The organism is Dyadobacter sp. Leaf189, from assembly GCF_001424405.1.
Taxonomy (GTDB): Bacteria; Bacteroidota; Bacteroidia; order Cytophagales; family Spirosomataceae; genus Dyadobacter.
Genome location: NZ_LMPS01000007.1, coordinates 1 through 57,671 on the forward strand (window position 1 = coordinate 1; position 57,671 = coordinate 57,671).

47 protein-coding genes (1 of these 47 running past the window's edge) are annotated in these 57,671 nt (G+C 45.5%); 25 read left to right on the forward strand and 22 right to left on the reverse strand.

Translation table 11 applies throughout. From position 1 onward, the window contains the following. Positions 1 to 354 precede the first annotated feature (354 nt). Positions 355 to 699 carry a hypothetical protein gene (locus tag ASG33_RS21580; RefSeq protein ID WP_056290610.1) on the reverse strand — a complete coding sequence of 115 codons (345 nt, stop codon included), beginning with the start codon at positions 697 to 699 and terminating at the stop codon, positions 355 to 357. Between the two features lie 160 nt (positions 700 to 859). Here ASG33_RS21580 and ASG33_RS21585 point away from each other — a divergent pair, with 160 nt between their 5' ends. Together ASG33_RS21585 and ASG33_RS21590 are read left to right on the forward strand one after the other, a co-directional pair. Further along, a complete protein-coding gene (locus tag ASG33_RS21585) occupies positions 860 to 3,151 on the forward strand; it encodes an ATP-dependent helicase (protein WP_056290613.1) in 2,292 nt (763 codons plus the stop codon). 87 nt (positions 3,152 to 3,238) lie between these two features. Beyond that, on the forward strand, positions 3,239 to 4,735 hold the full coding sequence (locus ASG33_RS21590; protein WP_056290617.1) for a DUF4301 family protein: 1,497 nt from the start codon (positions 3,239 to 3,241) through the stop codon (positions 4,733 to 4,735). A gap of 76 nt (positions 4,736 to 4,811) precedes the next feature. Here the strand turns inward: ASG33_RS21590 and ASG33_RS21595 are convergent, their stop codons facing one another. Together ASG33_RS21595 and ASG33_RS21600 are read right to left on the reverse strand one after the other, a co-directional pair. Beyond that, positions 4,812 to 5,285: an Lrp/AsnC family transcriptional regulator gene (locus tag ASG33_RS21595; RefSeq protein ID WP_015813234.1), complete on the reverse strand. Its 474-nt coding sequence runs from the start codon at positions 5,283 to 5,285 to the stop codon at positions 4,812 to 4,814. Between the two features lie 188 nt (positions 5,286 to 5,473). Continuing rightward, positions 5,474 to 6,415 carry a GDP-L-fucose synthase gene (locus tag ASG33_RS21600; protein WP_056290620.1) on the reverse strand — a complete coding sequence of 314 codons (942 nt, stop codon included), beginning with the start codon at positions 6,413 to 6,415 and terminating at the stop codon, positions 5,474 to 5,476. A 137-nt stretch (positions 6,416 to 6,552) separates the two neighbouring features. Between ASG33_RS21600 and ASG33_RS21605 the strand changes: the two genes are divergently transcribed. Further along, on the forward strand, positions 6,553 to 7,524 hold the full coding sequence (locus ASG33_RS21605; RefSeq protein ID WP_229238794.1) for a toxin-antitoxin system YwqK family antitoxin: 972 nt from the start codon (positions 6,553 to 6,555) through the stop codon (positions 7,522 to 7,524). Positions 7,525 to 7,528: 4 nt separating this feature from the next. After that, on the forward strand, positions 7,529 to 9,229 hold the full coding sequence (locus ASG33_RS21610) for a hypothetical protein (protein ID WP_056290626.1): 1,701 nt from the start codon (positions 7,529 to 7,531) through the stop codon (positions 9,227 to 9,229). Position 9,230: 1 nt separating this feature from the next. Here the strand turns inward: ASG33_RS21610 and dacB are convergent, their stop codons facing one another. Beyond that, on the reverse strand, positions 9,231 to 10,505 hold the full coding sequence (gene dacB, locus ASG33_RS21615) for a D-alanyl-D-alanine carboxypeptidase/D-alanyl-D-alanine-endopeptidase (RefSeq protein ID WP_056291167.1): 1,275 nt from the start codon (positions 10,503 to 10,505) through the stop codon (positions 9,231 to 9,233). Positions 10,506 to 10,568: 63 nt separating this feature from the next. Further along, a complete protein-coding gene (locus ASG33_RS21620) occupies positions 10,569 to 12,098 on the reverse strand; it encodes a glycosyltransferase family 39 protein (protein ID WP_082489369.1) in 1,530 nt (509 codons plus the stop codon). A gap of 85 nt (positions 12,099 to 12,183) precedes the next feature. Between ASG33_RS21620 and ASG33_RS21625 the strand changes: the two genes are divergently transcribed. The 3 genes from ASG33_RS21625 to ASG33_RS21635 are packed head-to-tail and all read left to right on the forward strand — an operon-like array spanning position 12,184 to position 17,862. Further along, complete coding sequence (locus ASG33_RS21625) at positions 12,184 to 14,103, forward strand: ATP-dependent DNA helicase RecQ (RefSeq protein WP_056290630.1); 1,920 nt, start codon at positions 12,184 to 12,186, stop codon at positions 14,101 to 14,103. Next, positions 14,100 to 15,530, forward strand: coding sequence for a DUF5723 family protein (locus ASG33_RS21630; RefSeq protein WP_229238795.1), 1,431 nt, complete (start codon positions 14,100 to 14,102; stop codon positions 15,528 to 15,530). The genes ASG33_RS21625 and ASG33_RS21630 overlap by 4 nt, the downstream gene beginning before the upstream one ends. Before the next feature lies 1 nt (position 15,531). Continuing rightward, positions 15,532 to 17,862, forward strand: coding sequence for a CehA/McbA family metallohydrolase (locus tag ASG33_RS21635; RefSeq protein ID WP_056290632.1), 2,331 nt, complete (start codon positions 15,532 to 15,534; stop codon positions 17,860 to 17,862). Positions 17,863 to 17,873: 11 nt separating this feature from the next. Here ASG33_RS21635 and ASG33_RS21640 read toward each other — a convergent pair whose 3' ends face one another. The 10 genes from ASG33_RS21640 to atpD all read right to left on the reverse strand — a co-directional run bounded on the left by ASG33_RS21640 (position 17,874) and on the right by atpD (position 29,812). Beyond that, positions 17,874 to 18,188, reverse strand: a complete 315-nt coding sequence (locus ASG33_RS21640; RefSeq protein ID WP_056290636.1) for a DUF6787 family protein — start codon at positions 18,186 to 18,188, stop codon at positions 17,874 to 17,876. A gap of 5 nt (positions 18,189 to 18,193) precedes the next feature. Next, on the reverse strand, positions 18,194 to 18,925 hold the full coding sequence (locus ASG33_RS21645; RefSeq protein WP_056290639.1) for an RluA family pseudouridine synthase: 732 nt from the start codon (positions 18,923 to 18,925) through the stop codon (positions 18,194 to 18,196). Between the two features lie 27 nt (positions 18,926 to 18,952). Continuing rightward, entirely contained in the window at positions 18,953 to 19,771 is an 819-nt protein-coding gene (gene panB, locus ASG33_RS21650) for a 3-methyl-2-oxobutanoate hydroxymethyltransferase (protein WP_056290640.1), read from the reverse strand. Between the two features lie 49 nt (positions 19,772 to 19,820). Continuing rightward, the gene (locus tag ASG33_RS21655) at positions 19,821 to 21,194 is read right to left on the reverse strand and encodes a murein hydrolase activator EnvC (protein ID WP_229238797.1); all 1,374 of its coding nucleotides are present in this window, start codon (positions 21,192 to 21,194) and stop codon (positions 19,821 to 19,823) included. Positions 21,195 to 21,224: 30 nt separating this feature from the next. Continuing rightward, the gene (locus ASG33_RS21660) at positions 21,225 to 22,064 is read right to left on the reverse strand and encodes a DUF4292 domain-containing protein (RefSeq protein WP_056290643.1); all 840 of its coding nucleotides are present in this window, start codon (positions 22,062 to 22,064) and stop codon (positions 21,225 to 21,227) included. Beyond that, a complete protein-coding gene (locus ASG33_RS21665; protein ID WP_229238798.1) occupies positions 22,054 to 23,805 on the reverse strand; it encodes a tetratricopeptide repeat protein in 1,752 nt (583 codons plus the stop codon). Before ASG33_RS21665 ends, ASG33_RS21660 begins: the two co-directional genes overlap by 11 nt. A gap of 144 nt (positions 23,806 to 23,949) precedes the next feature. Then, positions 23,950 to 26,370 (reverse strand): TonB-dependent receptor plug domain-containing protein, encoded by a 2,421-nt coding sequence (locus ASG33_RS21670; protein ID WP_056290649.1) that lies wholly within the window; start codon positions 26,368 to 26,370, stop codon positions 23,950 to 23,952. Between the two features lie 36 nt (positions 26,371 to 26,406). Continuing rightward, positions 26,407 to 27,741 carry an APC family permease gene (locus tag ASG33_RS21675; protein WP_056290651.1) on the reverse strand — a complete coding sequence of 445 codons (1,335 nt, stop codon included), beginning with the start codon at positions 27,739 to 27,741 and terminating at the stop codon, positions 26,407 to 26,409. A gap of 198 nt (positions 27,742 to 27,939) precedes the next feature. After that, positions 27,940 to 28,182 carry an ATP synthase F1 subunit epsilon gene (gene atpC / locus ASG33_RS21680; RefSeq protein WP_056290653.1) on the reverse strand — a complete coding sequence of 81 codons (243 nt, stop codon included), beginning with the start codon at positions 28,180 to 28,182 and terminating at the stop codon, positions 27,940 to 27,942. A gap of 115 nt (positions 28,183 to 28,297) precedes the next feature. Further along, positions 28,298 to 29,812 (reverse strand): F0F1 ATP synthase subunit beta, encoded by a 1,515-nt coding sequence (atpD, locus tag ASG33_RS21685; RefSeq protein ID WP_056290656.1) that lies wholly within the window; start codon positions 29,810 to 29,812, stop codon positions 28,298 to 28,300. A gap of 145 nt (positions 29,813 to 29,957) precedes the next feature. Here atpD and ASG33_RS21690 point away from each other — a divergent pair, with 145 nt between their 5' ends. The 9 genes from ASG33_RS21690 to ASG33_RS21730 all read left to right on the forward strand — a co-directional run bounded on the left by ASG33_RS21690 (position 29,958) and on the right by ASG33_RS21730 (position 37,427). Further along, positions 29,958 to 30,305, forward strand: a complete 348-nt coding sequence (locus tag ASG33_RS21690; RefSeq protein ID WP_310589219.1) for a DUF433 domain-containing protein — start codon at positions 29,958 to 29,960, stop codon at positions 30,303 to 30,305. A gap of 249 nt (positions 30,306 to 30,554) precedes the next feature. Further along, on the forward strand, positions 30,555 to 33,218 hold the full coding sequence (locus tag ASG33_RS21695) for a tetratricopeptide repeat protein (protein WP_056290658.1): 2,664 nt from the start codon (positions 30,555 to 30,557) through the stop codon (positions 33,216 to 33,218). Between the two features lie 40 nt (positions 33,219 to 33,258). Beyond that, entirely contained in the window at positions 33,259 to 33,711 is a 453-nt protein-coding gene (locus tag ASG33_RS21700) for a hypothetical protein (protein ID WP_056290661.1), read from the forward strand. Between the two features lie 40 nt (positions 33,712 to 33,751). Beyond that, on the forward strand, positions 33,752 to 34,462 hold the full coding sequence (locus ASG33_RS21705) for an ABC transporter ATP-binding protein (RefSeq protein ID WP_056290664.1): 711 nt from the start codon (positions 33,752 to 33,754) through the stop codon (positions 34,460 to 34,462). A gap of 50 nt (positions 34,463 to 34,512) precedes the next feature. Beyond that, positions 34,513 to 34,710: a hypothetical protein gene (locus tag ASG33_RS21710; RefSeq protein WP_056290667.1), complete on the forward strand. Its 198-nt coding sequence runs from the start codon at positions 34,513 to 34,515 to the stop codon at positions 34,708 to 34,710. 1 nt (position 34,711) lies between these two features. Next, on the forward strand, positions 34,712 to 34,972 hold the full coding sequence (locus ASG33_RS26315) for a type II toxin-antitoxin system RelE/ParE family toxin (protein ID WP_056290671.1): 261 nt from the start codon (positions 34,712 to 34,714) through the stop codon (positions 34,970 to 34,972). A gap of 98 nt (positions 34,973 to 35,070) precedes the next feature. After that, the gene (locus ASG33_RS21720; RefSeq protein WP_056290673.1) at positions 35,071 to 35,793 is read left to right on the forward strand and encodes an RluA family pseudouridine synthase; all 723 of its coding nucleotides are present in this window, start codon (positions 35,071 to 35,073) and stop codon (positions 35,791 to 35,793) included. 71 nt (positions 35,794 to 35,864) lie between these two features. Further along, on the forward strand, positions 35,865 to 36,599 hold the full coding sequence (locus ASG33_RS21725) for a hypothetical protein (RefSeq protein ID WP_157474907.1): 735 nt from the start codon (positions 35,865 to 35,867) through the stop codon (positions 36,597 to 36,599). A gap of 57 nt (positions 36,600 to 36,656) precedes the next feature. After that, positions 36,657 to 37,427, forward strand: coding sequence for a hypothetical protein (locus ASG33_RS21730; RefSeq protein ID WP_056290676.1), 771 nt, complete (start codon positions 36,657 to 36,659; stop codon positions 37,425 to 37,427). A 66-nt stretch (positions 37,428 to 37,493) separates the two neighbouring features. Here ASG33_RS21730 and ASG33_RS21735 read toward each other — a convergent pair whose 3' ends face one another. Together ASG33_RS21735 and msrA are read right to left on the reverse strand one after the other, a co-directional pair. Continuing rightward, positions 37,494 to 38,018 (reverse strand): hypothetical protein, encoded by a 525-nt coding sequence (locus tag ASG33_RS21735; RefSeq protein ID WP_056290680.1) that lies wholly within the window; start codon positions 38,016 to 38,018, stop codon positions 37,494 to 37,496. 138 nt (positions 38,019 to 38,156) lie between these two features. Further along, positions 38,157 to 38,843 (reverse strand): peptide-methionine (S)-S-oxide reductase MsrA, encoded by a 687-nt coding sequence (gene msrA, locus ASG33_RS21740; protein ID WP_200942850.1) that lies wholly within the window; start codon positions 38,841 to 38,843, stop codon positions 38,157 to 38,159. 154 nt (positions 38,844 to 38,997) lie between these two features. Between msrA and ASG33_RS21745 the strand changes: the two genes are divergently transcribed. After that, positions 38,998 to 39,534, forward strand: a complete 537-nt coding sequence (locus ASG33_RS21745; RefSeq protein WP_056291176.1) for a CopD family protein — start codon at positions 38,998 to 39,000, stop codon at positions 39,532 to 39,534. An 89-nt stretch (positions 39,535 to 39,623) separates the two neighbouring features. Here ASG33_RS21745 and ASG33_RS21750 read toward each other — a convergent pair whose 3' ends face one another. Further along, a complete protein-coding gene (locus ASG33_RS21750) occupies positions 39,624 to 40,835 on the reverse strand; it encodes an NADP-dependent isocitrate dehydrogenase (protein WP_056290683.1) in 1,212 nt (403 codons plus the stop codon). A gap of 148 nt (positions 40,836 to 40,983) precedes the next feature. Between ASG33_RS21750 and ASG33_RS21755 the strand changes: the two genes are divergently transcribed. Both ASG33_RS21755 and ASG33_RS21760 read left to right on the forward strand, forming a co-directional pair. Next, positions 40,984 to 41,562, forward strand: a complete 579-nt coding sequence (locus tag ASG33_RS21755) for a 5-formyltetrahydrofolate cyclo-ligase (RefSeq protein ID WP_056291177.1) — start codon at positions 40,984 to 40,986, stop codon at positions 41,560 to 41,562. A 167-nt stretch (positions 41,563 to 41,729) separates the two neighbouring features. After that, positions 41,730 to 42,740 (forward strand): aspartate-semialdehyde dehydrogenase, encoded by a 1,011-nt coding sequence (locus ASG33_RS21760; protein WP_056290686.1) that lies wholly within the window; start codon positions 41,730 to 41,732, stop codon positions 42,738 to 42,740. A 50-nt stretch (positions 42,741 to 42,790) separates the two neighbouring features. Here the strand turns inward: ASG33_RS21760 and ASG33_RS21765 are convergent, their stop codons facing one another. Both ASG33_RS21765 and ASG33_RS21770 read right to left on the reverse strand, forming a co-directional pair. Further along, entirely contained in the window at positions 42,791 to 44,008 is a 1,218-nt protein-coding gene (locus ASG33_RS21765; RefSeq protein ID WP_056290688.1) for an NADH-quinone oxidoreductase subunit D, read from the reverse strand. A gap of 1 nt (position 44,009) precedes the next feature. After that, entirely contained in the window at positions 44,010 to 45,578 is a 1,569-nt protein-coding gene (locus ASG33_RS21770) for a glycoside hydrolase family 10 protein (RefSeq protein ID WP_229238799.1), read from the reverse strand. A gap of 319 nt (positions 45,579 to 45,897) precedes the next feature. On the opposite strand from ASG33_RS21770, the gene ASG33_RS21775 reads away from it, so the two are divergent. Beyond that, positions 45,898 to 47,712 (forward strand): glycosyltransferase, encoded by a 1,815-nt coding sequence (locus ASG33_RS21775; protein ID WP_056290691.1) that lies wholly within the window; start codon positions 45,898 to 45,900, stop codon positions 47,710 to 47,712. Between the two features lie 190 nt (positions 47,713 to 47,902). Here the strand turns inward: ASG33_RS21775 and ASG33_RS21780 are convergent, their stop codons facing one another. Further along, the gene (locus ASG33_RS21780) at positions 47,903 to 48,139 is read right to left on the reverse strand and encodes a hypothetical protein (protein WP_056290694.1); all 237 of its coding nucleotides are present in this window, start codon (positions 48,137 to 48,139) and stop codon (positions 47,903 to 47,905) included. A gap of 117 nt (positions 48,140 to 48,256) precedes the next feature. Here ASG33_RS21780 and prmA point away from each other — a divergent pair, with 117 nt between their 5' ends. From prmA to ASG33_RS21800, 4 genes are all read left to right on the forward strand, one after another. Then, positions 48,257 to 49,117, forward strand: coding sequence for a 50S ribosomal protein L11 methyltransferase (prmA, locus tag ASG33_RS21785; protein WP_056290696.1), 861 nt, complete (start codon positions 48,257 to 48,259; stop codon positions 49,115 to 49,117). Positions 49,118 to 49,160: 43 nt separating this feature from the next. Continuing rightward, positions 49,161 to 53,840 (forward strand): hypothetical protein, encoded by a 4,680-nt coding sequence (locus ASG33_RS21790; protein WP_056290698.1) that lies wholly within the window; start codon positions 49,161 to 49,163, stop codon positions 53,838 to 53,840. A 154-nt stretch (positions 53,841 to 53,994) separates the two neighbouring features. Continuing rightward, positions 53,995 to 54,645 carry a glycerol-3-phosphate 1-O-acyltransferase PlsY gene (plsY, locus tag ASG33_RS21795; RefSeq protein ID WP_056290701.1) on the forward strand — a complete coding sequence of 217 codons (651 nt, stop codon included), beginning with the start codon at positions 53,995 to 53,997 and terminating at the stop codon, positions 54,643 to 54,645. Between the two features lie 86 nt (positions 54,646 to 54,731). Next, positions 54,732 to 56,093 (forward strand): dipeptidase, encoded by a 1,362-nt coding sequence (locus ASG33_RS21800; protein ID WP_056290703.1) that lies wholly within the window; start codon positions 54,732 to 54,734, stop codon positions 56,091 to 56,093. 75 nt (positions 56,094 to 56,168) lie between these two features. Here ASG33_RS21800 and ASG33_RS21805 read toward each other — a convergent pair whose 3' ends face one another. Continuing rightward, positions 56,169 to 57,392 (reverse strand): lipopolysaccharide assembly protein LapB, encoded by a 1,224-nt coding sequence (locus tag ASG33_RS21805; RefSeq protein WP_056290706.1) that lies wholly within the window; start codon positions 57,390 to 57,392, stop codon positions 56,169 to 56,171. Between the two features lie 121 nt (positions 57,393 to 57,513). Here ASG33_RS21805 and hpt point away from each other — a divergent pair, with 121 nt between their 5' ends. After that, on the forward strand, positions 57,514 to 57,671 hold the 5' portion of the coding sequence (hpt, locus tag ASG33_RS21810; RefSeq protein ID WP_056291181.1) for a hypoxanthine phosphoribosyltransferase. The gene runs 370 nt beyond the window's last position; 158 of the gene's 528 nt are visible here — the first part of the coding sequence; the start codon lies at positions 57,514 to 57,516; its stop codon lies beyond the right edge, outside the window.

The window sequence follows — 57,671 nt, forward strand, 5'->3', positions numbered from 1 at the left end:
AACCTCCCGAAAGAAGCCATCAATGTTTCTAACGAACCTATCTTTTTGCTCTCTTCATCATGTCAAAGAACGTTGCTCTGAAATTCTCAGAACTCGTGGTTGCGATCGTTTTCGCTACCGTTGTTCCCGATTGGGAGTGCAAAAGTGCAGCCTTATTTTTTTAAATGCAACACCCCCGCTAAAATATTTTTTAAACTTTTTGCACCAGCAATATTAACCCCCTGAAAATGAATTCTATCCAGCAAGGAAAGTTTTTAAAGATATTTNCAACACCCCCGCTAAAATATTTTTTAAACTTTTTGCACCAGCAATATTAACCCCCTGAAAATGAATTCTATCCAGCAAGGAAAGTTTTTAAAGATATTTGAAATACTCAATAACATGCATTTTCAACAGGGATTCTTGCTTCATTAAATCGCCTGGTGGCAGCGCGCGATCTAATTTATAGTGGGGCCAGCCGTCACCATCGAGGTATTCAAATGTATAGTACCCCGACAAGCTTAGCACATTACAAATGCCGATATGCATGAGATCTTGTTTCTGCTCCTTTGTAAATCTTTTAGCTCCTTGCCCCAGCTCCTGCACTCCTATAAGAAATAACACGCTATTCAAATCTCCCGGCCTCTTTCCAACCGCGCTCTCCAGTTTATCCAACAAAAATTCCCACTGCGCCTCCAAAGGCTGATCTTCTATATCCATCTAATATATTGGTTTGACACAACCTGCCTAGCATAACTCTTAATGCATCAATCTTGTTCTCGTCATGAAGTATTATTTGACCATAAACTTACGGCTTCTCTGCTACTACCGGAAGAAGCCATTAAATGGTTTTTCCTAACTTTGAGTTTTAGCAAATGGCATGAGCAAATCTGAAAGACAAACAATATCTAATCAAGCGGATTATTTATCAACCCTGAATGAGCCCCAGCGTGAAGCAGTTTTGCACGGAAATGGGCCTCTGATGATCATAGCAGGTGCGGGTTCCGGGAAAACAAGGGTACTTACCTATAGAATAGCGCATTTGATAGGTAATGGCGTGGATCCGTTTCGTATTCTGTCACTGACTTTTACAAATAAAGCTTCCGGGGAAATGCGGCAGCGCATTGAAGGTGCAGTAGGAACAGAAGCGAGAAATATCTGGATGGGTACCTTTCACTCAGTATTCGCGAAAATCCTGAGGATTGAAGCGCGATATCTGGGGTATACCAGTGACTTTTCTATTTATGATACAGATGATTCCAAGTCATTACTGAGAAGTATTATCAAGGAGCTTAACCTGGATGATAAGGTATACAAGGCCAATGTCGTTTTTAACAGAATCTCGGGAGCCAAAAACCGCCTTATTTCTGCTGAAGACTACATTAACAATCCCATTATCCAGGCTGACGATGATGCGGCCAAAATGAAGGAGATAGGAAGATTGTATAAGATCTATGCAACCCGCTGTTTTCAGGCGAATGCTATGGATTTTGACGATCTCCTCTTCAACACGAATGTGCTCTTCCGTGACTTTCCTGATGTACTATATAAGTACCAGCACAAGTTTCAGCATGTAATGGTCGACGAGTTTCAGGATACCAACGTTTCTCAATACCTGATCACGAGAAAGCTGTCAGCAGTTCACCGTAACATTTGTATTGTAGGTGACGATGCACAGAGTATTTATGCATTCCGCGGAGCAAATATTGAGAATATCCTGAATTTCGAGAAAGACTTCCCGGATGTAAAGACAATCAAGCTGGAACAAAACTACCGCTCCACAAGCACGATTGTTGAAGCCGCAAACTCTGTTATCGCTAGAAACAAGGCGCAGCTCGAAAAGAAAACCTTTACACAAAATGAGGAAGGTTCGCTGATCGACGTACTCAAAGCTAATTCCGACAATGAAGAAGGGCGCCTCGTAGCTACTGCAATCTTTGAGGAAAAGATGCAAAAGGCTTTGAGAAACGAAAATTTCGCCATTCTGTACCGTACCAATGCACAATCCCGCTCATTCGAGGAAGCACTTCGAAAGCTTGGGATTAAATACCGGATCATAGGCGGGCAATCTTTTTACCAAAGGAAAGAAATCAAGGATCTGCTGGCTTACCTGAGATTTACCGTAAACCAGCGCGATGAAGAAGCATTCAAGCGGATCATTAACCTTCCGAAAAGAGGAATTGGTGACGCAACCGTCGCGAAAATAGCTGTTACGGCTTCTGAAAATGGAATGGCGATCTGGGACGTCGTCGCTAACATCGGCAAATATGCCACCGGCAGGACTATCACGCCCATTGAACAATTTGGTACACTAATAAAGAGCTTCAAAATACAGGTAGAAGAAGGAAAAGATGCATACGAGATCGCATCTCACATCGCCAAAGCATCTGGTATTTTGCGTGAGTTGTATGAAGACAAGACGATTGAGGGACTGTCCAGATACGAGAACGTTCAGGAGTTATTGAACGGGATCAAGGAATTCGTTGATAGTGAAGAAAACGAAGATAAAACACTAAGCGCTTTTCTACAGTCGGTTTCATTGCTGACCAATGCAGACGAGCCTGACGAAAACGAAGACCACGATCGGGTTACGATGATGACCATCCACTCAGCAAAAGGTCTTGAATTCAGGAATGTATTTATTGTAGGATTGGAAGAAGACCTTTTCCCCAGCCAGATGATGCTGGAAAGCAGGCAGGACCTGGAAGAAGAGCGCCGGCTTTTTTATGTAGCGATCACGAGGGCAGAAAAAAAGCTGACTTTCTCTTACGCCGAAAGCCGCTATCAATGGGGCCGCATTAAAATGTGCGAACCAAGCCGGTTTTTACTGGAAGTGGACCAGCGCTTTTTGAATGTAAATAAAATGACGCAGCATGCATTGGAACGCGACTCGGCGCCTCCGATTACTTCTTTTGTTAAAAACCTGCAAAGAAAACCTGCCCAGCCGGTTGCTTCCGCAGCAGCGGCAGCCCACGTTCCTTCTCCCGACTTTGTACCGAGTGACACTTTCGATCTTGCGGAAGGCGACAAAGTTGAACATTTGAAATTTGGATTTGGGACAGTAACCAAAATGGATGTAAATGGTACAGACCGAAAGGCGACCGTGAAATTTGATACTGTCGGCGAAAAAACCCTTTTACTCAGTTTTGCAAAACTCAGGATACTTAAATAAATAGATCAGGCATAGTTATAGTGTCTTCTCACGCCGCTTTTATAAACTAACATTGCCCTAAAACTTCACTGATTAAACAATAATAGTATGTTCATTGAAAAAGATATAACTCAAATAGAAGAACGTGGAAGTGATATCCGCACTGTCGAAGAGCAGGTTGGATATTTTGTAAATGGATTTCCATTCCTGCAACTTTCCAAGGCTGCGACTGTGGGTGACGGAATTATCAGGCTAACAGAAGACGAAATCTCACAACTGATCAGTGAATTTGATAAAAGCGCTTCCGATGGAGAAGTGTCTTTATTGAAATTTGTACCCGCATCCGGAGCTGCAACACGTATGTTTAAATCGTTGTTCGGCTTTTTGCAGGAAAATAAAAGAGACAAGTCGGTTGACGAATTTTTTGCAAAGCTGAAAGAATTCGCTTTTTACGACGATCTGAAAGCGTCTCTTTTATCTGATGGTTTTCAAATCGAAAGTGCTGATGAACAAACGATTGTATCTTATTTTCTGACTACAAAAGGACTAGGCTACGGAGAGCTCCCAAAAGGATTACTAAAATTTCATAACTACCCTGAACGTTCCAGAACGCCTTTGGAGGAGCATTTGGTTGAAGGTGCAAAGTATGCAAATGCAGGCAGTAACGTTCAAATCCATTTTACTGTCTCGCCTGAGCACAGAGATAAGTTTGAGAAGCTGGTAGTAGAAGTGTTGCCGAGCTATCAAAGCCAGTTTGGCGTGCGCTACATTGTTTCGTTTTCAGAACAAAAAAGCGCTACTGATACCATTGCGGTGAATCTTGACAATTCTCCATTCCGTGAAAAGGACGGTTCTATTTTATTCAGACCAGCCGGTCACGGGGCTTTATTAGAGAATCTGGGCCAGCTTGATGCAGATATTATCTTTATCAAAAACATTGATAACGTTGTTCCTGACCGCATTAAAGGCGACACAATCCAGTACAAAAAGGCGCTTGCCGGTGTTGTTCTTAAATCACAAAAGAGGATTTTCGGCTATATCAACAAGTTGCAGGAAGGCTCGGATGCTGCGCTTTTACAGGAACTTGACGGTTTTTTCCGCAATGAACTTTGCGTGATTCCTCCTGCTGGTTTTGAGTCGTGGGAAGATGAAAAGAAGAAAGCATACTTTATTCAAAAACTGGACAGGCCTTTACGCGCCTGCGGAATGGTTAAGAACCAGGGCGAGCCGGGGGGCGGTCCATTCTGGGCTGAAAATGCAGATGGTTCTTCGTCTCTTCAGATAGTTGAGTCGGCTCAGGTAGACGTAGATAATGCGTCTCAGAACGAGATTTTCAAGAATTCAACGCACTTTAATCCGGTTGATCTTGTCTGTGCGGTTAAGAATTATAAAGGAGAATTATTTGATCTGAAAAAATTCCGAGACCCTTTGACGGGCTTTATTACTGCCAAGTCAAAAGATGGGAAGGACCTGAAGGCGCAGGAATTGCCTGGTTTGTGGAATGGATCAATGGCAGATTGGAACACGCTTTTTGTGGAAGTTCCTTTGATCACATTCAATCCTGTAAAAACAGTAAATGACTTGCTGAGAGAGCAGCATCAGTAGGCAAATATATTTGGCAAAAGCATAAAAATAGCCGCAGAATATTCTGCGGCTATTTTTATGTCGGAAGAAGATCTGATCAAGGTATTGGCAAAACTTTGCTTTCCTTGAAAGTCGATAATATTACCATTGTTTGTGTGCTGGCTACTTCTTCAATTTCATTGATTTTTTCCAGCATCAACTTCTGATAAGTACTGATATCTTTTGAAATAACCCGAAGTAAAAAATCGCCAGTTCCTGTAATGTGGTGGCATTCAATAACTTCTGGTATCGCGTGAATCTTTTCAACAAATGATTCAGTAACAGCTTTACGGTGTCCGACTAATGAAATCTGAACGAAAGTACTAACTCCCAAACCCACTTTCTCAGGTTCAAGCTGAGCGTGATAGCTCTTGATAATACCTGATTGTTCCAGCTTTTTAACGCGCTCCAGCGTTGGCGCAGGAGACAGCCCTATTTCTTTCGATAATTGTGCGTTTGTTATTTTTGCGTTCGTTTGTAAGATCTCCAGTACTTTTCGGTCTATCTGGTCTAACTTAATAATGGCGGACATTTCTCTATGACTAAGTGTTTTACGAGGCCCCGTTTTTTCAGGACGCTGCAAAACTAATTAGTTTCCCGAAGATTCTTATAATTTTATATGGGAAATTTGTCAAAAAAAAGAATTATAGTAGGCCAAAATTGAATTTAGTACTGAAATATTACGCTACGATTGTTTTAAAGGCACTAGTATCTATCACTTTACACTGCATACGTTTCGATTTTTTGTAAAAAATCCTGGTACGTAATCCGGATTCCTTCTTCCAGTTCAATGCTGTGCTTCCAGCCCAGATCATGTAATTTCGAAACGTCCATCAGCTTCCGGGGAGTACCGTCAGGCTTGTCCGTATTCCAGTTGATTTCACCTTCGTAACCCACAATGTCCCGGATCATTTCAGCGAGAGATTTGATCGTTACGTCAGCTCCTACACCAACATTCACAAACCCGGCTTCATCATAATTCTGCATTAAGAAATAGCAAGCATCAGCCAGGTCATCAGCGTGTAAGAACTCCCTTAGCGGCGAACCTGTGCCCCAAAGCTCCACAGAAGGTTTATTTTCTTCTTTCGCCTCATGAAACTTACGGATCATAGCAGGCAAAACGTGTGAGTTATTCAGGTCGTAATTATCATTCGGACCATACAAATTGGTCGGCATTGCAGAAATAAAATTAGAGCCATATTGTGCCCTGTAAGCTTCGCACATCTTAATACCCGCGATTTTGGCAATTGCATAAGGCTCATTGGTTGGCTCCAGAAGACCCGTCAGCAGAGAATCTTCGCGAAGTGGCTGCGGCGCCAGCTTGGGATATATGCAGCTGGAACCCAAAAACATCAATTTCTTGACATCATTGCGGTAAGCACTATCAATTACATTGTTCTGAATCAGCAAATTATCATTCAAAAACTCAGCGCGATAAATGTTATTGGCCATAATACCACCTACTTTTGCAGCTGCCAAAAACACGTACTCAGGTCGCTCCGCTTCAAAGAATGCCCGCACGTCGGCCTGGTTGCGGAGGTCGAGCTCAGAAGATGTTTTCAATACCAGGTTATCGAAACCTTCATTTACCAATTTCCTGTGTATTGCAGAGCCAACCATTCCTCTGTGTCCGGCGATATAAATTTTAGCGCTTTTTTCCACGGTGTTTTTTTAAATTTGTACGTTGAATATCAATATAGAAAAAATCAATTCGTTACAAAAGTAACAATCTTGTTGATAAGAAAAATCCAATTCACATGCAAAGAATCGTTCTGATCTGGGGCCTAATTTCGTGTTGTATGCTTAGGGGGGTGTCCGCTCAGTCCGTTCAAAAGGATTCTACTCCTCCTTCCTGGCTTCCCAAAGAGACTGTCAAGAAAGATACGGCAAGCCGGCCAAAAGGATTAAACTCCTTTATTTCTGGTCTTGATCCCGTTGTAGGTGCTTCATTACCAAGATCAAACGATAAATCTACCAGCTTGTCAACGCTATTCGGGGAAACAATCCCGGATCTGGGGCTGCGGGTTAAAGAGTACAAGAGCCAGAAGAAAGACCGAAAAGCAAGGAAGGAGCGGGCCAAGCTTGCAAAAGTGCAATATAAAGGTGTCCCAATGCAAAGTTTGTCCGTGAAATACGGCAGTGGCGACCGGGCAACAGTGGAATCATTTCATGTATTAAAAGAGTATCAGCCTATCAGCAGCTATGTTCGCGCTACTGAAACGCGCTGGTATGATAGAAAAGGCAAAAAGCTGAGCTCTGCGGTGGTCCAGAAAAAAGACCAGGCGCTTCCGCTTCATGGATCTTATAAAAAGTATAGCGGCGAAAACCTGATAGAGGAAGGCTATTATTATATGGGTGTGAAAGACGGCAGGTGGGTAAAGTATGATGCCAAGTACAACCTGATCGATAAAGCAATCTGGGACCGCGGTTTTCCGGCAGAGTCCCGTATAGCGTATTACGATTCGGCACATACCCAGGTGAAAGAAGTAATTCCGGTTGCATTTGGTGAAATAGAAGGGGAGTATCTCCAATTTTACAAGGAAGGCCAGCTTATGACCAGCGGGAAATACGACGATGGTAAAAAAGTCGGCCGCTGGATTGAATATTATCAGTTCCGTCGCCAGCGGAAAAAAGAAATACAATATCCCAAAACTAGCTGGGATGATGAATTTGAGCCTTTTGTTTTGAGAGAGTGGGACGATAAAGGCAAGCTGCTTTACGATTATACGAAGGATCCCCGCGCTTCGGCCGAAGAGGAAACCGAAAATTAAATTTATGCTTCAAACTCTCCTCCGTTTTGCCAGGGATAAAACCTGGCTTATAGTTTTTCTGTGCATTGCTCCCGTCGTTATTTATGCTTTGGTTTTCAAGTCCATTGCGCTGAATGTCAACTATGTTGCATTCGACGACATTATGATCCTGGGTGTTATTCCACGTTTCGGAAATGCTGACCTCGCCGAGCGCTGGCGGCTGCTGACCGAGCTTTTTCCCGAGCACCGGCTCGTTTTTTCCCGATCGGTAATCCTGCTCCTGCAAGCCATTTTCGGCAAAGTAAATTTGGTGTGGCCTATGATTGTGGCCAATATCTGCTGGGCATTGTGTGCGGTGATTTTCTATCGTGCTTTTTCCCGGTTAAAAGTCTCACTCTGGTATTTTGTACCGGTTATGTGGCTTTGGTTCAATATCCAATCCTTCGAAAATATATTCTGGGGCGTAAGCTCACTTTGCAATTTTGGCGTAATCCTGTTTTTTCTTTTGGCGCTGTACTGCACAGCATTTCATCCCCGAAAAATCATTTTCTCCATAGTATTTGCGCTCGCGGCTACATTTTCTTACGGAAATGGACTGATGGTTTTCCCGGTAATGGCCTTGATGTACCTGATGACTGGCTTTCGCAAGGAGTTCCTGATTACAATTGCTGCGATGATCGCGGTGGCAATCGTCTATTTTATCGATTTTACTCCCATCACCCAAAATCTTGATTTTGGTAATCCGAAGCAGGTAAAAGAAGGTTTCTTCGGCTTCTTTGGATTTATTGGCTCCATTGCCACGCTCTCCGCTTACAATGCTTCTTATACGATGCTTTACCTGGCTTCGGCGACCGGTATGCTCTTCATTGGCGGATTGATTTTCCTGTACAGAAATGAATTTGTAAAACTCTGGGATGCCGCCTGGCTGAAATCGCGCTATGTAAATCAAACTGCGCTTTTTGCAGCCGGAATAGCAGTTTTTGTGGGGATTACGGCGCTTGCGCTGACTTATAAACGCATTCCAACTGACACCTTTGAAGGGATGTTCAAAGGCCGGTACCGCATGTATTCGACGCTTTGGTGTATTGCGCTATACTTTGCGTTTCTGTCTTTTACCAAAATTAATGTGCGGGTAAAGCTGGCTCCGTTTATACTGCTGGCTGCAATCGGTTTGAATCTGGTTATTCTGCACAGCAACTTTGCCGATGCTGTGAACAACCGCCGCGCCGCAATTGCGCAGGAATTTAATGCGCGTTATAATGCAGACTGGCTGGGAATCAGGATGTTTTCAATGGATCAAAGCCACTTTGAGCATATCAGATCCAACTACGGTTCAGCAGACCCGCTTGCCGAAGGCTGGAACCCGCAGTTGAACCTTGCTACAATCCCGTGTGATAGTCTTTACAAGCCAGATAAAGTCGGCAAAATGGGAAATCACATTGTCATCGAATTTCAAAACAGGTTCTTTGACACGAAACAGGATTTTTCTGATGGCGCTTACGTATTGCTCAAATCCGACAAACATACTTACGCGTCACCTCCATTTCAGGCCGCAGTACCGCTGAAAACGACCATTCGCAGACAGATGTACTTCTCGAAAGGTGCATTTGCCAGTTTTCACGAAGCCAATGTGGAACCGGGCATTTACCAGATTTATTTGCTGGTACGTGAAAATGGGCTCAACCGCATTTACTGTACAGGCAGTACCTGGGGTGAAAAGCATTAGTTTAAAACTTTTGGTGCAAGCCGATCAGAATACGTTCTACTTCCTTTCTTACTTCCGAGGTTGGGCGCGTAAAGTTGTTATTCATAAAGCTGAAAACGAGTGTCTTACCTTTTTTAGTGACCAGATAGCCGCTCAGGTTGTAGATATTGCTGAGGCTACCTGTTTTGGCAAAAACAAAAGGCTCGCTGCCTTTGAACAAATTGCTCAATGTACCGCTCTTACCGCCCGTGGGAAGGATTTTAAAAAGCTTTTCCTGCGGCATTTTTGAATGGATCTTCTGTAACAATGCGACAATACTTCTTGGCGTAAAGAGATTATACCTGCTTAACCCCGATCCATCCTTCCAGATCGGCCGATCGGGCAGATCTTTCAAATGATGTTCAATCGCGTGCGTAATTGCTTTTTCGGTATTTAATGGAAGTCCGTTTGCAGATGCGTAAAGTAAGAGGAGCTGCTCCGCGATCATATTGTCACTCACCTGCATCATTCTGGTATACAGCGAGTCGGAGGGAATGCTGTTGACTTTTTGCAGTTCAATGTCCAGTGGAATATTAATCAGTTTAATTTCTTTTTTCAGAGTGTCACTAAGCAGCTGAACAGTCACCAGATCGGTCATGCGAACAGGTACATCCTGCTCCAAACCTTGTGGTACTGCCAATTTGGAATGGTGAAAAACATTTTGAAACTCTTCCCGCTGTATCCCGGAAGCCATTGTATCCAGTACCGCATAATTCTTCCAATAAGCAGGAGATACATGAAAAGGTGCCCCATTACCTGCTTTGAAACGGGCTATATTACCGTGAACGGGCATTGGTGTAACCTCAGCCTGGTAGTAATCGTTGTAATCGCTCCAAGCCCAGCCTGGACCAAAACGTTTATTCTCAAAATTGAATGGTGTGAAAAAAATTGGTTCTTTTCTGCTTTTCAGGAAGTCAAATACCTTGCTGTGAGGTAAGTCGGGATGGAGAAGAGAAGGATCCCCGGTACCGCGAATGATCAGCAGTTCGCCCCATTCCAGATATTCCAGCCCGGGAATGGAGTCGCCCAAGGCGCACAAGCCCGCATAAAAACTGAACAGCTTGGTATTGGAAGCCGGGGTGAAATACTTGTCATCCTGGTAAGCAGCCAGGCTTTTTGTTTCATTGATTCCGAAAATGGAAACTCCGGTATGCTGCTGGCTCAGAACAGGCGAGTTCCTGATTTCTTTGTTGATATAATGCGAAACAGAGCAGCCGGATAATGTGATGATACTGACCAGGAACAGTAGCGTGCGCATGAAAACGATTTGATAATGAATGAAAACAAAGTTAATATTTTCAGACATTTAACGACCTGGTAGTTAGCTGTCGGGCAAAGTAATTTTAATGTTTCGGCTGATCGCCGGCTTTGCAGTAGCAGGTCGCATATTCCTGATCACCAGCAGATAATCGTTTTTCAGAGGTATAATAGAATCCGTTTCTGCATTGAACTGGGGCAGGCAGGTTGAATCAGCAAAAATGTATTTGGAAGTATTTGTGTCGGTCGTAAGTGACAAGCAGTGATAGCGCTGAAAGTTGGCGTGAATGTTTGCGTCCTGAAACAATTCGTGGCACACTCCAATAGTAGCAGAGCGATGCACAAACTTCCGGATCCTGAGCGCATTTCCCGCCATGATATCCTGTTCAATGCGGCTTACCTTGAATGCGGTAAGCGTCCAGCATGCTATGCAACCCACAAGTAATGCAGGCAAAAGCAATTTGCTGTACAGCTGGGAAAATGCTGCGGTTTTTTCAACAAATAATGTGGCAAAGAACAAAGCTGCAAAAGGCAATGCAGGTACCAGGTAATGGGAATACTGTTTGATACTTACCAGCATGGGCAATGTCACGGAGGCGGTGACCAGTAAGGATAGTACACCTATTTGTTTCAATTCTCTTGAAATGGCCACCCGCAGACCAACCAACCAGGCAGCTGCATTTAAAGCAATTAATGCTAACAAATGCGGATATACGTTTCTCAGCAATTCAGTTAGAAGATAAAAGTGGCCAGCCAAACCAACCCCCGTTTTTTCCCGCTTTTGAAGCAAAGCCTGTACAACCTGACCTTCGAAATAAGTACGCATAAAATCGCAGGCAGGTTGGTAGCTCAGCAGAAGCAGGAAGCCTACCAGCAATGTACCGAGCATGGTTACTGTACAAAATAGCGCTTGTTTAATGCGCCTGGTATCAAAACTGATTGTGTAAATTAAGGGGAATGCAAGTGGATAGAGACTTACCGGACCTTTGGTCAGAAAACCGGCAGCAATGCAAATACCAGCGGCAACAGCAAATAAATATCCGTTAAGAATTGCAGGTCTTTTGGTGAAAAAAAGAAGTTGAAAATAGCACGATAGCAGGCAAAATACCGATAAGGTACTATCCAAAAAGTTGTTCGGAATGCTGTACCAAACAGTTTCCATTGCATACCAGCACAAAACAGGCAACCACGAAAATTTCCGCAGCAGGGGTTTGCCGGCCAGCAGCAGGCACCAGATTTTTATGATCAGGAAAATGGAGGAGGCGAGAACAAGCAGATTATAAATGTTCTCTACCACAATAGAATCGCCTATTAAACGGAACATCACCGCCTGCATTCCGAATTGTAATGGAGGGTGACCGGAAAAAAACTCGTGATTGTCGTACGGTAGCCAGAAGGAATGCGCAAAGAAGGGTCGCCAGAAAGAACCTATACCGATTGACATATTCCGGGCAATGGACGCATAGGTTACTCCGTCCATAAACATCGTGTCGTCCATGGATCTTGGCAAAAACGTAATCAGGATAAAACTGATTGTGAAGATCCAGGCAAGTACTTTTATGTACTCGGCCGAGCGCGTTGCCAGATGCATCATAATAACAGTATAGCTTACAGATCACAAACATATCATATTACTTTGTACTAACTTCTTTACAGATAGCAAAAGTTATTTTCCGTAAATGATTGATTTAAGGGCAGTTCTAAAAAGTTATTGGGGGTATGATACATTTCGTCCATTCCAGGAGGACGCGATCAGAACGGTACTGAATGGGATTGATACACTTGTGCTGCTTCCGACAGGAGGAGGAAAGTCTATCTGTTTTCAGGTACCGGTGATGGCAATGGAAGGCGTTTGCATTGTAGTTACCCCATTGATTGCCCTGATGAAAGACCAGGTAGAGCAGCTGAAAAAACGCGGGATACCTGCCGCTGCGATACATACCGGTATGAGCAAGAATGAAATCGACATTACACTGGACAACTGCATTCACGGAAATACCAAATTTCTATATGTATCCCCCGAGCGGCTCAGGACTGATATCATGATTGCGCGCGCGTCGCAAATGAAAATCTGCTTGCTGGCGATTGATGAGGCGCATTGCATTTCAGCCTGGGGGTACGATTTCAGGCCTTCGTACCTGCTTATTTCGGATTTCCGGAAGCGGATACCGGGTGTACCTGTCATGGCGCTCACAGCTACCGCCACGGAAGAGGTACGTGCAGATATCCTCGATAAACTTGAAATGAAGAATGCGCGCGTTTTCAAACAGTCTTTTGCGCGCGCGAACCTTTCGTACTCTGCCTTTGCCGAGGATAATAAGGAAAAAAAAATATTACAGGTACTAAAAAATGTAAGCGGTTCGGCCATTGTGTACGTTAGAACGCGGAAACGCACGAAGGAAATTGCTGACTGGCTCAACCGCCACGGGATTTCTGCCCAGGCTTATCATGCGGGTTTACCTTTTAAAGAACGATCAGAGCGACAATCCGCTTGGATCAAGAACCAGGTGCGTACGGTAGTGGCGACGAATGCATTCGGAATGGGAATTGACAAGCCTGATGTGCGGACAGTGATCCATTTTGATTTGCCAGACAATCTGGAAGCCTATTACCAGGAGGCGGGCAGGGCAGGAAGAGACGAGAAAAAAGCATACGCAGTCGCGCTGTTTAACCAGCTGGAGCTGGGAGAATTGTCAGACAATATCGAAAGACGATATCCGCCCATTGAAATGTTGCGAAGGGTTTATCAATCTCTCGCCAATTACTACCAGGTGCCGGTGGGCAGCGGTGAAATGAGCGGTTACAGCTTCGATATACAAGATTTCACAGGCATTTTCGGACTGGCTCCCAACGAAACGCATTACGCACTCAAACTACTTGAAGAAGAAGGGTTTATTCAGCTGAGTGAAAATTTTAGTGATCCGTCGCGCGTACACTTCCTGGTCGACAACCGGGAATTATACGATTTTCAGATACGCTACCAGGAATTCGATTCGTTTATCAAAGTGATTTTGCGGCTATATGGCGGCGAGGTTTTTACGGAATATGTCCGGATTTCGGAAGTGGAAATAGCGCAGGTATATTTTGCCCCGGAAGCGGAGGTAATCAAAAAACTGAAATTTCTGGCTGAGCGCGATATACTTGATTACCAGCCGAGGAGAGACAAACCGCAGCTTACATTTATGACGCCGCGGTACGACGCCGGTCTGTTGCCGCTAAATGTTTTTGAAATACAAAGAAAAAAAGAAAGAGACCTTACCAAAGCCAGCGCAGTGGCCAGGTATGCTTCACACACCCGGATATGCCGCACATTGCTGCTTTTGGAATACTTTAATGAGTTCGACGCGGAAGAATGCGGGATTTGTGATATCTGTATTAAAAAGAAAAAATATGAAGCTGCCGGCGAAGACACTCTGCCACTCAGGATCATTCAGCACATTACAAATGAAGGCCTGATCACACCTGTAAAACTAAGTCACGCATTTGAGGATACCGACGAAAGTATTTTCCTGAAAACGTTACAAACCTTGCTTGAAGAGGAGGTTGTCCGATACGATGCCTCCGGAAATTTGTCCATTACTAACAAAGCTCAACATTGAAAAAGTCCGCACTTTACTCAGCACTATTCCTTTCAGTATTTTCAACAGCAACTTTCGCACAGCAGATCCCCGGCTTAACCACCAGCAATTACGGCGGGATCTATCGTGCTACCTACAACCCATCCGTCCTCGGTGGGCCGAAGCACAAGTGGCAGATTAACATTGTGACCCTGGGTGGTAGCATTAACTATCGCTATTTCAGGTTTTTGGGTGAAAATTCCTTGCTCTATCCGCTACTTACCCCGCATTCGACCAAAGAACTCTACGGGCGATCTCGTACAATGGGCTCGCTTTCCCACGAAGATCCGATCCATGTTGCAAGTGAAATCCGCTGGCCGTCGGCAATGATCTCGCTTGGTAAGTACCAGGGACTTGCCTTGCAGTTCCGTACAAGAGGTTACGTGCTCGCCAACCATATTCCGGGAGCAGTTCGCAATCTGTATTTTCACAGGCTCGACACCGGCAGTACCCCGTCAGTAACCAATGAAGAATGGGGCGATTTCAATATTGTTCAGCAAAGCTTTTCAGATGTAAGCTTGTCGTACGGAGCACAAATACTTGATCTTGAATCCCATAAAGTCAAAGTAGGCGCCACTGTCAAACGTGTTTTCGGGGCGCGTGTGGGTTACCTGGCAGGTTCCGTGGATCGTTTCAGCATTACACCACAAGCAGCAAACAGCGACATCAGTGATCTGTCAATCAGTGGATTTACCTATGAAAGTGGATACAGTGCGCCCAATCGGGGAGTATCGCTCGGCAACTTGTTCAATTCTGACAAGTATGGTTCGGGCTGGGGTTATGATCTGGGCTTTACCTATGAGCTGGGATCTTACTGGGGGAAATCCAAGGAAGTGTTCGACGAAAGTCCCGAATACCTGATCAGACTTGGTGCATCTTTAACGGATATTGGTTCGATCCGGTACAAAACAAAGGATTCCAGGGTAGAACGTGGCCGTCAGGCTAATGCATTGATAGGGCAGACAGAGCTGGAAACCATCGCTGACAAGGGTGTAGAAGGGTTTATGAGCCTTTACGCAGCAGAGTCGGATTCTACTTTTTATAAAACAGTGCGCCTTCCTCAGGCACTGCATCTGGAAGCCGACATTCAGTTGGTAAAAGGATTTTTTGTGACCTTATCCCAAACAAAGCGGTTTAAAGAAAGATCGGGCGAGTATCTGGACATTTATCAACCTAATGTTTTCACAATTACGCCAAGATTTGAGGATGAAGACTCGGATTTTGCCTTTCCTATTTCATTTATAGATGGCAACAACCGGCCTTCGATCGGAGCAGTTGGCCATTTCGGACCTATATTCCTGGGGTTAAGCAGCGTAAACGGGCTCTGGAAAAGGGGAGGAGCAAGAGGAAGTATGGTTTACCTCGGGTTCACAGCGTGGAAATTAAATCGTAAAAAAGACAAAGATTGATATGAGGAAAATCTTTACGCTACTGTTTTTGCATTTCATTTGTCCGACAGCAGTGTATGCGCAGCACGAACATCATGCTGCCGCGCCCAAAAACATAGCCGTAGAGCCTCAGCCGCTACTTGCACAGGCAATGCGCCTCCGCGACGCACTCGCATTCTCAGGAAATCCATTGCCTGATCAGGACCAGAACAGACTGAATGAGCTGGCTAACAAACCTCTTAATGCGGAGACAGTCAGTGCTATTCAGGACATTCTTGATCCATATTGTTTAAATATTGTCGACATTAATCCCGAGGGCCGCGTGAAAGTGGAGCGCGGGAAAGCCAAAGCGGAGCTGATCCAGTCAGGATGGACTAGCTTTTTGGTGAAAGTCAATAATGAAGCGAGTATCACGGCCAAACTGGCAGTGAAGAGCCCGAATGCAGCCAAACCTTACCATTCTCCCAATTTTGAGCACCGGGTGAAAGAAGAGCACAAGCTCACGCCGGGACAGGTAGCGAACCGATTTTTGGAGGTGCAAATGTATACCAACCGGCCTCTGCAACCCAGTCTGTCAGGCTTAAAGCTTGAATACACGGTTGTGCAGATCTACTCAAAAGATGCCGGAAAGCGCGAGGCGGAGATCGGCTACAATGTCGGTCAGGGCTCACAGGATATTGGTTTCCGAAACGCTACGCACATTCTGTTCGATGTCAAGCCGGCGGTAAAGGTAAAATTCAGGGTGAAGGATGCAGACGGAAGTCCGGTCATGGCTTCTTTTTTGATCACAGATTCAAAAGCAAAATCGGGAGGGAGGTTCAAACGCTATTATCCATTGCCCTCGCGGCGGGTTACTGCTTTTGACGAATACCCAGATTTCTTCTTCCAGCCCCAGATATACCGCAAAGACGGAGAGCACGTGTGGCTTCCGGCGGGTTCTTACAAAATTACATACAGCCGGGGACCGGAATATGTACCTCAAACGAAAGAGATTACCGTACCAGGCAATGCAGATTCGGTAAGTGTTGGCTTTGAACTGAAACGCTGGATCCAGCTATCTAAACTGGGCTGGTACAGCGCAGATCACCACATCCATGCAGCTGGTTGCAGTCACTACGACAGTCCGACAGAGGGAGTTGATCCCGCTGATATGTTCAGGCAAGCGCTGGGCGAAAACCTGGATATGGCGGCTAATCTCGCATGGGGGCCGAGCTGGTACCGGCAGAAGACGTTTTTCACGGGAAAAGATCACGCGCTGTCGACCCGCCAGAATATCATGAGAAATGATGTGGAGGTTTCCGGATTTCCTTCTTCTCATGCAGGTCACATTGTTTTATTGCGGATTAAAGAAGATGATTATCCGGGTACAAAGGTGATCGAAGACTGGCCCAGCTGGACTGCGCCAGTACTTTCGTGGGCAAAACAGCAGGGCGGGCTGGTAGGCTATGCGCATTCAGGCTGGGGATTAGAACCTGTGCAGCCCGTCACCAAAATACCGAACTACATTCTACCCAAAATGGATGGGATCGGTGCAAATGAATACATCGTGACAGTTACACAAAACCTGGTGGACTTTTTCAGCGCCGGCGATACACCGGCTCCCTGGGAGCTGAATATGTATTACCATACGCTGAATTGCGGATTTCGGCCGAGGCTAAGTGGTGAAACGGATTTCCCCTGCATTACCGACGCAAGAGTGGGGCAGGCGAGGAGCTATTTCAAGATGGACGGCCAAATGAATTATGACGGGTACGTGGATGCGCTCAAAAAAGGAAGAAGTTACGTTTCCGATGGAAAATCGCACATCATGGACTTTGCAGTCAATGGCAAGCTGGCGGGTGTAGAGGAAAGCGAGCTACTGCTCAAATCAGGAGGTGAGATCCAGGTGACTGCCCGCGTTGCAGCCTATTTGCCAGTACAACAGGATAGTACCGGTGAAAAGATCGCGAAAACACCAATTACTTCCATGCCCTTTTGGGATATAGAAAGAGCGCGAATAGAGAAATCACGAAACGTAGGGGTGGAACTGATCGTGAATGGAGAGGCGGTCGATACGGTAGCGATAGCCGCTGACGGGGCTATCAAGGATTTAAAATTCAATTACAGGCTCGACAAATCGGCGTGGGTTGCATTGCGTATTTTCCCCAGCTCGCATTCAAATCCATTCTTTGTGAAAATAGCCGATCAACCTATCGCGAACCAGAAAAGTGCCGAATGGTGCCTCGCGGCGCTGGATCAATGCTGGAAAATGAAAGAGCCCAACATTCGCGCCAATGAAAAAGCAGCTGCTGCGGAAGCTTATGAAGCTGCGAGGAATGTATATCGTAAGATTATTGAAGTGGCAGGAAAGTAATAGAAAGCCTGCTATACACCTGCACCTTTCTTTTTAAATAAGCCGCCTATTCTGCCGAACATTCGTTTTTCAAACTCCCAGAAGAAAGTGAATTTGCCCCATATCCAGCCCCAGATCAGTAAGATAACCTGATATAGCGGAAGTATGATCAGGATATTAACTGTCCAGCGGAGCCAGGAGGGTGACTCTTTTGTTAACCCGATCAGATCAAAGAGGGCGCGTTTTACATACAAGACCGAAAAGCCTGTGCAGGCAAAAACAATCAGGATAATGAGCACATCCCAACCGTTTTTGACATTCCAGCGCTCTTTCAGTTTTTCGATCATCGGGCTTACTCGTGAAAGAAGTCCAGATGTTCAGGCTTGATTTCCTCTTTGTCGAGGGACAAAAATTCTTCCCAGAACGGATCATTTGGTACACCTGCGCGGCAAATCACAGGTTCTTTTTTTACCGGGTGCTCAAAGTACAGTCTGCGTGCGTGCAGATTGATATTACCGTCGGGGTTTGCTTTGGGATAACCATATTTTAAATCACCACGGATCGGGCAATTCATGGATGCAAGCTGCACGCGGATCTGGTGCGGGCGGCCTGTTATGGGCATTACTTCCAGCAAATGAAACTTATTCACCTCTCCCAGCCAGCGGTACGACAGCTCGGCGCGTTGCGTTCCAGGTGCTTCATAGTCGTAAGCCGTGGTAACATTGCGCGATTCGTCTTTTGAAAGCCAATGTACCAGCTTGCCTTTTTTCTCCGCAGGCTTGTTTTTTACTACCGCCCAGTAAGTTTTTTGAACATCACGCTTGCGAAAGATTTCATTCATTCTTTCCAGCGATTTTGAAGTCCGCGCAAACACGACCAGCCCGCTGACGGGTCTGTCGAGACGGTGGACTGTCCCCAGGAAAACTGCTCCTGGTTTGTTGTATGCTTCTTTCAGGTACTCTTTTCCCATATCCAGAAGACACTTATCACCTGTTGCATCTCCCTGCACCAGAATACCAGGTTCTTTATTGATAATGAGAAGGTGGTTATCCTCATATACCACGTGGAGTGCGTTTTTAGCCATTTGAATAGTTGTATACTTTTAAAAAGGTCAATAAGATTCCTGTTCGTTCGGGAATGATTTGCCTTTCACATCTTTGATATAATTAGAAATTGCGTCGGTCATTACACCATTTAAATCGGCATAGCGACGCAGAAACCTGGGTTTGAATTCTTTATTGATACCCAGTAGATCGTGCAGTACCAATATCTGACCGTCTGCATGCGGTCCTGCACCAATTCCTACCGTTGGGATTGTTACGCTTTCCGATACTTTCTTGGTCAATGCAGAAGGTATCTTTTCCAAAACGACGGAAAAGCAGCCTACTTCTTCCAGCATTTTGCAGTCTTCCAGCAGCTTCGCTGCCTCTGCTTCCTGCTTCGCACGTACCGTATAAGTACCAAATTTATAGATAGACTGTGGTGTGAGTCCCAAATGTCCCATTACCGGAACTCCCGCACTTAATATCCGGGTGATTGAATCCTTGATTTCAAGTCCGCCTTCCAGCTTGACCGCGTGCGCGCCTGACTCTTTCATGATCCGGATCGCCGAATTTAAGGCCTCACGCGAGTTACCCTGATAAGAACCAAATGGAAGGTCCACAACTACCAATGCACGTTTGACTGCGCGTACCACCGAGGTAGCATGGTAGATCATCTGATCAATGGTAATCGGCAGCGTCGTTTCGTGACCGGCCATTACATTGGAAGCCGAGTCGCCTACCAGGATCAATTCTACGCCAGCTGCGTCCACAATGCCGGCCATTGAATAATCGTATGCGGTAAGACAGGATATCTTCTCGCCACGGTTTTTCATTTCCTGAATGGTGTGAGTCGTAACGCGTTTAATGTCAGGTGTATGGACAGACATATGTTTTTGTATTTAATGGATTGGGTTGCGTGTCTGGCGGCGGAATTCGCTACCTCCTGATCAGCCAGTTCTCTGGATTGAGGCGGGAAGTATTTTTCCAGATCTGAAATTGAAGCTCTGAGGTCCCGTCGCTGTCAGTAGCCACGCGGCCGATGTTTTCCCTTGCTTTTACCTTCTGTCCGGCGCGAACTGTTACACCGTTCATTTTGGCATAAATCGTCATGTAATTACCGTGCTGGATTGCAACCACATTACCCATTCCAGGCATTTCTGTTACGTCAAGTACCACGCCGTCATAAACAGACCTTACCGGCTCACCCGCAGTTGTCTGGATATCCACGCCGAGGTTATCTACCATTACACCCTTCAAAACCGCATGTGGCCGCTGTCCGAAATGTCCTGATACGAAACCTTTAACCGGCCACGGCAGGCGCGACTGCGATGCTGTGAATGAAGAAGCCAGAGTGGTTTCCTCCTCGCTCATACCGCTTGAAACAACAGGCTCCTCCTCTTCCTTCGGCGCGGCTACGATAGCTGCCTCGCCCTTTTTCTCTCTTTCTGCATTCTCACGTGCAAGCCGCTCCCGCTCTGCACGGCGGCGCGCTTCACGCTCCTCGCGCTCCTTCCGCTCCCTTTCAAGCCGCTCTCTTCTTTCCCGTTCCGCAATCCGGCGGATATTGGCTTCCAGTAAATCGGTAGCGCGCTTGTTTTCGGCGATCTGTTTTCTAAGTTCAACCTCTTTTTGCGAAAGCTCCTGAATCACTTCATTCTGCTTCACTTTCAAGCCTTCCAGCTTGGTATTTTCAGATACACGGGTATCCAGAACGGTTTTTTGCTGGGTCTTTTTCGCGGTAATGCGACGGCGTTCCTGCATGAGCTTGTCCTGCAAAACACCGATTTCCTTAGCTTGTCCCTGTCTCGCCTCGGTATATTGTTTGAGGTATTTATATCTTAATACGAACTGATTGAATGTTCCGGCAGAAAAAAGGAACACAAGCTGATTGAAGTACGCATTTCTTTTTGAAGCCTCGTAGATCATGTGCCCGTATTCTTCTTTGAGAATGTTGAGGCTGCTGTCGAGGGACTGACGTTTTCCTTCAAGGACCTTCAACTCGCCGTCAAGCAGTTCCAGATCGTCAGAAAGCAGGTCAATCTGCCTTTTATAGGTGTTAATCTGTTGATTGAGCGCTTTTAATTGTCCGAGGTTGACATTCTTCTGGGAAGAAGTCTGTTTGAGGATACTTTGGATCTCCCGGATTTTGCTCTGGTTTTCACTTTTTTCGCGTTCCAGCTGCTCCCTGCTTTTCTGGGCATAAGCGCCAGCCAACGAACATAGAATGAACGTCAGCATTAATATCAAACGACGGCGACCAGGGGTACTAAAAAGCATATTATTGATTCTTGCAGGCAAAATACAATTCATGGCCGGCAAATTTAAGCAGACTTTCTGACTTTATTTTTTGCGTTTATAGCTGGAAGGGACATTGAATGGAAATCCGGGGCTTTCACGCTGCATTTCAACTTTGCTGTGCTTAATGCGCATATCGGTTTGGTTTACCTGCTGGTCTTTCAACGATTTCACATTCAGATTGATAACACTTGCAAAAGGAAACAATACTCCGCCTACATCTTTAAAATCTTCGTAATCAAGCAGGAAAGTGTTTTGAGTAGGCACTTCGGTTGCTTTGAGCCGGGAGAGTTTCAATGTGCTTTCACTGATAAAATTTTCTATTTCAAGACGGTCTTTGATCTGCCTCAAAACATAAAACTCATTCATTTTAACAAATCTTGCATCCGGCTCCTGGGCAAATGGCAGGTTTCCTACAATCATTGATTGCAGAAGGTCGAAGTTGAGGTCAAAATTGTATTGCTTGCTGAGTTGTTCGTAGTTAAATACGAAATAGTCGCGGTGAATCTTGTCCATGAAAATAATGGAATCACGCGTAATAATGCCCCTGGCGACTTCCAGGCCCACTCCGGTTACCGAAAGCCAGATGATACTGTCTTTCTTCATCCGGATATTCACATTGGCATTGTCGAAATTCTGGGATTTACTTTGAAGAGAAACCTTTGACTTGGCAGTGAGATAATCAAAAGCAACTTCATTGATTTTAACAGGTGCAACGGTTTCGGCAACTGCTGTTTTGGAAGAATCAGCCGGTATCACAGTGCTCGCTGCCGTAGCGTCTGAGAATGGTTTTTCGCTGGTACGTTTGGATGTACGTTGTTTGTGGCAAGCTGTCAACCAAAGAAATGAGAAGGCGAACAGCCCGGCTACTATTTTATTGCTCATGTAATGCACCTGTTGCTATTTTTTTGTCAAGAAGTTCAGTGGTTTCTCCCATTCTCTTCGCCTTTTTCCACTGAGCCACCGCATTGTCCCTTTCACCTAACTTGAAAAGAACATCTCCGTAATGCTCAACAATCGTGCCACTTACACTGCTGCTGTCGAGCATTGCTCTCTCCAAAAACTCTTTCGCTTTCTTATAATCTTTCCGGATATAAAGTACCCAGGCGTAGGTATCCAGGTACGTCGGATTGTCTTTATGCTGCTGCACCAGTCTTTCCGACATCTTCAAAGCGAGATCAAGCTTTTCCTTCCGGAGCGAAAGAAAATAGCTGTAATTATTCAAAACATGATCATTATCTGGATTGGCTTTTAATGCGAGCTCGTAAGAAGCATCGGATTTGGCATGATCGCCTTGTCCATTGAATGCGTCGCCAAGAGAAGCGTAAATGTGCGGAACGAGATCAGGATTATTGGTGACCAGTTTCAGGCTTTCTTCTAGTGAGGATACAGCTTCCCTGTAATTTTTTTTCATCAAATGCGCAGTTCCATTGGAGTACCAGAACAGGCCCTGATTTGGGAAAAGCTCCAATGCTTTCTCAGAATGCACCAGCATGCTATCCACCTGGTTAAGCTCTCCATCCAGCTGGATCAGAGCGATCCATATCTTAAAATCGGAGCCGTCGATGCGGCTGGCTTTTGAATAAAAGTCGCGGCCTTCCTCTTTTTTATTCTGACGTACAAGCAGATCGGCATAAATCACATTTGCGAGGGCTTCGTTCGGGTGCGTCTCCAACAGCTGCTTAGCCAATGTAACCGCCTCGGTAATCTCGCTTTCTGATTTTAGCATGCTTAGATAACCCGTCAGTACCCTGATTTTAGGCTCTGCTTCAAGGTTTGGATTGGCAAAAACCAGTTTAAGCTCCTGGTTGCATTTCTGCACATCGCCGTTGCGGCGGTATATATCAGCCAGCAGCACGTGTGCCTGCGCTTCGTCGGGATTGATTTTGAGCGCTTCTTCAAGCGGCGTAACCGCTTCTACAATGCGATCGTTGGCGATCAGCAGCTCGGCCAGCTCTACCCGGTAGCTTACCTCTGTCGGTTCCGCATTGATCAGCTTTTTTGCTTCTGCAACAGCTTTGTCCAGGTTATTTTGTCGCAGATAAAGCTGCTGTTTCTGGTGCGTGATTTCTTCTGTAATGCCCATTGATTTTTCAAGGACATTATAAGTGTCAATCGCTTTGTCGGGCTGATCGTTAAACACATATACCGCTGCCAGCTCAATTCCGTATTGAATGTTTTCCGGGTTTTTGGCCACCAGGGTTTCGTAAATGGCGGCCGCCTCGGCATATTTCCTGCGTTTGGCATAAAGCTCTGCCAGCTGCTGTGCGTAGAATATATTGTCCTTATCCAGTTCGTAAGCCTTTTTGGAAGGGGCAATGGCATCATCAAACTTTTCGAGCTTCATCAATGCCGTGGCAACCAGGTACTGGCTGGCAGCATCCTGACTGTTTTCCTGCGCCAGTTTTTCAAAAAGAGGCAGGGCCTTAGTCGGCTCATCTTTCATCATAAACTTCATTCCGTCAGCCGCAAGTGACTCTTTTTCGAGACGAAGACCTACATCCTCGGTTTTTACAGCATCTTTTTCACGGTCTTTGTTGCGGCGCTGGGCAAGCGAGGAATGCGTGACGAGCAAACTCGCCAGCATTAAGATCGGAAGGTTTAGTTTTAAATATACGGTCTTCATATTTCAATCAGATGCCATCAGTTTCCGAGACTTGACCGGCTATTTCAGAGTAAACAACAAAGGTACCAATTTTGTCTGTACGACTAGTTCGCAAGACTGTTCAAATAAAGATACTAACGCGGAAACGCAAATAATCTTGTTTGCCTAATTCACTGAATATGTGCTTTTGGCAAAGCCCGGCGAGCCGCTGGTACTCAGCGCTTCTACTCTCACGTCGACGGAAGTTGTTGCGTCAGAATTGAAGTACCGGATCTTCGCTTTTCCATTCTTGTCTGTTTTTACCATTGGTGCCCAAAAAATAGTCGAGCGATAATCGGGATTCAGGTTTGGCGGATCCTTTGGCGAATAGGCAGGTGCATAAAACACTTTTGGCACATTAAACCCTGCTATTTTTGACACCAGCACGCCTGGTACAATGTCCTGTGTGTAATCGTAGTTTGAGTTTCCTCTTTTTGTCAAAATAGATATGACCCCGTTTCCTCCGTTCATTCCAAAGATCGCTGCCGATGCGCCTTTCAGCACATCAATGGACTCTACATCATTGACATTCATTGAAGCAATAAAGTCTTTATCGACCGGCATCCCGTCCAGAACAAACTGGGGCTCGTTCTGATTTCCACGGATACTTACCCTTGCATTCATCCCAAAACCCGTTACCGATACGCCAGCCACTCTTCCGGCAAGTATATCGAGCACGCTCGTTCTGCCAGCGGCCAGTTCAGGTGTTACCTTAATGGATGCGTCTGCATTACCGTAAATCTTTCGCGGATCGCGCTGCACCTGCTTTTTGGCTTTGATGGTCACTTCCTGCAATAACCGCTCCCGGTTTGCACGAATTTTTCTGCTAATCTCCTGATCCTGTGCATTCCTTGTCAGAAAATCGTTTAACAGCTTTGCATCTACCGTGAGCGGGAAATAGGGATTTTGGCTGGGAGCTATTCTTGGAATCTCCTGAGGGAAAATGCTGAAATTCAGATTCTGATTTCCCTTTTTGCCCATTCCCTGCACGCGAACCTTCAAAGAATCCTCAAAAATGAGGTTGTACAATGCAAACTGTCCTTTTTCGTCTGTTTCAGCAGTCAGGAAATTGCTCAGGCTGTCTGTGCTTACATAAATAGAAAGCGCAGTTTTTTCTGCGGGCCTCTTGTTTCTGCGCGCTTCCCCGGCAAATGTAATCCCTTGTTCCAGGTAGTATTTTGGCGCTTCAAGCGAGTCGCGGAGTACTTCATCCCATTTAAACCTGCTCCAACCCTGCGTCATCATCAGGAAGTCGCGGTGCATTTTCCGTTCTGTCTGGGTATCGTCAAAATAATAGCCAGGCTGTTCGACAAATCCTTTTAAATCAGAGGAAAGCAGCAGGTAAGAAACAATGTTTTGATCGTGAACTTGCTGTTGTATTTGTCCGGCATCGGTAATGGAAACCGACAGGTGCGTTTCCACCGGCTTTCCTGCTGTATCACTTACCGCAATCTCGATCTCCGCTTGTTCGCGCTGCTTGTAAGCAGCTTTTGACGGTGCTATCCGAACCCGGAGGCTATGATTATGGTCGATAAAGATCAGCCGCTCGCTCACCGGCCTGTTTTCTTCATTGAATAGGGTTAAATGCGTAATTCCGTCCGGCAAATCCGTGTTTGGAATATTCATCATTAGGCCCCTGCCTGAAATTTTACCTTTGGCAACGAAAGCAACGATACCACGGGAGTGCCCAACTATGTTGACAGGGACCTCCGCTTTATCGGGAACCTTTGCATAAGCAATTATCCTCGTTTTCAGTGGATTGGAAGTATTGTCGACAACGAGTGTATACCCTGTTTCATTCACTTTCGGAAACTCATATTTCATCACGCTGCCGCTTTTTTCTTTCAGGAAGGCGGTGTAAGAAGCGCCGGATTTCGCAGCAAATTGAAACCGCCCCATTCCCAGATGCTCACTTTTGAAAGAAGCGACGGTATCATTGTTCTGGTCCATAATAAAACCTGCCACATCCTCTCCCTTACCAGAAGCATTTACTGCTTTGAATGCAATTCTGGTGGCAATCTCGGCGACGAGCGCGCCGCCTTCCGGGAAAAATTGCAAATCAACTTTGCCGGTAGCTGCGGCCGGCATACTTCCCGCCGGATCAAAAACCTGGATATCCTTGTGGAAGAAAAATGATTCAGGAGCATTGCGCATCCAGTTTGTATAGGCGCGTAGCGAGTAGGAGCCGGGCGGAATGGAGTCCGCCAGTATAATTTCCCCGTTTCCAACCCCGCCAGTCAGGTAAGTGCGCCTTAATGCGAAGTTCTTCCCGGAACGTTGGTCGATCAGGTCAACATAGAGCAAATTGCTGGCGCTGTCGGGATTGTGCAGGGCGCCTTCCACCAGAAATGCATTGTACCACAGCGTGTCGCCCGTCATATAATAAGGCTTATCTGTGTGCAGATAGGCTTTTTCGATCGGAAAAGCCTGTCTGTACCGGAGCAGCTTCTCGGAGATCATTTTGGTGAAATCCTCGTCCGCCCATTTAAATGCGACTATAAAAAGGAATAATGCGGCCGCGAGAATCCTGATTCGACTTTTGTGCATTGTGGCATGTTTTAGTTTGTTGTGGATGAAAGGTACTTAGCTATTTGCCCGGCGCACAAGCAGGTATGCCGGGTAACTTATTACAAGAAATAACAAGGCAAACTGGCTGCTTGCCAGGTCCTGTATCACCGCGCCGATTAGAAATGCGATGGAACAGATCAGCATGACAATGGGCAAAATCGGGTATGCAGGTACCTTCCACGGCCGCGGAAGCGCCGGCTCTTTCTTTCTCAATGCGAGCAGTGATGCGAATCCGGAAGCATATCCGAGCACAAAAAAGAAAGTGGCGATATCTGACAGCTTCTCACACGCATCTTTTCCAATTAATATCAAAAGAATGGCGACCCCGGAAGTTACAAGCATGGCTACCGCTGGTGTGCCGCCGCTGTTAACGGAAGTCCCGGAAGGTAAAAACAACCCGTCGCGGCTCATCGAATAAAGTACGCGCGGATTAAAGAGCAACTGCGCATTGACAATCCCTAAAATCGATATCATCAGAAACAGGGTAACGATTTTTCCGGAGCCTTCCCCAAAAATCAGGCGTATCGCGTCTGCCGCAGCCAGTTTGGACTGTGCTAGCTCACTCATAGGCAATACATGCAGAATTGCCAGGTTACATAGGAGGTAAATTGCTATGATCAACAAAACGCCTCCCATCATAGAGCGGGGCAGATTTTTGCTTGGATCCCGGTCTTCTTCTGAAAAATAGGCCGCAGTGTGCCAGCCGTCGTAAGTGTAAAAAATAGCTTGTAATGAGAAAATCACCGGTGCAATCCAGCTGCCGGTGGCAATGATCTTGCTGGTGGTTGTATGTGCTTGTTCGGCAGTAACTTCATCTCCGTAGATATAGCAGACAGCCACAAATACAAAAAGCCCGATTCCTTTCAAAACGCTCATGATGTTCTGAAAACTGCTCGCCAATGCCAGTCCGATCCAGTGTATGCAGGTCAGTACCAGCAGAATGGCGGCTGCTACATAAGGTTCGTAGCCTACCAGCCTGGGAATAAGCAATGCCAGGTACTCGCTCATGGTATACACCCCGAAACCGAGCGCAGAGCAGGTGCCGAGCCAGCTGTTGATACCAACCACAAATCCGGCATAATTGCCAAAAGCGCGCTGCGCATAAACATACCAGGCCCCCGCTTTTGGAACTGACGTACCCAGTTCGATGGTACAAAGTGTGCCGAGGAATGCATACAGACTTACTGCTGCCCAAAGTAGCATAATCAGCCAGGGCTCGCCGAGCTGGGCTGCAATGGGCCCTGGTTTGCGCAGTATGCCGGTACCAATTGTGCCACCCACGGTGACTGCTATGCCAAACCCTACTCCTAATATTTTGAAAAGCTCATTTTTCGAAGAGGGTTGTGTCATGTTTGGGAGTGAAGGATTAAGCTTTTCGAAAATAGGAAAACTTTTTCTTTTTGTAACTTCTATATTCGTAAGCAACTACAATGCATATTGTTCTACAAATCCCATAAAAAGTAAGATTTACCCGACAGATAAATTTTGATACAAAAAAACGGATGCCGTTCTCACGACATCCGTTTTCATTTTTATAACCTTATTTCCTTAAAGAATCGCTTCTGCCAATACAAGTACTTTATTGTTAAGTACTTCCACAACGCCGCCGTCGATTAAAAAGGATTGCTTTGCAGCTCCTGTGTCAATCACCACATCACCTTTTCCAAGCGTACTTACAAGTGGCGCGTGGCGGTTCAGAACCTGAAATTGTCCTTCCGTACCCGGTAACGTTACAGCAGTTGCCTCTCCGGCAAAAACTTTCTTATCTGGGGTAATTATTTCTAAATGCATGGTTGCAAGTTTATGAGCGGTCCGCCGCTGCGGTCAAAAGTTTATGAGTTGAGAGCTGCCTCCGTGTAATTCATGAGTTACACTCATTAACTCACGAACTCATAGACTTATCAAACTATCTTGTTGCTTCTGCAAGCATTTTTTCTCCTTTTGCCTGCGCATCTTCGATGGTTCCAACGAGGTTGAACGCCATTTCAGGAAGATGATCGTAAGCTCCGTCCATGATCAGGTTAAATCCTTTGATGGTATCGTTGATATCTACCAAAGTTCCTTTCAAACCTGTGAACTGCTCAGCAACGAAGAATGGCTGCGACAAGAAACGTTCTACACGACGAGCGCGGGATACAACCAGCTTGTCTTCGTCAGAAAGTTCTTCCATACCAAGGATCGCAATGATATCCTGCAATTCTTTGTAGCGTTGCAAAATATTTTTCACGCGCTGTGCGCAATCGTAGTGAGCTGCACCCAAAGTCTCAGCATTCAAAATTCTTGAAGCTGAATCTAGTGGATCCACCGCAGGGTAGATACCTTTTTCAGATACTTTCCGGCTTAGTACCGTCGTTGCGTCCAGGTGGGCAAATGTAGTTGCAGGAGCCGGGTCAGTCAAGTCATCCGCAGGTACGTAAACAGCCTGTACAGATGTGATCGAGCCACGTTTTGTTGAGGTAATGCGTTCCTGCATTTGTCCCATTTCAGTCGCAAGCGTAGGCTGGTAACCTACCGCAGAAGGCATACGTCCCAAAAGAGCGGATACCTCTGAACCTGCTTGTGTAAAACGGAAGATATTGTCAATAAAGAAAAGAATATCACGTCCCTGACCTTCGCCGTCACCATCGCGGAAATATTCCGCCATCGTCAAACCTGACAATGCCACACGTGCACGTGCGCCAGGAGGCTCGTTCATTTGTCCGAATACGAAAGTTGCCTGTGAATCTTTCAGCATGTTGTAATCCACTTTCGAAATATCCCAGCCACCTTCTTCCATACTATGCTTGAACTCTTCGCCGTATTTGATAATACCGGCTTCGATCATTTCACGCATCAGGTCATTTCCTTCACGGGTACGTTCGCCCACACCGGCAAACACTGAAAGACCTGCGTAGGCTTTCGCGATATTGTTGATCAATTCCTGGATCAAAACGGTTTTACCCACACCGGCACCACCGAACAAACCGATTTTACCACCTTTTACATAAGGAGCAAGCAAATCGATTACTTTGATACCTGTAAAAAGGATTTCGGTTGATGTCGCCAGCTCTTCGAATTTCGGAGCTGAACGGTGGATAGAGATACCATTTGTAGTATCCAAAGGTGTAAGTCCGTCGATCGCTTCACCGATTACATTGAATAGTCGACCTTTAATGCCTTCACCGATTGGCATTTTGATAGGAGCACCCAGCGGACGAACTTCCATTCCGCGTTGCATACCCTCGGTACTATCCATTGCGATAGTGCGGATACGGTCTTCGCCCAAGTGCTGCTGGCACTCAAGAACTACTTTTGAACCGTTTGGTTTGATGACTTCCAGCGCATCGAGGATCGAAGGAATGCTTGTGGCATCTTCAAATGATACGTCTACAACCGGACCAATTACCTGCGTAATTTTTCCTATGTTTGTCGCGTTTGCCATTATATGAATTTGATTATCTCGAATGAGGTTTTTTTCAGACCGCAAAAGTAGGAGATAATTTGGTCAGTACCAAGAGCGGAATTATTGATTTATTGGATATTTTTTAGAAAATAGCTACTTTGTTAGGAGGTAAATAGAATTTTGAATGTTTGCAACTGAGGAAAGCTTAGCGTTTAACATTGTTGCAGATAGAAAAAATGTCGGAGTATCAATAACACCGGAATATGTAAATGAAGTATCAGCTTTAATAGAAGAAAACATGAATGCGCAGTTGCTGGAACGTATAACATTCAATCCTGACCAATGTGGTGGAAAGCCGTGTATACGTAATATGCGCATCAGGGTGACAGATGTAATCGAACTGCTTGCTGCCGGTCTTACACCCGCGCAGATTGTGGACGAGGAATTGCCGGATCTTGAACCGGAAGATGTTACTGCCTGCCTTCTTTACGCTGCGGCTAAGCTCAATCACCCGGTTCTTCAGGCAGCTTAATGATCATTCTTGATGCTCATCTTTCGCCAGGGCTCGCTCCGTGGATTATATCAAACTTTGATTGCGAATGTAGTTCTGAGCAATTCCTGAACCTTCGACATTCCTCCGGTAAATTTCTCAGCGCCAACCTGATCAATGCCTTTACATTACTTCAAACATCAGATCTGGTCGAAATAACAGGTTGTTGATATTTTCGTTGAGGTAATTACAATTATTTAAATCCCAAAAGGAAGTCTGTTAATCTATTATATGAAGGAAGTTTTTTTCTGGAAGGTTTGGTCAGTATCTGAGCGCAGGATGGCAGTTGCAATGCTGGCCATTCTGTTTTTTGCAATTGTATTTTTTGTACTTAAATGCATAGATCCGCTTCAAAATGTAGTAAGGTGGAATGTGGTGAGTGAAATGTCGGAGGTTGGTACTGTTGTGGACTTTCTCCGGATCGGACAGTGGCAGTACGGGGTTTCTACCCCCTCACACCTTGTAACTGAAAGCTTTATGGCTTCGGTAATGGACATTGATTACCTTACTGTGCAGGTATTCTGGTTCTTTGCAATTATCGGTATCAGCCTGATCCTGGCGGCAATCACAACGTTATCCAGGTTTTGGTACCTGGCCGGAATGGTGGTATTTATTATGTTCCTGGGCTTTTCAAAGTTGGAAATTTTGTCCGGAGCCGGGGAAGGAAACAAGCTGCTATTCATTATAACCGTGATGATCTACGGCATTACTACCTATTATTTCCATGCATTCAGGCAGGATGCGGGTATAAGTATGCGGATAGCAGGTACACTCGGCGCGTCTGTAGTGATTTGTGCAGTTGCGTATTTTACATCTCCGATCAGTTTTACTGCGCTGGCTGCTGCCACGTACTCTTTTCCGTTCTGGGTACTGTTAACCGCATTGTTCCTGCTGGTTTCTTCAACCGAAATAATGGCTGGACTGGTTTGGCTGAGTACCAGCGGCTCGGTCAGGAAGGGAAGTACAGGTTTGATCAACTTCATTGTAATCAGTGTATTATACCTGATTTTACTATTGTTGATTTATCTCAAAAATACAAAGCAGATTGATTGGAATGTGACGCTGATCAGCCCGGTTGTGCTTGCCTTAATATCGGGCGTTGCCGGGATCTGGGGTTTCAGAAGGCGTGCCGATTCGACGGGCGGCGTGCTCCCGTTCCGGAGCGCCGGCTTCTGGATTTACATTGGGCTATTCATGATCGCAGCTGCATTCACAGGTTTAATGGCCGGAATGGCCAACGATCCTGTGCTGGAAGCGCTGGAAGATGTGGTAGTACAAGGTCAGCTCGCGATGAGTGTTTTATTCTTCTTTTATATCCTCGTCAACTTTTACCCTCTTTTTCAACAAAAACTGGCAGTTTACAAAGTCTTGTACAAACCGCTCAGCTTTGGGTTGACTCAAACGCGATTGTTTGGATTTGTAGGCGTGGTCGTTTTGTTTTCGTTACAAAGACTGCTACCGATCAACCAGGCTTTTGCCGGATATTTCAATGGATTGGGCGACCTGCACACCCGAACTGAGGAATTTGCATTGGCAGAGCAATACTACAAACTCGCATTGCAGCAGGAATTTCAAAACCATAAGTCGAATTACTCCCTCGCTTCCCTCGCCATTCGCCAGGGAGACCGCACTGCCGCCGCTTTTTACTTCCGGCAGGCATTGCTTAAAAATCCGTCTCCGCAAGCGTATGTAGGATTAAGCAGTATTCTAAGTCAGGAGAATTTGTTTTTCGATGCCGTGCATAGTTTACAGGAAGGCGTCGGTAAGTTTCCGAAAAGCGGAGAGCTGCTCAATAATCTGGGCATGCTTTACTCAAAAACCAATGTAGCCGACTCGGCTTATTATTACCTGGAGCGAGCAGAGAACAGTAGTACCCGCGCAGAAATACCGGCAACAAACTTGCTTGCTATTCTCGCGAGGAACACGGATTCGGAGTTGCTGGATTCCCTTGCGTCGACAACAGAAAAGCGGGATTACCTATCGTGGCAGGCCAACTGGCTGGCTGTTCAAAATCTGCGGCAACAATTTGCAAAGGAAGAATGGAATGCAAAAGCAATCCCGGCAGACTCACTCCTGAGCGTATCGTCATCCGTTTACGTACTTAATTATGCACTAAATCAGGCAAGATCAGATGCATCCGCAGCGCAGTTACTGAACAAACTTGCGTCCAAAAATCCGGTACTGTCAAAGGACCTGAGCTGGGCGGCGCTTTACCCGGAGTTTTATAGCGGTGATAAACTCAAAGCTTTACAGGTACTTACTGCACTGGCATCTGATGAAGAGGAACAAAGCGAGCTGTACCATAAAGTGCTGGGACATTGGTTCCTACAACTGGGATTGTATGAAAAAGCCATTGAGAGTCTGGCTGATGTGGAAGGAGTGGAGGGAACGATTGGAATGGCGGTTGCCAATGCGCTTTATGATAAGAAAGAGGTAGCAGTTATTTTATTGGATAAAATCCAGAAACCTGAGAATAGCGGCGCAATCGAGAATTTGAAACAAAACCTTTTCTCAGGCATTAAGCCAAAGTCTGCAACGGACTCGCTGCTTGCAGTTGCAGTACGTTCCCCTTCCGACGCGAATTTTGAAAAAGCAGTGCGTGCCAACCCGTTTGATGCCAAAAGTGTTTCTGCAACTTCTGAGTATCTGCGTAAAAAGAAGCAAACGGGCAAAGCTTATAAATTGGTGCTGGACGCACTTGCCTATAACACGTATGCGCCGCAATTATGGGAGCAATATGCATTACTGAGCCTCGACCAGGGGCTTACAGGGCAGGCTGACGAAGGGGAAAGTAAAGTGAAGCAGTATGCCGATCCAGCCGGTTATCAGCAATTTATGAGCCGCTATCAACCTATGCGGGCACTTATCGAAAAACAAAGAGCGGAGTTTCAGTGATTTAATATTTTAGATTGCTGTAAATTATACCTGACTGAATATGTCTTTAATCATCAATTCGAATTTCAGCGGAACCGAAAGCCGACTGTTCAGGGGTAAGCTGATCGTAGGATTGCTGAAAATCAATGCCTGGAAAGAGGATGGTTACGGTGAATTGGACGGAAGTATGCTACGGTTTAAAACACGCGGCTTCTGGAACAGGGTTACTGAAATCAGGGACATTGAAGGGGTAAGGGTACTGGGCAGCATTAAGTATAATTTGTTCAAAGGCTCTGCCGAAATCAGCTACGAAGAAGCAAGTTATAGCTGGAAGTTCAGTAACTGGATGCAACAGCAATGGGTTGTGAAAAGGGAGGAAGACGAGGCTTCATTTAAATCAACCAGTTTCTGGAAATATGAAGGCGAGCTGTTCAATGAAGGAATCCCGTCGGCTGTTTTGCTCGCATCGCTTTTTGTTCAGGGACATTTTCGCCGGATGACCGCGGCGTCATAGTACTATCACCTTTAAACGCTTTTCAACAAGGAATTTCAATATGAAAATCATCGAGACTAACGAGATTGCGAAACGTTATGTAATGGGAAGCGAGGTGATCCAGGCACTCAAATCTGTTACTATTTCGGTCAATAAAGGTGAGTACGTCGCATTTATGGGCCCGTCGGGTTCCGGCAAATCTACGTTGATGAATATCATCGGCTGCCTCGATACACCCACAACCGGGCGTTATGTTTTGAACAGCAAGGATGTGAGTGATATGACGGAAAGCGAGCTTGCAGAGATCAGGAACAAGGAAATCGGTTTTGTCTTCCAAACATTTAATCTTTTGCCGAGAATGTCGTCGCTCGATAATGTTGCATTACCATTGATTTATGCAGGACTGAGCAAGTCGGACCGCACTGAGAAGGCGATGCTTTCATTGAAAAACGTTGGGCTCGAAAATCGCGCCGGACACAAGCCTAATGAGCTTTCGGGCGGTCAGAGGCAGCGGGTTGCAATTGCGCGGGCGCTTGTAAATGATCCCAGTATTTTGCTGGCGGATGAACCTACGGGTAACCTCGATACAAAGACTTCTTACGAAATCATGGATTTATTTGATCAGCTGTATAGCCGCGGCAATACCATCGTAATGGTAACCCACGAAGAGGATATTGCCCATTACGCCCACCGCATTGTCCGCCTCCGTGACGGACTGGTTGAGTCAGATACCATCAATCCCAACCCTACGAAAGTGAGTGCGTTAGTGTGATAGTTGACTTGACTGCTATAAAGTGCTAACTTTCTAAAAACACATTTAAGATGAAAGGTATCAGCTATTTGATTGATGAGATTGGAGAAAAAAAGGCGGTCGTGATTGATGTTGCTCTTTTAAGGGAAAAAGACAGCCTATCAAACATTTTGGAAGATATTGAAGACGAAATAGCAATAGAATTAAGAAAGGACGAAGAATCACTCAACTGGAAAGATGTGAAAGATCAGCTACTTTCTGAGGATTGAGATGTATGAAATAATTATCAAGAAATCGGCTTTAAAAGAACTGCGGAATATACCGAAAACACTCAGATTGCAGATAATCACCAAAATAGATGAGCTCGCCTCTGATCTCAGACCTCAGGGTGTAAAAAAGCTGGAAAGCTCAAAAAATGATTACCGGATCCGAGTTGGCGATTTCAGAATTGTATATCAGATTTATGACGACAGGTTGATAATAGATGTTATCAAAGTAGCACACCGAAGAGAAGTTTACAAAAACAAATAGTCATCTTTGTAAGTAAAATCGCTTACATTCATTAGTAAGCAAAATCCGAATGAGTTACTCTCAGGTAATTCATTCGGATTATTTTTATCAGAACAGACATGAAAATCAATTTCAGCGACATCATTATATTTGAAAACGAGGATTTTCTCGTGGTAAATAAACCGCCGCATCTGGCGACACTGGACGAACGGACTGCGGATAGGGGAGGAAGCGTGCTCAGGCTTGCCAAGGAATACAATTCAGAATTGCAGGCCGCACACAGGCTGGATAAGGAAACATCCGGCGCACTGGCGTTTGCTAAAAACCCGGCCGCTTACCGCCATCTTGCAATGCAATTTGAACATAGGGAAGTTACAAAGCGCTACCACGCGGTCACAAATGGCATTCACAAGCTCGATAGTATCTCTGTGTACCTGCCGATTTTACCTTTGAAAAACGGAACAGCGGTAAAAATCGATCGTGCAGAAGGCAAGGTTGCAGAGACGATTTTCAACACTTTACAGGTTTACCGGGGTTATACATTAGTGGAATGTATCCCCATCACGGGCCGCATGCACCAGATCCGTATCCACCTTTCCTGCCTTAAAGCACCGATAGTTTGTGACCCGCAATATGGTGGGGAGCAGATCTATCTTTCAAGTCTGAAACGCAAGTTCAACCTGAAAAAAGAAACCGAGGAACAGCCTTTAATTCAGCGGGTTGCATTGCATGCGCATTCGCTTTCCTTCGCATTAATGGACGGAGAGCCGGTGCGCGTTGAGGCGCCTTATCCCAAAGATTTTGAGGTACTCGTGAAGCAGTTGAACAAATTCGGAATGTAGTAGCATAATTTTTTACAGGTTTGATGAAAGTTTGTGTAGGTTTAAACACATTTTTCATCAAACCTAATATTATGCGGATACACACATCTAACTCCCTGTCGGTCATTCTGATCGCTCTTCTGTCCCTTTCTCTCGTAGAGAATTCTTTTGCACAAACCGCTCGTAAAAACGACGTGATCGTCAAGCGTGATAGCTCCCAAATTCAGGCGCTTATTACACAAATGACCTACGAAAAGATCAACTACCGTGATCTGGGCACAGCCGATAGCGCGAAAGCCTACATTTATATGGATCAGGTTGCAAGGGTTTTGTTGAAAAATGGCAAGATCTTAAATGTACGCGATTCGGTCCTGGTAGGTAAAACACCACCTGATTCAGTTGGGCAATATGCGGATCTGAATAACCTGCCGACCGATCCATTTGAAAAAAGTGTGGTCATGGCCAATTCGGATCAGTTGAGAGACAAATACGAATACTACAATAACAAGGCAATAGACGGTAAAACAGGTGCGATCGTTTTTACGTCTATTGCAGTAGCTACGTTGGTTTCCGGAATCATTGTAAGTGCAGTAGGTGAAGATCAGGATGATAAGAAGTTTGGCACTGCGCTTGCGATAGGCGGACCTGTTTTTGGCGGGGTCTTCGGTTTGATTACTTTTAATAGGTACCGCGTCAATCATAAAAAGGCCAATAAGGTCAAATCAGAGCTCGAACGCCGCGGTCAGCCACTTACTACATTCAGGATAGGACCAAGCTTTGATCCGTTTAATAAATCCGGCCAGCTCACAATGCGTGTGACATTTTGATAAGGATAAATTTATTACTTCATTCGGAGCAAAATACTCATATTAGCTCCTTCCGCAATGAAAGTAAGTTTACCTGTGCTGAGATTTCAGCTCCTGATCACTATTTGTTTTTTGATCCTTCATGCGGCTTCTGCACAGACAACGCGGAAGCCCGACATTATCCTGATGCGGAACGAGACCAAACTGGAAGTTCTTATCCAGGAAGTAGATGATAGCATAGTCAAATACAAGAAAGTTAACGATCAGGAAGGTCCATTATTCACGATTAAAAAGTCGGAAATTGCGTCCATTCAGTACGGAAACGGAGAAGTGGAAACATTTGAGGCCACATTGGAAGTGCCTAATTACTACGCGCCTTCTTCCGCGAGCCCCAGGCAAACTCCCGCAGCAGTTATGCCATCAGGAAATAAGTTTCAGCAGGAACTGCAAACCAGCTCTTCCGAACATTTAAGAGGGATTTACAAATATTACCGGACCAAGTCAAAGAACGGACTTGCGATTGGTATTGCGGGTACTTCCGCCGGACTCATTTTAATGGGAGTAGGTACCGGTATTATTGCTAACATTCAGACTGATGTAAATGGAAATTTCCTCACTTATGCCGACGAGCAGAAGGCAATCCGTGGTGCCTGGCTGATAATTGGCGGGTTTGCAGGAGCAGCTACATTCGGGACAGTAGGGTTCGTAAAAGCAGGCCGGAATGGATCAAAAGCAGGCAAAATCAGGAGAGAGCTGCTTCAAAGAGGAGAGCCGATCACATTTAAGTTCAGCCCGGGATTTAACGCAAGAACGCAAACCGGCTTTTTGACGGTGAACATACAATTTTGATATTGATATAAATGCAAAAGCGGCCTGGAAGTAATTCCAGGCCGCTTTTGCATTTATTATGTCTTCTTAGAACTTGAAAGTAATACCTGCTTTCAATGGGGATGCATTGTAACCTACTTCTGCAAATACGCCAATGGTAGGCTTGAAATAGTAGCGGGCACCTGCATATGCTCCGAAAAATACACCACTGCCATAAGCGTCGTAGCCAATTCCGTCATAAGAGGAGCTCGCAATACGGTAACCAAGTGATGGGCCTGCGTAAAGATCAAGGTTATCCATTGTAAGGAAGTGTTTTCCAAAGTGGTAAGAACCTCTTGCCGCAATGCTGATAAAGTTATAGCTCCATCCGTAACCATAAATTCCGCCGCCGTAACCCCAGTGAACAAAATCCAGCTGTCCACCAACACTGATAAAATCATGAACTCCACCTTCAAAGGATGCACCCGCTCCAACTCCGCCGCCGCCATATGTGCCGCCTAGGTTGATACCTGCATTCAGTAATTTATCTCCTTTCTCGAATTGCGCAAAAGCCTTTTCCGAGGTCGCGCTTAGAACGGACGCAACGAAAAACATGAATAGAATCTTTTTCATCGTAATAGATAAGTTATTGTTAATAATGGCACAAATTAAAGCGTTTAATTGAATGCTTCAAAACTTGTGCCATTGTTACTTATTATCCGGGTCGCTCCACTTTATTAGTGGCCTTCCATTCATGTTGCAGTCCGAAAATCAGATTTCCTTGCGCAGTTTTTCTTTGAATACCTTCTTGAACTTATCCAGTTTCGGTGCGATCACAAATGCGCAATAGCCTTGTTCCGGATTGTTGGCGAAGTAGTTTTGATGGTAATCCTCAGCAGGATAGAACTTCACAGCCTTCGTGATTTCGGTAACAATTGGGTTTGAGTAAGCGCCCGATTTATCAAGTTCTGTCTTGGCTTTTTCAGCAAGCGCTTTTTGTTCATCGTTGTGATAAAAAATCACTGAACGATACTGGGTACCCACATCATTTCCCTGGCGGTTTAAAGTTGTAGGGTCGTGGCTGCGGAAAAATGCCTCAAGAAGGTCTGCATAGCTGATCACCTTTGGGTCATAAACCACCTCCACACATTCTGCGTGGCCGGTATTTCCTGTGCACACAGCCTTGTAGTTAGGATTGGGATCATGGCCGCCGGAGTAGCCCGAAACAACCTTCTTTACACCTTCCAAAGACTCCATTACAGCCTCTGTACACCAGAAGCAGCCGGTTCCGAAAGTAGCGGTTTCCATATTGGCAGTATCAACATTCTTCTCGTCAAGCGACGTAAACGCGGTTTCTTTGTCCATTTTTCTCTTTTGTTTTTTATCCGACTGAGCGCAAGATATCACAACCATGCAACACAAAAATAAAAACGTCAAAATCGGGATTGTGGTTTTCATTTTACTGGTTTGGGTTACTTTACAGATTGATTAACGAATCCTTCACAAAGAAAGTTTTCTCTGAGGTATTCATCCATTATTTACGAAATTTGCCCGCAAAAAGATCGGTAGGGAAGGTACTTCAATGCCGGACTGCAGATCAAAAATCCCCGCTATGACATACCTCCATTTTAAGGCACTGCATATCATTTTTGTTGTGAGCTGGTTTGCCGGGCTCTTTTATATGCCGCGCCTGTTTGTTTATCACACAGAAGCAAACGAAAAGCCAAGTCCCGAGCGGGAGATACTTTTCGCGCAGTTTACCAAAATGGAAAAACTGTTGTGGAATGCGATTATGACGCCCGCCTCCTGGCTTGCATTGCTGTGCGGCGCAGCTATGATTTACATTACGCCTTCGTGGCTGGATCAGGGTTGGATGCAGCTCAAACTGCTTTTTGTGGTGGGCCTGGTGGTTTATCATTTTTTTACCCGCAAAATTCTCCTGGAAATCCGCCAGGGAAAATTCCGGTTTTCGTCTTTTCAGCTACGTCTCTTCAATGAAGTAGCAACTGTATTCCTGTTCTCCATTGTCTTTTTGGTTGTGTTAAAAAACACGGTTGACTGGCTCTGGGGAGTTTTGGGTCTGATTGCTTTTGCAGTTCTGATCATGACCGCAGTGCGGACTGTGAAGAAGTTCAGGGAAAAGAAGTAAGTCGCTTTTGCCCACACATTCCATTTTTGTAATCCATAAAAAAGCCACCGACTGAGAAGCCGGTGGCAGTAATATAGAAAACCTGAAAATTAAGCCAGAGCAGCTTTCAGGTTGGTATCAATTGCTTCAAGGAATTCCTCGGTATAAAGGAAGTGCTCGCCGTGTTTCACGTCATTTCCGAAAACACCGATTGCCAGATCCTTTGTCATTTTACCGCTTTCAACCGTTTCAATACATACTTTTTCCAAAGCCTGGCAGAAATCGATCAGCGGCTGGTTGTTGTCCAGCTTGCCACGGAATGCCAAACCACGAGTCCACGCGAAAATAGACGCGATCGGGTTAGTTGAAGTTGGCTTTCCTTTCTGGTGCTCGCGATAGTGACGGGTTACAGTTCCGTGTGCAGCTTCTGCTTCCATTGTTTTGCCATCCGGCGTAACAAGTACGGAAGTCATCAGGCCCAGTGAACCAAAGCCTTGTGCAACTGTATCTGACTGAACGTCACCGTCATAGTTTTTACAAGCCCAAACGAAGTTACCTTCCCATTTCAATGCAGAAGCTACCATATCGTCGATCAGACGGTGCTCGTAATGTACTTTGCCTGCGTATTCTGTTTCGTAAATTTCCTGGAAAATATCCTTGAAACGCCCGTCGTATTTTTTAAGGATTGTGTTCTTGGTAGACAAGTACAGCGGCCAGCCTTTATCCAATGCCACATTGAAGCAAGCACGCGCAAAACCACGGATTGACTCGTCAATGTTGTACATCGCCATTGCTACACCTGCACCTTGGTACTGGTACACTTCGTGCTCGATCACCTGTCCGTCTTCGCCTTCAAATTTGATAGACAGCTTTCCTTTACCAGGAACAACGAAATCAGTTGCGCGGTACTGGTCACCAAATGCGTGACGGCCCACGATGATAGGCGCAGTCCAGTTGGTTACCAAACGTGGCACATTCTGCATGACGATCGGCTCGCGGAAAACAGTTCCGTCCAGAATATTCCGGATCGTACCGTTTGGCGACTTCCACATTTGTTTCAGATTGAATTCCTTAACGCGGTCTTCATCAGGAGTGATTGTTGCGCATTTGATACCAACACCATACTCGCGGATTGCATTAGCTGCGTCCACAGTAACCTGGTCGTTTGTTTCGTCACGATACTCAACACCAAGGTCGTAATATTTAATATCTACATCCAGATAAGGTAAAATCAGCTTTTCCTTGATAAACTTCCAGATGATGCGGGTCATTTCATCGCCATCCAGTTCTACAACGGGATTGTCAACTTTAATTTTGCTCATGTCTTAAATTCTATACAATAGTTAAAGATTTGAAATCAAACCGTGAAAGTACAAACAAATGAATAAAAAGGCTGAAAAATCGCGCTAAACCGTGGCCGCATCAGGTTATTTTTTGATATTGTCGGCTGCGAAAAACGGTGATGAGTTCATGAAAAAAGCCTTTCTGCGTAAAGAATTTTTAGGGAAAAGAATGGCACTGGCGCAGAAAGAACGCGAAGCGCTTAACCTCTCTATAACAGAAAAAACACTGCGATACCTTTCTGAAATTACATTTTCGATGGTTCACGTTTTCTTGCCTCATCCCTCTAAAAATGAAGTGGATTGCCAGCCGCTTATTTCGTTGCTCAGGGAAAAAGCAGCGCCGCCTCGCATTGTTGCGCCCCATGTTTTGCCGGGAACAAAGGAAATGGAACATTATCTCCTGACACATGAAACTACCCTGATTCCCAATCAATGGCAAATTCCTGAACCGGATCCTCACACTTCCGTTCGCATTGAGCCCCGACAAATTGATGTAGTACTGGTTCCGCTTCTCGCATTTGATCAGCGCGGTTTTCGTGTGGGGTACGGCGGAGGTTATTACGATCGGTTTTTAAAAGAATGCAGAGATGATATTGTAAAAATCGGCTTATCGTTTTTTGCCCCGGTTCCGGAAATAACAGACACTAATCTCTATGATATTCCACTCAACGCCTGCATTACACCCGATGAGATTTACAGGTTTTAAGTTGATGTAAGAGTTAAATCACCTAGGAAGAGCCTTTGTTAAATACTGTATTTAAATACATTAATGAAAGATTCGGGGCATAATCCTAAATATTCGTCGTAAATTTGCGGCACTTTTCGCCTCTCGGCGGGAATGGTCAATTTTATTCATTTAATCTCAATGCAAGAATGAAAATCGCAGTAGTAGGCGCTACCGGTTTGGTAGGCGGCGAAATCCTCAAAGTGCTCGAAGAGCGTAATTTCCCGGTAACGGAATTGTTGGCCGTTGCATCAGAAAGGTCTGTTGGCAAGGAAGTTACATTCAAGGGTAAACAGGTCAAGGTGATCGGTTTTGAGGACGCGATTGCAGCTAAGCCTGAGATAGCTATTTTCTCGGCGGGCGGCAGCACTTCTCTTGAACTTGCGCCAAGATTTGCAGAAGCTGGTATCACAGTAGTAGATAATTCTTCTGCTTGGAGAATGGACCCTACGAAAAAACTCGTAGTGCCGGAAATCAATGCAGGTGAGCTTACCAAAGAAGACAAGATTATCGCAAATCCAAACTGCTCTACCATTCAGATGGTAGTGGTTTTGAATCCATTGCATAAAAAATACAAGATCAAACGCGTTGTTGTGTCCACCTACCAGTCGGTAACGGGTACAGGTAAGGCAGCTGTGGACCAGCTTTTCTCTGAGCGCGCAGGCGACCATAGCAAAGGCAAAGTATATCCGCACCAAATCGACTTGAATGTGCTTCCGCATATCGATGTGTTCCTCGATAACGGTTATACCAAGGAAGAAATGAAGATGACCAATGAGACCAAAAAGATCATGAGCGACGACAGCATTGCGGTTACGGCCACAACAGTTCGTATCCCTACCATCGGCGGTCACTCAGAGGCAGTGAACATAGAGTTTGAAAATGAGTTTGATCTGCAAGAAGTGCGCGCGCTTCTCGCTCAGACAGAGGGCGTAGTTGTTCAGGATGATCCGAAGAATGCAGTTTACCCAATGCCTTTAACAGCTCATGGAAAAGACGAAACCTTTGTAGGCCGCATTCGTCGTGACGAATCTCAGCCTAAAACATTGAATCTCTGGATCGTAGCAGATAACCTTCGTAAAGGTGCTGCCACAAATGCTGTTCAAATCGCCGAGTTCCTGGCGAAGAATGAGCTTGTTGGCGTTGCGCAGGAAGCTTAATTTTTGAAATATTAAATAAATGAGAGCTGCCGCAAGGCGGCTCTTTTTTATTACCTGTCCACTTCTCCCATTACGACATCGATTGAACCGATGATCGCTACCAGGTCAGCGAGTAGAGCTCCTTTCGAGATTTCCCCGATTACATGCAGGTTATTAAAGCAGCAGGAGCGGGCTTTGCAGCGGAATGGAACATCTGAGCGGCCATCTGCACGGAAGTAAAAGCCTAATTCACCTTTCGGACTTTCGCCTCGGATATAGAAATCCGTTGCTTTTGGGCGGATCTTCTTGGGTACCACAGCTTGCGGATCGAAGTCGCGGGTTCTTTTGTAATCTCCCGTAAGCTGCACCAGGCTTTGTTCAATCATTTTGACTGATTCCCAGCATTCGACTACCCTTACCCAGGTACGGTCCCAGCAGTCGCCGGTTGTACCCATTTTGCCTTCTCCGATAGGAATATCAAAATCGAGCTCGGGGTAAACAGAATACCCGTCAACCTTCCGAAGATCGTATCTCAATCCCGCGCCTCGCAGCATTGGTCCCGTGCAGCCGTAGTTTATGGCCACGGGCAGCGGAAGGATACCCACATTGGCAGTTCTCTGAATGAAAATTTTATTGTCGACAACCAGCTGCTGCAGCTCGATGAGTTTGGGTTTAAGATATTTGATAAACTCCAGACACCTTTCCTCAAATCCCACAGGCAAGTCGTAGAACAAACCGCCGATCCAGATATAATTATAGAGCATTCTTGCCCCGCAGGTCCATTCAAGCAGCCGCAGAATCTGCTCCCGGTCGCGCATCATCCACAAGAATGGGGTATAGGCGCCAATGTCCATGGCGTAAGTTCCCAATGCTACAAAGTGGGAAGCCAGCCTGTTCAGCTCGGTGACTACAACGCGTATGTATTCAATCCGTTTGGGAATATCATTTTCAATGCCCAGCATTTTTTCCACGCCTCTTACATAAGCATGCTCGGAGTTCATGGAAGCAACGTAATCGAGCCGGTCTACGTAAGGAATGGTCTGATTGAATGGAAGCGACTCAGCATGTTTTTCAAAACACCTGTGCAGGTAACCCAGGTGCGGCACCACGTCAACAACTACCTCACCGTCTGTTACTACCTCCAAACGCAGAACGCCGTGCGTGGAAGGATGTTGCGGGCCCATATTCAACACCATTTCTTCTGTACGAAGATTTTCGGAGTTGTATTTGGTGGGAACCGAAGCGGTCAGGTACTCGGGTTTGTATTCGTATTGAATGGCGTTGCTCATATTAAAATCTGACGAGTTTCTGATCGTGCACTTCGACCTTTAATGGACCAATCGGCCGACCTTCGTTGTGCAGCCGGTCTACCGCAGTCACATAGTAAACATATCTTTGTCCTGATTCAGCACTGGTATCCACGAATTTTTCACCCTGGTAGCACATTCCGAGGATTTTGGTAGGATCGTGCGCGCTGGCTTTTTCATCCGGCATAAACCTGTAAATAATGTAATACCAGGCTTTGTCCCCGTCCGGAGCTGCGTCCGGCCTTTCCCAGGTAAGCTCCAACCCTTTCGACAATAATGTGGCTTTCAGGCTTCTCGGAGAAAGCGGAGGTACATTATCTTTCCACGGCATTGTGGGTACCAATGCAGGGTATTTAAAAAAGTCGCGGCGGAGTGAATCCACAAATCCCAGACTATTCGCACGCAAAGATCTGGAACTGAAAAATATGGCCCCGTCTGTTTCACTTTCTCTGAGGTACCTTACCTGATTGGGAATCTCTTTGGGATTTGCCCAAAAAGTGTCTCGGTCTTTATACCCGACGCGATATGCGCCCATTCCTATATATAAATGTCTTTCGAAGCGGTTTTCAGTCCACCAGTCGACCAGATTACGATACGGAACCCTTCCGAAGCCTGATGAAAAATAAACCTGAGGTGCGATATAATCAATCCAGCCTTGCTCCACCCATTTCCGGCTGTCTGCAAAAAGATCATCGTAGGAAGCCAGGGCACCATAAGTTTTGGAGCCTTCGGGATCTCGGTCTTTATTCCGCCACACCCCAAACGGGCTGATGCCGAATTTCAGCTTGGGTTTGGCAGCGTACAATGCATCGTGAATCTGTTTTACAAGTAAATCCACATTATGCCTGCGCCAGTCGGCCTTGTTGGCAAAGCCCGCGCCGTATTTACGGTAAGTAGCTTCATCCTGAATCACCTGCCCGGGAGAAGCATAAGGATAGAAATAGTCGTCAAAATGGATCCCGTCCACATCGTAGTTTTTGGCAACATTTACAGTCATATCTGTAATAAACTGCCGTACTTCCGGGATCCCGAAATTGAAAAGTTTGTAACCATCGTAGCTGAGGATCCACTCCGGGTGGGTTTTGCTGATGTTATCAGCAGAAACGCTGGTGGAGGATTTGTGTACAAGCCTGTTGAGATTAAGCCAGGCATGAAATTCAAGGCCGCGCTGATGCGCCTGTTCGATCATGAAATCCAGCGGGTCCCACATCGGCTCAGGTCGTCTTCCCTGCCGGCCTGTCAGCCACTCAGACCACGGTTCGGGACTTTTAGCATAAAATGCGTCACCCGCTGCCCTTACCTGGACAAACACCGCATTCATTCCGACTCTTTTATGAAAATCAAGTAGATTTGAGAACTCTTCCTGCTGCTCTTCTGGTATAAGATTTTTACTGCTCGGCCAGTCAATGTTATCGACTGTTGCGATCCAAACAGCCCTGAATTCTCTTTTTGGAGGCAAAAGATTATCACTTTCAGTAGTCTGCGCAATGCAACTTTCCAACGAGAACATGATCACTGCAAAGAAAAGCGCAACTATTTTAATTTTTTTCACTATCTGACCAATGCAAAATGTTAATCCAATCAAAGTAACGTAATTTGGAACAAAGTTAGCCGACAAGGCACTTAAATTCATGTGAGGAGGAGCTCATTTACGGCTCTGAATTCAGCAGGCGGCCATTTGAGAAATTCTTGCCATTGTTATATTTCGCCGTTTTCGGCACTGTATTTCAGCGAATAATCAAGTGCACGATTGTTGTTATTGTGAATAATTTTTCTGCATATTTATTGTGTAATTACAAGGATTTTTGTGACTAAAAAAGCGCATTTACTTGCTGAATTACCGATGGTAACGTTTAAACATACATCCCATATTGGAACCTTTTGTTAAAACCACGAAGAAAAACGTCCTGTTTGAAGTTGCATGGGAGGTTTGTAATCAAGTTGGAGGAATATATACTGTTATAAGGACCAAAGTGCCGGCAATGGTTGAAAAGTGGGATGAAAACTACTTTTTGCTGGGCCCATATTTCGAGAAAAAAGCGAGTTCCGAATTTGAGGTGATCAATGATCTTGATGACTCACCGGCGGGAAGAGTAGTGAAGAGGATGCGTGAAATGGGCTACTCGGTTTATTACGGATACTGGCTCGTTACAGGCAAGCCCCGTGTCGTTCTTTTTGACCTTGACAGCATTGCAAAAGAGCTTGATGCGATCAAGTTCAACCTCTGGGAAAAAAGCCGCATTCCTACAATTAATGTGGAGCATCTTGTAAACCAAACCCTGTGTTTTGGTGAAATGGTGCGCATTTTCCTGAAAGAATATGCAGAAGATAATGCAAAGAGGGAAGATATATCTGCGCAGTTTCACGAATGGATGGCGAGCAGCGGCTTGCCTGAGCTAAAAAGGGACAATGTAAAAGTGGCGCTCACATTTACAACCCACGCGACCATGCTCGGCCGCTATCTTGCCCAGAATGTCTCCGGTTTTTACAACAAACTGCCATTTTTTGACTGGGAACAGGAAGCCAAAAATTACAATATCCTAGCGCAATGTTCAGTGGAGAGACAAGCCGCATTGAATGCGCATGTACTCACCACAGTGAGCGACGTTACTGCCCGTGAATGTGAGGTTTTCCTGGGGCGTATGCCTGATCTTGTGACGCCGAACGGGCTGAATGTAGTTCGCTTTCAGGCAGTGCACGAGTTTCAGAACCTGCATTTAAAACATAAGGAACGCATTCACGAGTTTGTCCTGGGACATTTCTTCCCAAGCTATTCTTTTGATCTTGACAAAACACTTTACTTTTTTACTTCCGGCCGCTACGAATACAGTAACAAAGGTTACGACCTTACCCTGGAAGCGCTTGCGCGCCTGAACTGGAAAATGGTGCAGGCAAATATGGATATGACGGTGGTGATGTTCATTGTGACTAAGCAGCCTTATTATTCTGTAAATCCGGATGTTTTGCAGTCACGCGCCGTGCTGAATGAATTGCAGGAAACTTGTACCGCAATTGAGAAGGAAGTTGGGGAAAAGCTCTTCCTGGCAACCGCTTCGGGCGCCGACCACAAGATGCCTGACTTAAACAACTTCGTAGACGAATATTGGAGACTAAGGTTGCGCAGAACGATCCAGAGCTGGAAAACGGACAAGTTACCTGCTTTCGTTACGCACGATTTGAAAGAGGAAGACGGGATTACGGATTTTTGCAAAAGGGCAAATCTGGTCAACAATGAGCGCGACCGTGTGAAAATCGTTTACCACCCGGACTTTATATCTTCCACCAACCCACTCTTCGGACTTGACTACGGTCAGTTTGTACGGGGCTGCCATTTGGGTGTTTTCCCAAGTTACTACGAGCCGTGGGGTTATACGCCGCTGGAATGCGTAGTTCGGGGCGTGCCTACTGTTACAAGTGACTTGTCGGGCTTCGGTGATTATATCATGCAGATTATGCGTGATTACGAAAACCGGGGTATATATGTGATCAACAGAAAATCGCAGACATTCTCGCAAGCCGCCGATCAGCTGGCTGATATACTTTTCAAATTTGTACGAATGCAGCGCCGCGACCGGATTATGCAGCGTAACAGAGTCGAAAATATCTCAGACGTTTTCGACTGGACAAACCTGCGTTCCTACTACGATACCGCGCACGATCTGGCTACGAAAAGGAGAAAGCCTTGACAAAGAAGCAAAAAGCCCGCATTTGCGGGCTTTTTTATTGGATCACCCGCAAAACTGCGGGGTAAAGTCTAAAATTTTGATCTGCTGAAATAATGGGGATGCTTTCCGCATGTGCTGTTGCCAGCAAAATCCTATCAAAAGGATCCCGATGATCTGGGAAGAATGGGAAAGGTAACGTTTCTGCATTCAATCACATATGTTCATCCAGATCTGATAACGGATCATTAAAGTCCTCCGGAATACTGTATCCCTTTCCGGAAAGACTACCAAGTACCACTCCTGCTTTTCTCCCGGTCGGATTCACGCTTTCAACGGTTGCCTGCTCCTTCATAAACAAAACCACTACTTCGGATTTCTCAACAGCCGGAGGGCTTTCGATGAAGGTAAGTCGACCTTTTTCGTAAATTCCTTTTACAGCTGTGTACATAATAGCGTTTGATTTGTATAGTTGAAAAACGATCACACTTCATAAAAATACATTTAAAGAAGCAAAAACCCAGATTCTTGTTACCTTTTACAATATCAAAAACGATTAAAAGCAATTATGAACTACATAGAAGTTGATTTAACCATTGAACCCGACTTTTCAGAAATTATTATGGCAGAGCTGGGCGAACTGGGATTTGAGTCCTTTGTTGAGACCGAGAGCGGCTTGCTGGCCTACATTCAGGAAGAGGTATTCGATGAGAATGCATTGCAGGGAATTGTCGCCAAATACCTGGATCTGACGGCAATAGCGGCCACATGGAAATCGTTAGAAAGAAGAAATTGGAACGAGGAGTGGGAGAAAAGCTACGAGCCGATCGAAGTCGGTGACCAGGTACGGGTGAGGGCAACATTTCATAACCCGGATCCTGCATTTAAATACGATTTGCTGATCCAGCCTAAAATGTCTTTTGGCACCGGACATCACGAAACCACCTGGCTCGTGATGAATGAACAGCTGAATCTGCCTCATGAGGGAATTTCAATTATGGATGTAGGCTGTGGAACCGGTATTCTGGCCATTCTGGCTGCAAAATTGGGTGCAAGCAGTTTATTGGGCTTTGATATCGATGAATGGGCAGTGGAGAATACGGTCGAGAACTTTGAAATGAATGAACTCACTGCCGAGACCGAAGCTTTTCAGGGCACGATTAGCAAAGTGCAGGAAGGAAGGATGTTCGGCGGGATACTGGCCAACATTAACCGAAATATCCTCCTGGCCGAAATCCCCACTTACGTTCAACACCTGGAACCAGGCGGCTGGCTGGTAACAAGTGGTTTTTATGAAAATGATCAGGCAGATATCGAGCAATGTGCATTGGAAAGCGGCCTTAAAAAGTTGAGATCAAATACGCGTAACCAGTGGGCAACCGTTGTATTTGGAAAAACCAAAAATCGGCTAAAATCAATTGAAAGATAGCCAACAGCTAAACGCTCACAGCCAATAGCTAAAAGCCAAAAAAATGAGAATAATCCGCTATACTTTACTTTTTTACTGCTTCATTTTAACTGGCAAAACTGCACTTGCCCAAAACCTGAAATTACCCGACGAACCCGCCCAGTTTATGGTGCAGTTCAAAAAGGCAATGGACGGAAGCCGCAACCCGCAATATATCCGCGCGGCTGCCCAGCTGGATAGTATCTGGATGTCCGGATTCAATACTGCCCAGCAGATGAAGTTCACATCCATTGTAAAAGCGCAGGTTGCAAAAGGTCAGAAGGCGGGACCTGTTTTGTACCTGCTCTCGCGGAATGCAGCTTTTTTTGCCAAAAATGCGCCGGATAATTTTGATAGTTTTCTCAATCTCGCGGCCCAGGCAGGAGAAAAGTACGATGGTAAAACATTGCAGAAAGTACTGGAAACTGTACGTGTTCTGAACGAAAGTAAAAAGTTGTATGCGGCTAACTATAACTCTCTTTACCTGGTAGAAGGCTCCTATAAGTTCCGTTTCGACTCGGCGAATGTAGAAAGGGCGAATGTGGAAGCTGCAATCAATGACAGCTGGGACACGCCGGTAGATACCAACTTTGTAATTGCGCCCAAATCGACGCCTGTTCCTATCATTTCAGGTGCGCTGGTTGACCTCCAAAATGCAAAGTTCGCGATGGTAACGGGCAGCGACTCGGTTGTTTTTGGGCCAAGTAATGGCAGTGTTTCCTTACAAGACGGAATTTTTGTGGGTAAAAATGGAAAGTTCGACTGGCTTGCTGCCGGAGATTCTTCGATATATGTGGACCTGGATGCGTATTCTTTCAATATTAGCCAGCCAAAAATTGTTGCGGAGAATGTAACCCTGCACCACGAGCAGCAGCTTGCGGCTCCGATTAAAGGTAAACTGGAATACCGCGGGATTAAGAAAGTAAAAGGTCAGCCTGCACCTTACCCGCGTTTTGTTTCCAATGGAATTGACGCGCGATTGAAAGATACCCGCAAAAGCATTGATTATAAAGGTGGCTTTTCACTGATTGGTACGGATATGTACAGTACTTCCCTTAGCGATCAGCTTTCAACCGTCAACGTAAAGTATAAAGATAAGGTCGCATTTACTGCCAAAAGCAAGAAGTTTGCCCTGCGCGACTCGGTGATTTCATCTTCATTTGCCATTTTTTCAATGCCGCTGGGCAGTGATTCTATTTATCATCAGGGAGTTACGTTTAAATATAATGATGATGAAGGTCTGGTGAAAACCGGCAGAATGGAGAGGACGGACTATGCGCCGCTGCCCTATCAGGACAGCTATCACAAAATGAACATCTGGGCGCAGGCAATGCGCTGGCGGTTTACAAACGACAAGCTTGAATTTTTGCGGATTGACGGCAAGCAGGTTGTGCCGGTTACCCTGGAATCTCAGGATTTTTTCAAAAAAGAACGTTTTAGGGAAATTGCCAAGGAATACGGTTTTCAGCCGCTGAATATGGCAGCGAGCTACGTGCAGGCGACTAAAAAATCCGCATTCTTATCAGAAGAGCTGGCTGCCAAATTCAAACAAAACCCGAAAATTGTACGCAATACGCTCGACAGACTGACGCTGCAAGGTTATTTTATCTGCAATAAGGCCACGGACGAATATGCATTGAGCAAAAAAGGGGCATTATATGTACTCGCAAATATCGACAAGGCAGACTATGACAATTTCCAGGTCGCGTCGCAGTACACAGCAAACAATGAAACTGCGAATGCTACCATTTACATGCCCGACACCCTACTTACCGTTTTGGGTGTATCGGGTTTTGTTGTAAGTGATTCCTTGAAAATCAATGCGGTACCTTCTGACAAAAAGCTGATTATTGGTAAAAACAGGAATTTCACATTGAATGGAAGAATGGTGGCTTCCAACTACCAGTTCCGCGGTCAGAATATCAAATTTGATTACAACCAGTTCTTCGTGAATGTGGCGCCTTCGGATTCGATCACATTTACACCCAAAGAGAAATTTGCCAAGGGCCAGAAAGGCGAAGTTGGAGGCCACGTCAAGTATGATAAAGGCGGTACCTTTTACCTGAGCGATCCTAAGAACAAATCCGGCTTGCAGAAAGGCGTGAAGAAGTCGCCCAGATTGGTGGTGGAAGATGGTATGACGGTGTTTTTTGACCAGGAGGAACGTGGTCCGATTACTTACCCGAAAGAAAATGTGTTTTTCAAAATACCGAAACTCGATATGGGCGGGCTTGATGAGCGTGACGTGATTTTCGACGGTACATTTACTTCCGGAGGCATTATTCCGCCGATCAAAACAGTACTGAAAAGCATGCCCGATAACTCTCTCGGGTTTGAATACAAGCCGCCGGTAACAGATATGCCGATCTACAACGGGCAGGCTCAGGCAAAGTTTACCGACACGCTGACAATGGATAATACCGGTTTGCATTCAAAAGCGGTTATCAAATATCTATCAACCACGATTACTGCCAAGAACGTCGTACTCGCATCTGACTCGCTCATGGCTTCCGGTGAAATCGCGTCTATTAAGGAAGCGACCATTGGAAAAGGGTACTTCCCGGCAGTAGCGCTGAAAGATTATGCATTGAAATGGTACCCGAATGCAGATAGTATGTTCATCAATACAACCGGAAAATCGTTCTCCTTTCATAATGGGACAACCAACCTGGAAGGGAGCCTGCTATTGCGGTCGACGGGGTTGTATGGTAATGGAAAGTTGAAACGGGCCGATTCAGAGCTTTCTTCGCCGGATATCAAATTCAATAAAGATGGATTCCTGGCCAACCGCTCCTCGTTTGTCATCAATAGCAGCGAGGTTAAATCGGCTAAAAAGCTGCTGACAGGCAATAATGTAAACGTTGATTTCAACTTCAAGACAGGAATAGCGAATTTCCTGACTGATGAAACCGGGTTTGGAAATGATTCTTCCGGAATGCAGATCCCCACAGCCTCTTACCAGACATTGATAGGAAGTGCGAAATGGGATATGAATAAAAAGACAATCCTGATGAAGGGAATTGGCGAAACATCTACTTACACTTCGACCGATTCGACGCAGGAAGGATTGACATTCAATGGTTCCGAGGCACTTTATGATATTGAAAAAGTGTCGCTCAACATCAAAGGTGTTCCATTTATCCAGACTGCCGACGTGAAGATCATTCCGGATAAAGGGGTGGTGAGTGTGGACAGTAAAGGTAAAATTGCACCTCTGAAAAACGCCCGTATTGAGATCGATACATTGAATGTAGCGCACAGAATGCGCGACGCGAACATACGCATTGACTCCCGCAACCATTTTGAAGGTTCGGCCACCTACCAGTATATCACGGCGAGAAAAGATACCTTCAATATCAAAATGCAGAATTTCGAGCTGCGCGAATTCGGCTCGGAAACGGAAGGAAAGCGTTCCAGAAACAACAATCAGCCGGCCGCTATCAGGTACTACACTACAGCGCGTGCGGATGTAAAAGAAGAAGAAAACCTCGTACTTTCTCCGCGTATCCAGTTCAAAGGCGGCATTAACCTGATTGCCTACGAGCCTTCCCTGCAACTGGACGGATTTGTAAAGCCGGTTATCAAGTTCAGAAAGGATTTTCAGAGCTCGTGGATTGTGTACAAAGAATCTCCGGGCGAAACCGTAGCGATCAAGATTAACAAAGACCTCAAAAACGAGCACGAAATTCCGCTGTCAGTAGGGTTGCATTATAATGAAACGCGCGGGATTTACATGAGCTTTTTGTCGCCGAAAGAATCTGATGGAGATGAGGATATTTACCTCGCACAAGGCGCATTGAATTACGATGAAGACCAGAAAGCATTCAAAGTGGTACCGCCACCGGGAGCCGACGGGTTAATTGATGAAGCAAATGCACTTCGTTTTGACGATAAAACAGGCCTGGCTACCTTCTCAGGCCCATTTAAATTAGTAGGCGCTGACTGGCTGCAATCTGTCGGAAGCGCCGAGGTACAGGTGGATAGTTCTAAGTTCAAATTCAATAGTATGTTACTGTTGAAAATGCCTGCGCTGGAACCGATTGCGCAGCCTATTGCAGCTAAGATTGTTGAAACAAACCTCGAAGAGCAAAACAGTACCGCAGCAGACGACGACGCAGAACAGCTTAACCAGAAACTGTCCGCATTGATCGGTCCGAAAGCGACTGATGCTTATGCCAAGCTGACAGCGGCAGGTTATAAGCCACTTTTCGAAGCTTCGCCGATCCTGGATGTTCCAATGGTACTGTCGAATGTAAACCTGCATTGGTCGCCTTCGCACCAGGCTTATTATTCTCAGGGGCCGATTGGCGTGGCGCATCTGGGTCGCAACAACATCAATGCACAAATGGACGGATTGCTCGAAATCCGCCGCGGCGTTGAAGGGGATGAATTCAGCCTTTTCATACAGGCTTCACCCGATATTTGGTACTATATAGATTATAAAATGGGCGAGCTGGGGGTTGTTTCTTCCATGGTCGACTTCAATGATCAGATCACAGCAAAGTCCAAAAACGTGAAATCAAAAGATATGACGCTGGTGTCGATCGGGTCTGAGGAGAAGGATATGTTTGTAAACCGGTTCGATGATTTTTATCAGCCTGCTGTCAAGAAAGCCAAGCTTGTGAAAACAACTGCAAAGAAAAAACCGGTAAGTGCTCCCGCAGAACAGAAGAAGAAAAAGGAAGAACCGACCGAAGGATTCTAAGCAAATTTTAATAATTGCAGTAGTTTATGCTAGAAAATGAAATTTTGCATGCATAATCAGTGTTTTTAGGTACAGTTTTGTTGTAAAATGACGCAAACATTGTATTTTTGAAGAAATCTGATTCTAATTTAATATTATCATTGAATAGTACAAAATGAGTGTTGCTTTATTAATAGTATCAATTGTTGCCGCTTATTTGCTGGGGTCTATTCCAAGTTCAGTGTGGTACGGAATAGGTTATTTTGGAATTGATGTTCGCAAGCAGGGTAGCGGCAATGCCGGGGCTACCAATACTTTCAGGGTTTTAGGAAAACGTGCCGGAACTGTCGTAATGTTGATTGACGTACTGAAAGGCTGGACTGCGACTTGCCTGGCTTCGATGCTGTTTTATATGAACGAAATCGGCGAAACGGAGCTGCTGGTTTACAAGATCCTTTTCGGGATTATCGCTATCATCGGGCATATTTTTCCTGTGTTCGTCAACTTTAAAGGCGGAAAGGGAATTGCGACATTACTCGGAATGGTACTCGCGATCCACCCTGAGCTTGCTTCTGTTTGCATTACCATATTTATTCTGACACTAATTGCATCTCAATACGTTTCGCTCAGCTCGATCCTGGCTACACTTGCGTTTCCAGTACTTTCCTGGACCGGCGCATTTGGGCATCCTGAGCCGCTGCTGATCGTTTTTGGCTTTGTCATGTTTGTTCTTGTTGTATTTACACACCAAAAAAACATCGTGAGGCTTTTAAATGGAAATGAGAACCGGGTTAACATATTTGCCCGTAAGTCTAACAGAGCGTAACAAACGCGTATTTCAAGAAATGTAAACCCCTGGGGAAACCTTAGGGGTTATTTTTTTTATCTTGGCCCATCATTTAATACACAGCAATGCAGACATATATTGAAGAAAACCGCGATAGATTTTTAAGTGAACTCCTGGATTTACTCCGCATTCCATCGGTAAGCGCCGATTCAAAATTCAAGGGAGATATGCTCAAAGCCGCTGAATTTGTGCGCGAGAGCATTGAAAAGGCAGGTGCAGATAAAGCTGAGATTTATGAAACGGCGGGGCACCCTGTTGTTTGTGGAGAAAAAATCATTGATCCTGCGTTGCCCACGGTACTAATCTACGGCCACTATGATGTACAGCCGGCAGATCCCTACGAACTCTGGAACTCGCCCCCATTTGAGCCTGTGATCAAAAACGAGCGCATTTATGCACGCGGAGCTTGCGACGACAAGGGCCAATTTTATATGCATATTAAAGCATTGGAAACAATGCTGGCGACCGATACGCTGACCTGCAATGTAAAAGTAATGATCGAAGGCGAGGAGGAAATCGGCTCTTCCAACCTGGGTACATTTGTGAGGGAACATCGTGATATGCTCAAATGCGATACGATCCTGATTTCCGACACCAGCATTATTGCCAACGATGTACCTTCCATTGAAACCGGCCTGCGCGGACTTACTTATGTGGAAGTGGAAGTAGTAGGCGCTAACCGGGACCTGCATTCTGGCGTTTACGGCGGCGGCGTCGCGAACCCGATCAATGTACTGTGCGAGATGATCGCGTCACTTAAAGATGAGAACGGACACATTACTATACCCGGTTTTTATGATAAAGTAGAAGCGCTTTCAGCGGAAGAGCGGGATGCATTGAATGCCGCTCCGTTTGATCTGGACGAATATAAAAGGGATCTGGACATCGATGATATTCGGGGAGAAGAAGGCTACACGACCATTGAGCGGACTTCCGTCAGGCCGACACTGGATGTAAACGGGATCTGGGGAGGCTATACCGGCGAAGGTGCGAAAACTGTACTGCCTTCAAAAGCGAATGCAAAAATTTCAATGCGGCTTGTTCCGCACCAGACAGACGACGAGATTTTAGAATTGTTTACAAAGCATTTTGAATCCATTGCGCCGGGTTCAGTGAGGGTTAAAGTAACGCCGCATCACGGAGGATTGCCTTATGTAACACCCACTGATTCAATCGAGTATAAGGCAGCTGAGCTGGCGATGGAAGAATCTTTCGGTAAAAAACCAATCCCAACAAGAGGCGGAGGAAGTATCCCGATTGTAGCGCTTTTCGAGCAGGAGCTAGGCTGCAAAAGCATTCTAATGGGCTTCGGCCTGGATATCGACGCGCTGCATTCACCCAATGAAAGCTACGGGTTGTTCAACTATTACAAAGGAATAGAGACCATCCCGCTATTTTTCAAGCATTACGCTGAGTTGAAGCGATAATGTTTTGTCACCCTGAGCGGAGTCGAAGGGCGGGCACCACGCTCCCTTCGACTCCGCTCAGAGTGACAAATGCCACTATCTTTTCCGGCGCTGCTCGCGTTTCATTTTTTTCAGATTCAAAATCGCGGCTTTTGCTTCCCGGTCCTGGCTGGTTTTTTTGTCAGCACGGTCAGCGGCTAGTTTGTAGTATTTCAATGCGGCTTCATAGTCTTTTTTCATCTCCGCGATTTTACCCAAACCAATAAGCGAAGAGACGTAATAGCCCGCATTCATCGAGTTTGTCTGCGTGGAGTAGTCAATGGCTTTTTGATAATATTGCCCCGCCAGATCGTAGTTGCGGTGATAGTTCATGTTGTAGTAAGCGAGCACGTAAGCTGCATTCCGGCCGCTTACTCCTTCATAACCCGGCATTCCCTTGCTGATTTTATCGATGATATTCTGTGCTGCTCTTTCAGCTTCGCCCATTTTACCGGTGACAAATGCAGTCCGGCAAAAATACCTTTCAAAATAGGGATTGTTAGGGTAAGTCTGCCACATGTACTTCGCCATTTCATAAGCCTTGTTGTGCTCATTTTCCATGCTGTAAATTTGCAGCAGGAAGTATCTCGCTTCTACCCGCGTGTAAAATGCATTGTTACCTACTTTTTCAAGCTGCTGCTCGCCGAGCTTCTTATTTCCTTTTGGAAAAAGCGCCAGGATAGGTTTGAGAATGGGATATTCTTTGGGCACCCATTCTGCATAATAATTATAAAGTCCGTCACCAAAGAGCAGTTCCGGTGTCAAATCGCCATTTCCTTTGCATTGTTCAAAATATTTCAATGACTTTTTTCCGGCAAATGCAGCTTTCGTCCAGCTCTCCCGTTCCGCGTATAACCTGCCTTTGAATGCGTAAGCAGCAGCCAGAAAGAATGCGGGTTCCACTTTGTTCTTTTCGTTCGCGTACAGCTCCTCAGCCAGGTTAATGGTGGAATCCATTTGTGCCAGGAAGGTCTTGTCGTAGGCTTCATTGTCTGTATTCGGCACAATTTTCCACCATTCTGCCAGGCCCATGAGGAAGTGCGGCATCGGGTGTTTCGGATACCTGTATTTCAACCACCTGAACTCGGCATCGGCTTCATGAAACTGATAATTATAAAGCATATTGATCGCCTCGGTTGATTCGATCTGCACGCTCGGGTTTTTCAGGATCATATCGTAGTTCTTGTCCAGTTCGGCCGAAGAGTACAATTGAGCAGTTGCCTTGGAGGTGATAATGACAGTTAAGCAGCAGAATATGATGGTGTTATTGATACTTTTCATAGCAGGGGTAAACTTGTCCTATTAACGAGCGATTTATATTTTACGTTTGTCAGCGGCCCGGTTTTTGAAAAAAGAGTTAATATTGATCCTCAGAGCTTTTGCTAAAATGACACCTCAGAAAATGATTAACATTCACGATAAAATTTTTGTCCCTTTCATTCCCAACGAGACGATCGAAGGCCGCATTTCCGAACTGGCCGCGCTGATCACCAAGGATTATGAAGACCATTGTCCTGTATTCCTCGTTGTATTGAACGGTGCATTCCTGTTTGCAAGTGA

Bases quoted from the DNA above. Each gene is read 5' to 3' on its own strand.
- ASG33_RS21800 (WP_056290703.1), top strand. From the start codon at position 54,732: ATGCAGACATATATTGAAGAAAACCGCGATAGATTTTTAAGTGAACTC.
- ASG33_RS21640 (WP_056290636.1), bottom strand. From the start codon at position 18,188: ATGATCGAAAAACTGAAAGAGCGCTGGAATGTCAAAAACGGTTGGGAT.
- ASG33_RS21705 (WP_056290664.1), top strand. From the start codon at position 33,752: ATGAAAATCATCGAGACTAACGAGATTGCGAAACGTTATGTAATGGGA.
- ASG33_RS21690 (WP_310589219.1), top strand. From the start codon at position 29,958: ATGTTTGCAACTGAGGAAAGCTTAGCGTTTAACATTGTTGCAGATAGA.
- ASG33_RS26315 (WP_056290671.1), top strand. From the start codon at position 34,712: ATGTATGAAATAATTATCAAGAAATCGGCTTTAAAAGAACTGCGGAAT.
- ASG33_RS21620 (WP_082489369.1), bottom strand. From the start codon at position 12,098: ATGATGCATCTGGCAACGCGCTCGGCCGAGTACATAAAAGTACTTGCC.
- ASG33_RS21595 (WP_015813234.1), bottom strand. From the start codon at position 5,285: ATGTCCGCCATTATTAAGTTAGACCAGATAGACCGAAAAGTACTGGAG.
- ASG33_RS21780 (WP_056290694.1), bottom strand. From the start codon at position 48,139: ATGTACACAGCTGTAAAAGGAATTTACGAAAAAGGTCGACTTACCTTC.
- atpC (WP_056290653.1), bottom strand. From the start codon at position 28,182: ATGCATTTAGAAATAATTACCCCAGATAAGAAAGTTTTTGCCGGAGAG.
- ASG33_RS21805 (WP_056290706.1), bottom strand. From the start codon at position 57,392: ATGAAAAGTATCAATAACACCATCATATTCTGCTGCTTAACTGTCATT.
- dacB (WP_056291167.1), bottom strand. From the start codon at position 10,505: ATGCGCACGCTACTGTTCCTGGTCAGTATCATCACATTATCCGGCTGC.
- ASG33_RS21590 (WP_056290617.1), top strand. From the start codon at position 3,239: ATGTTCATTGAAAAAGATATAACTCAAATAGAAGAACGTGGAAGTGAT.
- ASG33_RS21610 (WP_056290626.1), top strand. From the start codon at position 7,529: ATGCTTCAAACTCTCCTCCGTTTTGCCAGGGATAAAACCTGGCTTATA.
- ASG33_RS21735 (WP_056290680.1), bottom strand. From the start codon at position 38,018: ATGAAAAAGATTCTATTCATGTTTTTCGTTGCGTCCGTTCTAAGCGCG.
- ASG33_RS21725 (WP_157474907.1), top strand. From the start codon at position 35,865: ATGCGGATACACACATCTAACTCCCTGTCGGTCATTCTGATCGCTCTT.
- ASG33_RS21670 (WP_056290649.1), bottom strand. From the start codon at position 26,370: ATGCACAAAAGTCGAATCAGGATTCTCGCGGCCGCATTATTCCTTTTT.
- msrA (WP_200942850.1), bottom strand. From the start codon at position 38,843: ATGAAAACCACAATCCCGATTTTGACGTTTTTATTTTTGTGTTGCATG.
- plsY (WP_056290701.1), top strand. From the start codon at position 53,995: ATGAGTGTTGCTTTATTAATAGTATCAATTGTTGCCGCTTATTTGCTG.
- ASG33_RS21605 (WP_229238794.1), top strand. From the start codon at position 6,553: ATGCTTAGGGGGGTGTCCGCTCAGTCCGTTCAAAAGGATTCTACTCCT.
- ASG33_RS21585 (WP_056290613.1), top strand. From the start codon at position 860: ATGAGCAAATCTGAAAGACAAACAATATCTAATCAAGCGGATTATTTA.
- ASG33_RS21665 (WP_229238798.1), bottom strand. From the start codon at position 23,805: ATGAAGACCGTATATTTAAAACTAAACCTTCCGATCTTAATGCTGGCG.
- ASG33_RS21765 (WP_056290688.1), bottom strand. From the start codon at position 44,008: ATGAGCAACGCCATTCAATACGAATACAAACCCGAGTACCTGACCGCT.
- panB (WP_056290640.1), bottom strand. From the start codon at position 19,771: ATGTCTGTCCATACACCTGACATTAAACGCGTTACGACTCACACCATT.
- ASG33_RS21745 (WP_056291176.1), top strand. From the start codon at position 38,998: ATGACATACCTCCATTTTAAGGCACTGCATATCATTTTTGTTGTGAGC.
- ASG33_RS21710 (WP_056290667.1), top strand. From the start codon at position 34,513: ATGAAAGGTATCAGCTATTTGATTGATGAGATTGGAGAAAAAAAGGCG.
- ASG33_RS21755 (WP_056291177.1), top strand. From the start codon at position 40,984: ATGAAAAAAGCCTTTCTGCGTAAAGAATTTTTAGGGAAAAGAATGGCA.
- ASG33_RS21580 (WP_056290610.1), bottom strand. From the start codon at position 699: ATGGATATAGAAGATCAGCCTTTGGAGGCGCAGTGGGAATTTTTGTTG.
- ASG33_RS21720 (WP_056290673.1), top strand. From the start codon at position 35,071: ATGAAAATCAATTTCAGCGACATCATTATATTTGAAAACGAGGATTTT.
- ASG33_RS21700 (WP_056290661.1), top strand. From the start codon at position 33,259: ATGTCTTTAATCATCAATTCGAATTTCAGCGGAACCGAAAGCCGACTG.
- ASG33_RS21635 (WP_056290632.1), top strand. From the start codon at position 15,532: ATGAGGAAAATCTTTACGCTACTGTTTTTGCATTTCATTTGTCCGACA.
- ASG33_RS21675 (WP_056290651.1), bottom strand. From the start codon at position 27,741: ATGACACAACCCTCTTCGAAAAATGAGCTTTTCAAAATATTAGGAGTA.
- ASG33_RS21730 (WP_056290676.1), top strand. From the start codon at position 36,657: ATGAAAGTAAGTTTACCTGTGCTGAGATTTCAGCTCCTGATCACTATT.
- prmA (WP_056290696.1), top strand. From the start codon at position 48,257: ATGAACTACATAGAAGTTGATTTAACCATTGAACCCGACTTTTCAGAA.
- ASG33_RS21625 (WP_056290630.1), top strand. From the start codon at position 12,184: ATGATTGATTTAAGGGCAGTTCTAAAAAGTTATTGGGGGTATGATACA.
- atpD (WP_056290656.1), bottom strand. From the start codon at position 29,812: ATGGCAAACGCGACAAACATAGGAAAAATTACGCAGGTAATTGGTCCG.
- ASG33_RS21660 (WP_056290643.1), bottom strand. From the start codon at position 22,064: ATGAGCAATAAAATAGTAGCCGGGCTGTTCGCCTTCTCATTTCTTTGG.
- ASG33_RS21750 (WP_056290683.1), bottom strand. From the start codon at position 40,835: ATGAGCAAAATTAAAGTTGACAATCCCGTTGTAGAACTGGATGGCGAT.
- ASG33_RS21645 (WP_056290639.1), bottom strand. From the start codon at position 18,925: ATGGCTAAAAACGCACTCCACGTGGTATATGAGGATAACCACCTTCTC.
- ASG33_RS21695 (WP_056290658.1), top strand. From the start codon at position 30,555: ATGAAGGAAGTTTTTTTCTGGAAGGTTTGGTCAGTATCTGAGCGCAGG.
- ASG33_RS21655 (WP_229238797.1), bottom strand. From the start codon at position 21,194: ATGAATTGTATTTTGCCTGCAAGAATCAATAATATGCTTTTTAGTACC.
- ASG33_RS21760 (WP_056290686.1), top strand. From the start codon at position 41,730: ATGAAAATCGCAGTAGTAGGCGCTACCGGTTTGGTAGGCGGCGAAATC.
- ASG33_RS21790 (WP_056290698.1), top strand. From the start codon at position 49,161: ATGAGAATAATCCGCTATACTTTACTTTTTTACTGCTTCATTTTAACT.